The sequence below is a fragment of the Paenibacillus sp. NPDC056579 genome (genome assembly GCF_042793215.1).
Classification (GTDB): Bacteria; Bacillota; Bacilli; order Paenibacillales; family NBRC-103111; genus Paenibacillus_S.
Window position 1 is genome coordinate 1 of record NZ_JBHTVD010000012.1, and the last position, 45,480, is coordinate 45,480.

44 protein-coding genes and 1 riboswitch are annotated in these 45,480 nt (G+C 52.2%); of the genes, 9 read left to right on the forward strand and 35 right to left on the reverse strand.

The features are described 5' to 3' along the window. Window positions 1-444: 444 nt before the first annotated feature. The 3 genes from ACFQ88_RS32275 to ACFQ88_RS32285 all read right to left on the reverse strand — a co-directional run bounded on the left by ACFQ88_RS32275 (window position 445) and on the right by ACFQ88_RS32285 (window position 2,632). Window positions 445-1,218 (reverse strand): thiazole synthase, encoded by a 774-nt coding sequence (locus tag ACFQ88_RS32275; protein ID WP_379460960.1) that lies wholly within the window; start codon window positions 1,216-1,218, stop codon window positions 445-447. Window positions 1,219-1,271: 53 nt separating this feature from the next. Next, window positions 1,272-1,472: a sulfur carrier protein ThiS gene (thiS, locus tag ACFQ88_RS32280; protein WP_239629498.1), complete on the reverse strand. Its 201-nt coding sequence runs from the start codon at window positions 1,470-1,472 to the stop codon at window positions 1,272-1,274. A gap of 108 nt (window positions 1,473-1,580) precedes the next feature. Continuing rightward, window positions 1,581-1,716: riboswitch (TPP riboswitch) on the reverse strand. 46 nt (window positions 1,717-1,762) lie between these two features. After that, window positions 1,763-2,632 (reverse strand): nucleotidyltransferase-like protein, encoded by an 870-nt coding sequence (locus ACFQ88_RS32285; RefSeq protein ID WP_379460963.1) that lies wholly within the window; start codon window positions 2,630-2,632, stop codon window positions 1,763-1,765. A 120-nt stretch (window positions 2,633-2,752) separates the two neighbouring features. On the opposite strand from ACFQ88_RS32285, the gene ACFQ88_RS32290 reads away from it, so the two are divergent. After that, on the forward strand, window positions 2,753-3,106 hold the full coding sequence (locus ACFQ88_RS32290) for a DUF2614 family zinc ribbon-containing protein (RefSeq protein ID WP_239629504.1): 354 nt from the start codon (window positions 2,753-2,755) through the stop codon (window positions 3,104-3,106). A 98-nt stretch (window positions 3,107-3,204) separates the two neighbouring features. On the opposite strand, the gene ACFQ88_RS32295 is transcribed toward ACFQ88_RS32290, so the two are convergent. The 7 genes from ACFQ88_RS32295 to ACFQ88_RS32325 form a co-directional block, all read right to left on the reverse strand. Next, entirely contained in the window at window positions 3,205-4,878 is a 1,674-nt protein-coding gene (locus ACFQ88_RS32295; protein WP_379460965.1) for a glycosyl hydrolase family 18 protein, read from the reverse strand. 276 nt (window positions 4,879-5,154) lie between these two features. Further along, complete coding sequence (gene perR / locus ACFQ88_RS32300; protein ID WP_239629510.1) at window positions 5,155-5,592, reverse strand: peroxide-responsive transcriptional repressor PerR; 438 nt, start codon at window positions 5,590-5,592, stop codon at window positions 5,155-5,157. Window positions 5,593-5,696: 104 nt separating this feature from the next. After that, complete coding sequence (locus ACFQ88_RS32305) at window positions 5,697-6,950, reverse strand: DUF4097 family beta strand repeat-containing protein (protein ID WP_239629513.1); 1,254 nt, start codon at window positions 6,948-6,950, stop codon at window positions 5,697-5,699. A gap of 28 nt (window positions 6,951-6,978) precedes the next feature. Next, on the reverse strand, window positions 6,979-7,614 hold the full coding sequence (locus tag ACFQ88_RS32310; protein ID WP_239629515.1) for a DUF6677 family protein: 636 nt from the start codon (window positions 7,612-7,614) through the stop codon (window positions 6,979-6,981). Between the two features lie 79 nt (window positions 7,615-7,693). After that, window positions 7,694-8,167, reverse strand: a complete 474-nt coding sequence (locus ACFQ88_RS32315) for an anti-sigma factor family protein (RefSeq protein ID WP_239629518.1) — start codon at window positions 8,165-8,167, stop codon at window positions 7,694-7,696. Then, complete coding sequence (locus ACFQ88_RS32320) at window positions 8,112-8,720, reverse strand: RNA polymerase sigma factor (protein ID WP_239629520.1); 609 nt, start codon at window positions 8,718-8,720, stop codon at window positions 8,112-8,114. Before ACFQ88_RS32320 ends, ACFQ88_RS32315 begins: the two co-directional genes overlap by 56 nt. A 77-nt stretch (window positions 8,721-8,797) precedes the next feature. Further along, complete coding sequence (locus ACFQ88_RS32325; RefSeq protein ID WP_379461341.1) at window positions 8,798-9,487, reverse strand: MgtC/SapB family protein; 690 nt, start codon at window positions 9,485-9,487, stop codon at window positions 8,798-8,800. Window positions 9,488-9,703: 216 nt separating this feature from the next. Between ACFQ88_RS32325 and ACFQ88_RS32330 the strand changes: the two genes are divergently transcribed. Next, a complete protein-coding gene (locus ACFQ88_RS32330; protein WP_379460970.1) occupies window positions 9,704-11,410 on the forward strand; it encodes a hypothetical protein in 1,707 nt (568 codons plus the stop codon). Between the two features lie 95 nt (window positions 11,411-11,505). Here ACFQ88_RS32330 and ACFQ88_RS32335 read toward each other — a convergent pair whose 3' ends face one another. From ACFQ88_RS32335 to ACFQ88_RS32355, 5 genes are all read right to left on the reverse strand, one after another. Further along, entirely contained in the window at window positions 11,506-12,000 is a 495-nt protein-coding gene (locus ACFQ88_RS32335) for a GNAT family N-acetyltransferase (protein ID WP_379460972.1), read from the reverse strand. A gap of 137 nt (window positions 12,001-12,137) precedes the next feature. Beyond that, window positions 12,138-13,583: an Asp-tRNA(Asn)/Glu-tRNA(Gln) amidotransferase subunit GatB gene (gatB, locus tag ACFQ88_RS32340; RefSeq protein WP_379460974.1), complete on the reverse strand. Its 1,446-nt coding sequence runs from the start codon at window positions 13,581-13,583 to the stop codon at window positions 12,138-12,140. A gap of 27 nt (window positions 13,584-13,610) precedes the next feature. Next, window positions 13,611-15,068: an Asp-tRNA(Asn)/Glu-tRNA(Gln) amidotransferase subunit GatA gene (gene gatA / locus ACFQ88_RS32345; RefSeq protein WP_379460977.1), complete on the reverse strand. Its 1,458-nt coding sequence runs from the start codon at window positions 15,066-15,068 to the stop codon at window positions 13,611-13,613. A 30-nt stretch (window positions 15,069-15,098) separates the two neighbouring features. Next, window positions 15,099-15,386, reverse strand: a complete 288-nt coding sequence (gatC, locus tag ACFQ88_RS32350; protein WP_239629536.1) for an Asp-tRNA(Asn)/Glu-tRNA(Gln) amidotransferase subunit GatC — start codon at window positions 15,384-15,386, stop codon at window positions 15,099-15,101. A 243-nt stretch (window positions 15,387-15,629) separates the two neighbouring features. After that, window positions 15,630-16,010 carry an ATPase gene (locus ACFQ88_RS32355; RefSeq protein WP_239629538.1) on the reverse strand — a complete coding sequence of 127 codons (381 nt, stop codon included), beginning with the start codon at window positions 16,008-16,010 and terminating at the stop codon, window positions 15,630-15,632. Window positions 16,011-16,208: 198 nt separating this feature from the next. On the opposite strand from ACFQ88_RS32355, the gene ACFQ88_RS32360 reads away from it, so the two are divergent. Beyond that, window positions 16,209-17,207, forward strand: coding sequence for a HupE/UreJ family protein (locus ACFQ88_RS32360; RefSeq protein ID WP_379460980.1), 999 nt, complete (start codon window positions 16,209-16,211; stop codon window positions 17,205-17,207). 77 nt (window positions 17,208-17,284) lie between these two features. Here ACFQ88_RS32360 and ACFQ88_RS32365 read toward each other — a convergent pair whose 3' ends face one another. The 4 genes from ACFQ88_RS32365 to ACFQ88_RS32380 form a co-directional block, all read right to left on the reverse strand. Beyond that, a complete protein-coding gene (locus ACFQ88_RS32365; protein ID WP_239629543.1) occupies window positions 17,285-17,665 on the reverse strand; it encodes a carboxymuconolactone decarboxylase family protein in 381 nt (126 codons plus the stop codon). 51 nt (window positions 17,666-17,716) lie between these two features. Continuing rightward, window positions 17,717-19,360 carry a thiamine pyrophosphate-binding protein gene (locus ACFQ88_RS32370; protein ID WP_379460982.1) on the reverse strand — a complete coding sequence of 548 codons (1,644 nt, stop codon included), beginning with the start codon at window positions 19,358-19,360 and terminating at the stop codon, window positions 17,717-17,719. A 7-nt stretch (window positions 19,361-19,367) separates the two neighbouring features. Beyond that, window positions 19,368-21,614 carry an EAL domain-containing protein gene (locus ACFQ88_RS32375; protein WP_239629549.1) on the reverse strand — a complete coding sequence of 749 codons (2,247 nt, stop codon included), beginning with the start codon at window positions 21,612-21,614 and terminating at the stop codon, window positions 19,368-19,370. Window positions 21,615-21,803: 189 nt separating this feature from the next. Then, window positions 21,804-22,865, reverse strand: a complete 1,062-nt coding sequence (locus ACFQ88_RS32380) for a MerR family transcriptional regulator (RefSeq protein ID WP_379460985.1) — start codon at window positions 22,863-22,865, stop codon at window positions 21,804-21,806. 56 nt (window positions 22,866-22,921) lie between these two features. On the opposite strand from ACFQ88_RS32380, the gene ACFQ88_RS32385 reads away from it, so the two are divergent. Next, entirely contained in the window at window positions 22,922-23,251 is a 330-nt protein-coding gene (locus ACFQ88_RS32385) for a hypothetical protein (protein ID WP_379460987.1), read from the forward strand. Window positions 23,252-23,385: 134 nt separating this feature from the next. Here the strand turns inward: ACFQ88_RS32385 and ACFQ88_RS32390 are convergent, their stop codons facing one another. Beyond that, window positions 23,386-25,899, reverse strand: a complete 2,514-nt coding sequence (locus tag ACFQ88_RS32390; protein ID WP_379460989.1) for an O-antigen ligase family protein — start codon at window positions 25,897-25,899, stop codon at window positions 23,386-23,388. A 191-nt stretch (window positions 25,900-26,090) separates the two neighbouring features. Beyond that, entirely contained in the window at window positions 26,091-27,071 is a 981-nt protein-coding gene (locus tag ACFQ88_RS32395; RefSeq protein WP_379460991.1) for an ABC transporter substrate-binding protein, read from the reverse strand. Window positions 27,072-27,258: 187 nt separating this feature from the next. Here ACFQ88_RS32395 and ACFQ88_RS32400 point away from each other — a divergent pair, with 187 nt between their 5' ends. After that, complete coding sequence (locus ACFQ88_RS32400) at window positions 27,259-27,870, forward strand: TetR/AcrR family transcriptional regulator (RefSeq protein ID WP_379460994.1); 612 nt, start codon at window positions 27,259-27,261, stop codon at window positions 27,868-27,870. Between the two features lie 27 nt (window positions 27,871-27,897). Continuing rightward, entirely contained in the window at window positions 27,898-29,130 is a 1,233-nt protein-coding gene (locus ACFQ88_RS32405; protein ID WP_379460996.1) for a cytochrome P450 family protein, read from the forward strand. A gap of 62 nt (window positions 29,131-29,192) precedes the next feature. Here ACFQ88_RS32405 and ACFQ88_RS32410 read toward each other — a convergent pair whose 3' ends face one another. Then, a complete protein-coding gene (locus ACFQ88_RS32410; protein ID WP_379460998.1) occupies window positions 29,193-30,932 on the reverse strand; it encodes a CotH kinase family protein in 1,740 nt (579 codons plus the stop codon). 269 nt (window positions 30,933-31,201) lie between these two features. Here ACFQ88_RS32410 and ACFQ88_RS32415 point away from each other — a divergent pair, with 269 nt between their 5' ends. Genes ACFQ88_RS32415 through clpP form a run of 3 tightly spaced genes read left to right on the forward strand, consistent with a single transcriptional unit; the run spans window position 31,202 to window position 32,780 of the window. Next, a complete protein-coding gene (locus ACFQ88_RS32415) occupies window positions 31,202-31,813 on the forward strand; it encodes a winged helix-turn-helix domain-containing protein (protein WP_379461000.1) in 612 nt (203 codons plus the stop codon). Continuing rightward, window positions 31,810-32,160, forward strand: coding sequence for a hypothetical protein (locus tag ACFQ88_RS32420; RefSeq protein WP_379461002.1), 351 nt, complete (start codon window positions 31,810-31,812; stop codon window positions 32,158-32,160). Before ACFQ88_RS32415 ends, ACFQ88_RS32420 begins: the two co-directional genes overlap by 4 nt. Window positions 32,161-32,192: 32 nt before the next feature. Continuing rightward, a complete protein-coding gene (clpP, locus tag ACFQ88_RS32425) occupies window positions 32,193-32,780 on the forward strand; it encodes an ATP-dependent Clp endopeptidase proteolytic subunit ClpP (RefSeq protein WP_379461343.1) in 588 nt (195 codons plus the stop codon). 126 nt (window positions 32,781-32,906) lie between these two features. On the opposite strand, the gene ACFQ88_RS32430 is transcribed toward clpP, so the two are convergent. The 13 genes from ACFQ88_RS32430 to ACFQ88_RS32490 form a co-directional block, all read right to left on the reverse strand. After that, window positions 32,907-34,097, reverse strand: coding sequence for a M24 family metallopeptidase (locus ACFQ88_RS32430; RefSeq protein WP_379461004.1), 1,191 nt, complete (start codon window positions 34,095-34,097; stop codon window positions 32,907-32,909). Window positions 34,098-34,110: 13 nt separating this feature from the next. Then, complete coding sequence (locus tag ACFQ88_RS32435; protein WP_379461006.1) at window positions 34,111-34,878, reverse strand: alpha/beta hydrolase; 768 nt, start codon at window positions 34,876-34,878, stop codon at window positions 34,111-34,113. A gap of 412 nt (window positions 34,879-35,290) precedes the next feature. Then, window positions 35,291-35,935, reverse strand: a complete 645-nt coding sequence (locus ACFQ88_RS32440; RefSeq protein WP_379461008.1) for an S-layer homology domain-containing protein — start codon at window positions 35,933-35,935, stop codon at window positions 35,291-35,293. Window positions 35,936-35,967: 32 nt separating this feature from the next. Then, window positions 35,968-37,836, reverse strand: a complete 1,869-nt coding sequence (locus tag ACFQ88_RS32445; protein ID WP_379461010.1) for a hypothetical protein — start codon at window positions 37,834-37,836, stop codon at window positions 35,968-35,970. Beyond that, window positions 37,833-38,327, reverse strand: a complete 495-nt coding sequence (locus tag ACFQ88_RS32450) for a hypothetical protein (protein ID WP_379461012.1) — start codon at window positions 38,325-38,327, stop codon at window positions 37,833-37,835. Before ACFQ88_RS32450 ends, ACFQ88_RS32445 begins: the two co-directional genes overlap by 4 nt. A gap of 6 nt (window positions 38,328-38,333) precedes the next feature. Further along, window positions 38,334-38,732, reverse strand: coding sequence for a hypothetical protein (locus ACFQ88_RS32455; RefSeq protein ID WP_239629585.1), 399 nt, complete (start codon window positions 38,730-38,732; stop codon window positions 38,334-38,336). Further along, window positions 38,729-38,971 (reverse strand): hypothetical protein, encoded by a 243-nt coding sequence (locus tag ACFQ88_RS32460; RefSeq protein ID WP_379461014.1) that lies wholly within the window; start codon window positions 38,969-38,971, stop codon window positions 38,729-38,731. Before ACFQ88_RS32460 ends, ACFQ88_RS32455 begins: the two co-directional genes overlap by 4 nt. Window positions 38,972-39,127: 156 nt before the next feature. Next, a complete protein-coding gene (locus tag ACFQ88_RS32465) occupies window positions 39,128-40,021 on the reverse strand; it encodes a hypothetical protein (protein WP_379461016.1) in 894 nt (297 codons plus the stop codon). A 23-nt stretch (window positions 40,022-40,044) separates the two neighbouring features. Next, entirely contained in the window at window positions 40,045-41,040 is a 996-nt protein-coding gene (locus ACFQ88_RS32470) for a hypothetical protein (RefSeq protein WP_379461018.1), read from the reverse strand. A 1-nt stretch (window position 41,041) separates the two neighbouring features. Next, on the reverse strand, window positions 41,042-42,712 hold the full coding sequence (locus tag ACFQ88_RS32475; protein WP_379461020.1) for an ATPase, T2SS/T4P/T4SS family: 1,671 nt from the start codon (window positions 42,710-42,712) through the stop codon (window positions 41,042-41,044). A 5-nt stretch (window positions 42,713-42,717) separates the two neighbouring features. Continuing rightward, window positions 42,718-44,061 (reverse strand): P-loop NTPase family protein, encoded by a 1,344-nt coding sequence (locus ACFQ88_RS32480; protein WP_379461022.1) that lies wholly within the window; start codon window positions 44,059-44,061, stop codon window positions 42,718-42,720. Window positions 44,062-44,086: 25 nt separating this feature from the next. Next, on the reverse strand, window positions 44,087-44,785 hold the full coding sequence (locus ACFQ88_RS32485) for an SAF domain-containing protein (RefSeq protein ID WP_379461024.1): 699 nt from the start codon (window positions 44,783-44,785) through the stop codon (window positions 44,087-44,089). Window positions 44,786-44,803: 18 nt separating this feature from the next. Further along, window positions 44,804-45,169, reverse strand: a complete 366-nt coding sequence (locus ACFQ88_RS32490; protein ID WP_379461026.1) for a hypothetical protein — start codon at window positions 45,167-45,169, stop codon at window positions 44,804-44,806. Between the last annotated feature and the right edge of the window lie 311 nt (window positions 45,170-45,480).

Genomic DNA, 45,480 nt, shown 5'->3' on the forward strand with positions numbered 1-45,480 from the left:
CAAACTCTCCATTAAAGTGTCGCCGAAGCGACCGTATAACAGAGCTTGTCTTAAGCTCAAAATTCAATGCTAGCGAGAATTTGCATTCTCTATTTTAACACTCACTCGTTGTTCAGTTTTCAAAGGACAATATCTCTGACATTTCGTGCAACTTCGACTGAAGTTTACTCTTTGTCATTTGTTGTCACTGTGTTTAGCAGCGACCTTTATAATATAACACATTCGCCTATCTTAATGCAAGCATTTTTTTATTTCCTTTTTCAACCAATGCTTGATATCGATTCATAATGTGCATGCCGTTTTTAGCGGCGAGGACTAATGTATCATAGCAGACTACACAAAGTCAAGTCTATTTTTCAATATAAATCTACGGCACTGGAACGGTCGGACAATCAAAAGAGCACAGCCATAAAAGGCCATGCTCATTAATAACCAGGAAACAATTTATTCAATCATTCCTTCAACAGGGCTGCTAGCGGATGCGTAGCGTTTTTTCGGAATACGTCCGGCCTGGAACCCTTTGCGGCCGGCCATAACGGCCAGCTTGAACGCCTCCGCCATCAGCACGGGGTCTTGAGCTCCGGCCACGGCCGTATTGAGGAGCACACCGTCAGCTCCCAGCTCCATAGCTAGCGCCGCGTCGGCAGGACCGCCGATTCCCGCATCGACAATAACAGGAACCTTGGCTTCTTCAATAATAAAGCGAAGCTGATTCGGATTCGCAATCCCTTGGCCCGAGCCGATAGGCGACGCTCCCGGCATGACTGCGGCAGCGCCTGCTTCCTGCAGCTTACGCGCAAGGATCGGATCGTCCGATGTATAGGGCAGAACGATGAATCCGAGGTCAACCAGTATTTTAGTCGCCTCCAGCGTGCCGATTGGATCAGGCAGCAGGGTTTTCGGGTCACCGATGACTTCGACTTTAATCATATCGCATAAGCCGGACGCTTTCGCCAGCTTGGCAATCCGTACAGCTTCTTCAACCGTATAAGCGCCTGCCGTGTTCGGAAGCAGAGTGAACCTTTTCAAATCCAATGTTTCCAGAAAGTTCGGAGCTTCGGGGTTGTCTATAGGAAGACGGCGGATCGCGAAGGTCAGTATCTCGGACTCGGATGCTTGGACGGCTTGACTCTGAATATTCAGATCGGAAAATTTCCCCGTGCCAAGAAGTAAACGTGACTTAAATTCATAAGGACCAATTTTTAATACGTCGCTCATTGTTAATGCCTCCATATATTCATTCTAGAAATCCAGCTTCAAGGAGAAGACGCTTAGCCTCCGCCTACAAAATGAACGATCTCCAGCGAATCGCCATCGTGCAGCAAAGTGTCGGAATAAGAAGAACGTTCGATAATTTCCCGGTTCAGCTCAATGACCAAAATTTTGGACTCCAGCTTGAAAGCAACCAGCAGATCGGAAATGGTAGAAACGTCGGGCAGCTCGCGCGCCTCTCCGTTAATGGTCAGCTTCATAATGATGCACCCCGCTTTCTATAGAAAAGTGTAAACACGCGTCAAACACAAAAAAAGCCAACCCGCGATAAGGAGTTGACTTGACGTAATCATACTGAATACAGCACAGTTACCGTTCGTCCACTTCCCTACGCTGGCATCATCCAGAACATGGGTTATTCCCATGCATAATCAGGTTCCAAGGGTCAAGGAATTCTGCTTCCTTTTCTCAGCCCCGCATAATAGGGCTCCCCTAGTGGCTATTCAATTATTTTGATTATAGCAGAAATCAATGGCTTTGTCCCGCATTATTACCTTGCTGTGTAACGAACCTCCAACTCCGACGCTTCCTCGTCCTGCGTATGGATAACTTCCTTGGTCAAGGACTTCTTCACCAGCTTGTTCAAAATGAAAGGCAGCTCAAACCGTACCTCGGACAGCTCGTCGCATTGCTGAAGATCATGAAGACTCCAAGCCTCTTCACGGCTCGTTAGCACGGACAGCAGCACTTTACAGCAGCGCTCCATCTTGGACATGACGGAAAACTCACAGGCAAGGAGGACCAGCTGCACTCTTTGCTTCAGCGTTTCATTGCTTTGCGTGAGCTCTTCGTACAGCTTGTACACTCCGGGATTGATCGTTCTGACCTGCTTCCACACCGTAATTTCCGGATGAATGCCCGCTTCTATAATAACAATTCTTGCATAGTGGTGCAGTGCTTCCAAAATATTATTATAGGCATCAAGCAAATGATCCTCCAGCACGTGCTCCTTGCTCTCGGAATATTTACGCAAAAACTTGGAAAACTCGATCATCAGTTTCTGCTCACGCATATCGGAAGGAAACTCCAGCATGCGATGCCGCAAGCCTTCTAAATACGTGTTTCGATCCAGAAGAATCTCTCCTTTTAAGATCCAGTAGATCAAGTTGCGGTGCTCTCCGTGCAAAATGAAGCTATGAAGTGCATTAGGATCTATCCATCTTTCTTGTATACGGCAGTTGTCTTTTATATAATGATACTGTTGATCGGTTTGCACGCCTTTATCGGCAATGACAAGCAACAGGAGATCGAATCCGTCCGTAACAGCAGAGAACAACGACGGATTGTCCACCGCCAATACACTGATGACTGCTTCATCTTCCCGGAGCCTGTCAACCCGTTGTTCCTTTAAGGCATTCATCGTTGCAGCCCCCTATAATTCGTTACACATATTACATCTTTATTTCTACACAAGTAGGCGGTTTCCTGCATCGGTTTCGTGACAAATATCACAATTTATTAAGGAAAGAAGTGACAGCAAATGAGATTCAGATCCAGTAAAGTCAACGAGTTCCGGTTATGGGGGCTGCTGTTGACCATGGGCGGCATGCTGCTCATGATCGTAGGCTTGGCCGGGATTGTATTTAATTGGGGAGCTGTCGGCAAAATTATGGCGGGCATTTTCATGGTGTTCGGCGCCATATCGATGCTGGCCAGCATGGCCGTATATTTCTGGGCGGGTATGATGTCTACAAGCACCACCGTGGTGGAGTGTCCGGAATGCGGCAAGCCGACGAAAATCATCGGAAAAACCGACCGCTGCATGTTCTGCAGAACGATCTTGTCGCTTGACCCTAAGCACGATCCGGATGCCAATACAATGACTAATCCTTAATTCCATCCTCCGGTAAAAATGAAAAAACTGGCCCGCTCCTTGCCCTAAGGCATGAAACGGCCAGTTTTCTTTTGTTATAGCAGCTAAAGGTGACTAGCTTACGGCTTTAACTCATCGCGGATCAAATCCCAAATAGCCGGATTCTCGTAGCCTCTTCTCCAGGAAGCGACTCCCGCCAAATTGTATTTTTTGATCAGGTCCATACGCGCTTTCATCGAAACTTCGTCTTCGATCCATATTTTGATCAGCTTGTCTCCGTCCTTGTATTCTACATAGTTTTGGCCGGTATCGGGCTGAAAGACGGGAGTCAAATTCTTCTCCTTGATCGTCCTCTGCGGATTGTCCATAAATACCGATCGGGAGCTTACCTTCTTCTTGCCGTCCACCATTTCTTCGGTCCATACTCTCGTGTAGAAAGGAACCCCCAGAATAAACTTATCGGGAGGAATATTGTCCTCCTTCATCATTTTGACCAAATGCTTCTCCACCCAAGGCAAGGAGGCTACGGAACCCGCTATCGGGCTCGCCGCCCAAAATTCATCGTACGCCATGATCATCATATAATCCAAAGAATCTATGAGTGCTTTTCTATCAATAAATGCAGACCACATTTCACTGTCCGATTTCGGCGTTACGGCCATCGAAACAATCAGGCCCTGCTCGTGCATTAGCGGCGTCATTTCCCTGACGAATTGAACGAGATTTTCCTTGTCCTTCGTGTACACATTCTCAAAGTCGATGTTGATTCCTTGCAATGAGTACATTTGAGCGTAGCTTAGCAGCTGCTTGATCATTTTCATCCGTTTATCGTACGTGGATAGCGCTTCGGTCGTCCGTTTGGGCTCGAATCCGTTGCTGAGCAGCCCCCATACCTGGTAATTTTGGCTGTGCGCCCATTTTACATAGGCAGGGTCGGCGATGTTCTTCAAATTCCCTTGGCCGTCATCGATATGAAACCAGGTCGGACTGACGACATTGACACCGGGCATAGCTGGAATCTTGGTTGTGTCCGGATTTTTCGCAGCAACCTGCTCCCAGGTGAGATTGATCTTCCCTCCGGCCGGCTTCTGCACAACAAAGCTCGGGGGCAGCTCCTGCTTCGGAATCGTCTCGGTACGCTCCTCTGTCAGCTGGTCTTTCTTCACATAGCCCATATAACCGTTCGGGAGCTGCACTCTATACCATTCCGGCTCCTCAGACCAGATGATGACCTCCTGCTCCTGCTTCAAATCTACGAGAATCGGAGATTTAATTGAAGGCTCTTTACGCAGAGCAACGGTCTTTTCCGGTTTCTTCGGATAAGAGATCGCCTTACCCCATCGTATCGTCTCTCCTTCCTTGAAAAGGAGAACAGCGCCGGTATCCTGCGATTCCCGGAGATCAATCCGGTAAAGCTGCTTCAGCGGGTCTATAGGCAAATACAAAATTCCGTTTGCTTTGACGAGAGGAAACTTCAGCGAAAACGGCTTCTCGTTGATCAAGCCGGTCAATTGGCTCGTTCTTAACCGCACCACTTTATCTTCCGTCGTAATAATCGTGGAGTCGCTGGACTCTTCATAGATCATAGCCGGATCGACAATTTCCTTCACGATCTCGAACGGCAGCTTCAAGCTCTCATCCTTACCTTCCGCCGGCTTAGCGAGCATAGCGCCTTGATAGAAGATCGGCTTCGTCATTCCGTCGAACGAGGGATCCTCATGCTTGCGGGTAGGGACGTATTCATTCCAGTACAAAACCACCGCGGCACCCAAAATAACGGCGAATAATGACATCCACAGGGGCCACTTCCTTGATCTTCTTCGAGCTCTGTTCGTCATATGATCTAATGCCATTGTTTCACTCCTATGGTGACTCTATTAATCTCTGTATTATTCTAGCAAAAAAGACGTACCAAAAGCCACTTGTACGACAAGTTGACCTCAGGCACGTCCATTATACCTTACATTATGCTGAGCATTCCAATGAGAAAAATTAATAACGGATTCACTTCAAAATGAGTGACCTCAAAGCTTTGCTTCGGCAAAGCTCACTTCATGGGCAAGTGATTGTTATCTCGCTTGTTTGACAGACGCACAGTCCGAGCAAATCCCATAGACTTCAACACGATGGCTTTTTACTACAAAACCGGTCTCTCTTCCCGCCGTCTGCTCCAAATCGTCGAGCGGCTTGTAAGAGAAATCGACCAGCTTGCCGCATTCCTCGCACAAGGCATGGTAATGCTCCGACATATCCGCATCGAAGCGGCTGGAATGATCGCCATACGTCATCTCGCGTACAAGTCCGACCTCAATAAATACCTTCAAATTATTGTACACCGTAGCGACGCTCATGCTTGGAAATTTGGGCGCCAGAGCCTTATAAATGTCGTCCGCCGAAGGGTGCGCCATCGTATTTATTAAATAGGCAAGAATAGCATGTCTTTGCGGGGTCATGCGTACGCCTGTCGTCTTCAGCTTAAATAACGCTTGCTCCAATCGGGAATCCATGCTGTCTCACCGCCTAATCCGATCATAATGGTATCGTTTTATTTTACGCGGCATGGTTTCGATTTGTCAATGAAGGGAGCCCTGAATCACCCGAAATATCAGCCTTAATCCGCTTTTTGGATGGAAATCGAGCCGTTAGTATTCAATTCGATTTTGTGCTTGCCGCTGCCGATGTTCCCTTTGATCGAATCTTTATCGATTTGCAGCGGAAGTGAAGTGCGGATCGCCCCCTTCTCCCCTTCGCCATGGACGGAATAATCTCCGTTAGACGGCAGAGACAGGTTAATGCTGCCATGATTCGTCTCGATATCCCATTCCCCGTTAACGGTTCGGCTCGTCACCTCGACGGAGCCGTTGGTCGTATTGGCTTTCAAGCCGGACGGAGCTTCCTTGATCTGAATGCTGCCGTTCGTCGTCTCGACCTGCATCGCTCCGCTAACATTACTGAGTGCCAAGCTGCCGTTCGTAGACGTAATTTCTACGTCCCCCTGATGCTTGGTGACCTCCATCCCGCCGTTCGTCGATTCCAGTCTCATCTTTCCTGCCGTTTCTGAAGTAATAATACGCGCGTTGGTAGATTCCAGATTCAATCGAGGCGCCTGAACGGAAGTCAGCTGGATTTGGCCGTTAGTGGTGATGACCTGCAGCTCTTCCTTGAACTTCAGCTTCTCGGCCGTAATCTTACCGTTGGTAGATTCCAAATCCATGCTCACCGATGCTTGAGCCGGGATACTGATGATCATATCGGTCCGCACTTTGCGGTGATCCCAGAAGCTTTGTCCGTATTCCTTGCCTTCGGCCTTAATCGTCAGTTTATTTCCTTGAACGCTGTGCTCGATCTTGGACTGGGAAGCAATTTCGCTCGCCTTCTGTTCATCCTGCACCGCTACATAAACGATGGATTGAATTTGCAGCTTGTCGGAGCTTCCCGGATTCATCACGACGCTTCCGTACGGATTGATGACCTGGATGCGGTCAATGCCCCCGTCCAAAGGAATGTCCGTCGTTCCTTGATCAAACTTGCGGCCTTCTCCGTCCGTAATAGCCAGCATCGCGTCACCGAAGTCCAGATTGCCGAACCAGTTGCGGATCGTAGCTGTAGATTGGGTGCTGCCGATCACAACGGCGGATATAATAACGGCAAATATCACTCCGGTTACATCGAGCTTCAGCTGCTTCTCGCTCTCCCCGTACTTCATATTAAAAAGAATATATTCGATACCCAAGGCGACGAACAGTACAGGCCACCATTCTATCAGCAGAGAGGTCCATTGCGTCCCCATATACTGATCTGCCATAACCGCCGCGCCGACACAGATTAACAATAGAGCGGCTGTGTAGCGACCCGCTTTGCGCATGATCAAAAGCTCCTTTCTTGGTCACTGCTTATTTTTTGGTCGATTCTCTTAAGAACAGCACGATGCCGACGACTATGAGCAGTATGGCGCCGATGGAGGAACCCAGCATATCAAAAATCCGATTCAGCCAATCAGGCTTGCTGCTGACAAGAAAGAGAAACACCCCGCCGATAATGAGCAGATAACCTAGCGTGCTGCCTTTCGGCATTCTTCTCGTTACCGGCTTGAACACCGCTTCCGCTTCACTTAACGGATCGGAATAGGGACCGCTCCACTGTCCGTTCACTCTATCGGTTTGCTGGAGGGCGTCGAAAATGTTGTAAAAATAAATAACCGGTACAAACAAAGAGAACAATACGATAAGTGGAATGCTCGAATTCGAATGCGTGGCAAAAAACACGATAGCAAAAATATCCAGTATCAAAACGAGCATGATCATCATGCCCCGCTGCATCTGTCCTAAATACAGCTGGCCTGTGCCCGGGATCAGAAAGGATAGCAGGCACGCTACAAGCTTGCTCTTGCGCGGCGTTGACCGGAACGGGTCGAAAGGCTGCTTCGTTCCCGCCGACTGACTCCACCGCTCCATCCGTTCCCGCAAAAACGCATCCTCTCTCTCCTCCTCCGGGTTACTTCGCAAAGGATCCTTACGTTGCTCTTCCATATATCATTTACCTCCATTCACTAAGACGGCTAAATTGGGTTCGACGACCAGTTGATTAGGAATACAGTATATCCGAAAGCTACAATAGAAGCTGAATGGATATGCGATGCACGATGATTCCGACGACGGCGAGCTTGCTTTGTACATCGGCTCCCAGCTGATCCGCATTGATGGACAGAAGCTTGCCCAAAATGCCGGAGGATACGAAGATATAAGTAGCGGCCGTAGCTACAAGCCCATGCATCAATTCGGGGCGCCACCGCGAAGCGCTCTTGGGTGATTGGTTAGCCGCTGACGTTTCACGTGCTATTCTGCTCCCCTGATTCTCCATTTGAATGAAATTCATGACGCGATCTTCCAGTCCGGCGGGAGCCGCCATGACCGGCATGTCGTCCAGAAGCACTTCCATATCGAGATACGCACGAAGTCGGGTCCGGCAATCGGGACAGCCTTGAATGTGGCGACCGATTTGCTTCAGTTCCAGCTCGGAGCAGTGGTTACTTAGAAATCGTTGCAGCTGACGATCGTCCGGATGCAGATGATGTTTGTTCATTATTGCGTACCTCCTGCCATTTTTGTTTAAGCAATGCTTTTCCCCGGTACAGCCTGGTTTCGATGGTTTTGAGAGGAAGCTGCGTCACATCGGCAATTTCCTGGTAAGAGAGCTGCTTATAGTGGTATAAGTACAAAATCAGCCTGTATTTGTCGGGAAGCTCGGACAGAAGCTTCTGAACCGTCTGCTGCTCCTCCTTTTGCAATGCTACTGCTTCCGGCTCTTCCTGCCGGCTGCCGAACCAGCCCTTCACCTTATCCAATATGGCTTCATACGGCTTGCGGTGCTGAGCCCGGCGATAATCGGTAACCAGATTCACCGTCAATCGATACACCCAGGTAGTAAATTTGGCATCTCCACGAAAATGAACCAGCGACCGATACAGCTTAATAAAAATTTCCTGAGTCAAATCTTCGGCGGTTTCGCGATGCTCAACCATGCGATACACGAGCGTATAAATGTAGTTTTTATGCCGCTCGATCAAGAAGCGGTATGCTTCCTCATCGCCTTGACGGATACGGTCGACCAACTGCTCATCCGTCAAATGTTCCATCGTTTCACCGCCTTTGTTTGTTGTATAACCTATAAGACGCACGAGACCGGCGGACCCCTTCAAATTGGTAAAAAAATTTATTCGCAGGAAACCGAATGAACCTCGGCTATATGCTGCAGCTCTTCGATCAGAACGACTGTTGGCTTCCCTCTCGCCATTCTGACCGTAATCGAAATGAACATAATGTGCTGCCCCTCTTCGCCTTCCTCGACGGTGAGCTTATGCATTTCGTGTCCCTGACCGTTTAACACAGCCGAGATCCGGCTTAGAACTCCCGGGTAATCGTCGGCACGAATCTGCAGCAGCCGCGGCCTTTTGCCGTTAAAATACCGCTGCTCAACGAGGTTCAGCACCCATAGGCTTAACAAGGTCAGTACGCATACCATGACAGCCGGGTAATAAAAGCCTGCGCCTACGGAAAGGCCGATCGCTGCAACGACCCATAAGGAAGCGGCCGTAGTAAGGCCGGTAATGGCTTTGCCTGTATATAAAATCGTCCCGGCGCCAAGAAACCCGATGCCGCTGATGACTTGGGCCGCGAGCCGGGCGGGATCCAGCCGGACATTGTCCGATCCGAGAAACTCCGAGAATCCGTACATGGAAAGCAGCATGATTAAGGTAGAGCCCAGGCAGACAAGAATATGCGTCCGAAGTCCAGCCGCATGGCTGCTTCGTTCCCGCTCGAAGCCTATCAGCCCGCCCAGCATTAAAGAAAGCAGCAGCCGAATCGTCAATTGAAACGAATCGATATACCATGGATTAGTTATCATTGGAGACCGCCTGCCGCTTTACGGACAGCCGCAAAGCAAGAAAGGGATAGGCCGGCGGTTGCATACGCTGTATATTTTATCATGCTTTCCTCCCGTTTTGACGAAAATGTTTTGCCTTCAACAGTTGACTTCGCTCCCGATGACGGTACACTTAATGTAGATGAAACGTTTAAAGATGCAGCAGTCATAGAAATGAACGGAGGAACTTCTCTAATGGTATCTACTCAATCAATGATTCAAAGACAGAAAGCAATCCGCAAGCTTGCGGCGCACAAAGCGCTGGAGCTTCCTTTATTGCCAAGCGGCTTCTGGTTCCACAGCGATGTTCGCGATAACTTTTATTATGCGATACATTTGTTCGCTTATTGCGCGGATAAAGAAGAAAGTTCCGATCTTGGCGAGGAACAGCGCCTGTCTGCCGTGAGCTTGGCTTCGGACATGATCCGCAAGGTGCTCGCCCTTCAGGTGACCGACTCGGCTCATCCGATGTACGGCCATTGGCCTCTTAACCTGGGGACGGATCCTTCATCCGCTAAGCCAAACCTGCTCCCGGTAGAGCTGATGGGCTGCTTAATTATTTTATTTTACAATAAATACCAAAATATACTGCCTATCGAGCTGAAAAGCGAGCTGAATCTCGCCATCCTTCATATATATCAAAGCAGCGTCTACCGTCAGCCGCTTCAGCAAATTCACCATCACGAAGCGAAGCACACATCGCTTAAGCTGCTGCTCGGCCATCAGTTCGATGATCGCGAGCTGCTCGAGCAGGGTCTGCAATTCGCCAAACAGCAGTTGCAGCATGTGAGAACATTCGGCTTCAAGGAGTACGGCGCTCTGCCTTGGCATTGGCACTGGATTCAATCGTTCACCTGCGTATGGGAAGTGGTCGATGACGCTGCCGTACGTGTAACTGTCGGCTCTTTGCTGGACTATTTATGGAGACTGCGCGCCGACTATTATTTGAAAGGCACGTGGATCGGAGCCCAATCCCGCCAATGGCCGCATGACGGGCCGAAGGACAACAATACGCTGCTCGACTATATCCAATTCGGCGATTTCCCGCTTCCTTCTATTATTACCCGTCTGGAAGGCTCATGCCTATACACCTACGAGGTAGCGGACGATATTAGAAATAGAGCGACAGAACGCAGCGAATCCGAGGAAATCCGGCGGCGGATCCAATTTGCCGGAGCAGACGGTCAAGTAACGGAGGAGGCACACACTTACGTTTATGTGACGCCTGACTATGCCGTTGGAGGCATCTGGGAGCGTAGAGAGGAATTCGATAACGAGCAGCAGCGCTGGGATCTTACGCTGCCTTTGACCGATCCCGCTGCAGCGGTCGGGGTGAATCAGGCGTTCTTCTTCCACCCAGGCGCCAAGTACAAGGAAGGCGACGACCGGCATGCCAGCAATTACGGCGAGGTGCTCCTTCATAAGGATACCGCCATTCAGCTGTGGGATATCCCTGCGGAGGATACGGAAGCCATCCCTCATCTGGTAGGCTGCCTGCCGAAAGGGCAATGGACGTTTACCGCACGCAGCGGTTATGGAAAAATCGGCCGCGTTTACGCCGCATTCCATTTGCAAAACGAGTTCTCGTCCGAAGAACGGGCTGACAGAATATCCATAGCTAGTCCGTTCGTGAACGGATCCAACGGCGTCGTATTCGAGGCGATGTCCGGGCAGGAGGCGTCCGGGCTAGGCATTGATAGTCTGGAGCAGTTCGCTGCCTGGATGGAAGGGAACGCTCAAGCAAGCTTCGGCGATGCCGCAGAGGCACAAGAGGCCAACGGCAAGCAAATCGCTTATACGACAAAAAGGCAGGATAAGCTGACCTTAACCGTTGCCGGCGGACAAGCCGTACCTGCTATTAACGGGGAACCCGTACGCTGGGACGATTATGTGATCGGCTAATATGTAAATCAAATAAGCCGCTCAGATTCTTACACCGTAAATGGAAGGTGATAAGTATCGGAGCGGCTTATTCATTGCGATCAGCAGGGCAGGCGTTATGGGAAGAACGTGCTGCCCTCCGGTTCACTATTTTCTCCTTCCGCCCGCTTGTAAAAGACGGTCAGCGTAACGTTCGGAGCAATTTCAATCTTTTGGCAGGGTTCAAATCCATGCTTCGTATATAACTGAACCGCGGGCTCATTGTTCGTGCCCGTAGATACTTTCACCGGCATCCCGGGAACGGCGATTTGCTCTGCGAATTGCAGCAGCTTCGTCGCAATGCCGCGGCGGAAGAATGAGGGATGGACCATCATTCTGCAGATCGTGAGCTCTTTGGGACTTTGCTTGACGGAAACCGCTCCGGCCAGGCGCCGGTCTTCATAGTAGCCGAAAAATCGCTCTCCCGACCCTTGTATCGTTTGCGGTGAATCGAACAGCGGCGGGATTTCATCGAAGCCAATACGCTCTGCTTCTACCCGGTAAGACAGCTGCTGCAGCATCAGAAGCTCCAACACCTCTTGGGTGTCCGTTACATCAATGGCTCGAATCATGAGGGTCCTCCTTTTCGCAACAGCTTTAGAAGAAGTATACAACAGACCCGCCTATATTCCAATCGTTACCACCACGCATAACAAAACAGCCTTCCGCCATGCTTAAGCATGGCGGAAGGCTGTTTCTGCTGGTATCGTTATTGGTTTAAGCATTCCACTATGAGCTTGTTAACAAGCCCAGGGTTAGCTTTTCCTTTGGTTTCTTTCATGACTTGACCGACGAGGAATCCGACCGCTTTATCTTTACCGGCCTTAAAGTCGGCAACCGATTGAGGGTTGTTCGCAACCACCTGCTCGACAACCGCCTTGATCGCGCCTTCATCGCTGATCTGAACGAGGCCTTGCTCCTCGACAATCGTTTGCGGAGCTTTTCCGCTTTCGAGCATCGCCTTGAATACCGTCTTGGCGATTTTGCTGCTGATCGTTCCCTTTTCCATCAGACCGATCATTTCGCCCAAGCCTTGTCCGGTAATCTTCACGTCTTGAAGCTCCAGGTTGTTCGCGTTCAAATAGCCTAACAGATCGCCCATAATCCAGTTGGATACGGCTTTGGCATCCTTCGTATAGTTCAAGCTCTCTTCAAAGAAATTCGCCAGCTTCATCGAAGCGGTGATAACCTCTGCGTCGTAGCTAGGCAGGCTGTACTCGCTCACATAGCGCTTCTTGCGCGCGTCCGGCAGCTCCGGAATCGTCGAACGGACGCGATCCTTCCATTCGTCGTCGATATACAGGCGAACCAGGTCCGGATCCGGGAAGTAGCGGTAATCGTGCGCTTCCTCCTTGCCCCGCATGACAAGCGTCTTGCCTTGAGCTTCGTCCCAACGGCGAGTCTCCTGATCGACTTTGCCGCCGCTGTCCAGCACGTCGGCCTGGCGCCACTCTTCGTACTCCAGTCCCTTTTGCACGCCGCGGAACGAGTTCATATTCTTGAGCTCGGCTCTGGTTCCGAACTTCTCCTGACCGAACGGGCGAATACTGATGTTCGCGTCGCAGCGAAGCGAGCCCTCCTCCATCTTAACGTCGGACACGTCGCAATATTGCATGATCGCCTTCAGCTTCTCGAGATAAGCGCGCGCCTCTTCAGGGGAGCGCAGATCCGGCTCCGATACGATCTCGATCAGCGGAGTTCCGACGCGGTTAAAGTCCGCCAAGGACGCGTAGCCGCCGTCGACATGCGTCAGCTTGCCGGCATCCTCCTCCAGATGAACGCGGGTGACGCCAATGCGCTTCGTCTCGCCGTTCACTTCGATCTCGATCCAGCCGTGCTCGCCGATCGGCTTGTCGTACTGGGAAATTTGGTACGCTTTCGGCGAATCCGGGTAAAAATAGTTTTTGCGGTCAAATTTGCTGTCCGTAGCAATCGTACAGTTGAGCGCCATGGCCGCTTTCATCGCATATTCCACCGCTTGCTTGTTCAGCACTGGCAGAACGCCGGGGTAGCCCAGACAAACTGGACATGTATGAGTATTCGGCGGAGCCCCGAATTCGGTGGAGCATCCGCAAAAGATTTTGGACTTCGTGTGCAGTTCTACGTGAACTTCCAGTCCTATGACGGTTTCGTATTTAGTTCCGGTTGCAGACATGCTGGCTTGCTCCTTTCGTCTATTCTCTTACAGCTCAGGGCGCTGCTTATGGTGATCGGTGTTCTGCTCGTAGGCATGAGCCACGCGCAGCACGGTCGACTCATCCAGCGCTTTCCCGATAATTTGCAAGCCGACCGGCATGCCGTCAGCAAATCCGCAAGGTACGCTGATCGCAGGCACTCCCGCAAGGTTGACCGGAATGGTCAATATATCGTTCAAATACATCGTGATCGGATCGTTCACTTGAGAACCGATTTTGAACGCCGTAGTCGGCGCCGTCGGTCCGATCACAACATCGTATTGCTCGAACACTTTGTCAAAATCCTGCTTGATCAAGGTACGAACCTTTTGCGCCTTAAGATAGTACGCATCGTAATAGCCGGAGCTGAGCGCATACGTACCAAGCATGATCCGGCGCTTCACTTCCGGACCGAAGCCTTCGCTTCTCGATTTCAGGTACAAATCAAGCAGGTTTTTCGGATTTTCCGCACGTACGCCGTAACGCACGCCGTCGAAGCGCGCCAGGTTGGACGACGCTTCCGAGGAAGCGAGCAGATAGTACGAGGCCACGGCGTATTCCGTATGCGGCAGCGATACTTCCTCGACAATGGCTCCCATGCTTTCCAATACTTTCAGAGCGGCAACGACAGCCTTACGGACCAACGGATCGATGCCTTCGCCCATATATTCCTTCGGCACGGCTACACGCAAGCCTTTGACATCGCCCGTAAGCGCGCTGATATAGTCGGGAATGTCAACGTTCGCCGACGTGGAGTCCTGCGGATCGTGACCCGCAATCGCCTGCAGCAGGTAGGCGCTGTCCTCGACGTTTTTGCTCAACGGACCGATTTGGTCCAAAGAGGATGCAAAGGCAACCAAACCGAACCGGGACACAAGTCCATAGGTCGGTTTCATGCCGACGATACCGCAATAAGCGGCCGGCTGACGAATCGAGCCGCCCGTATCCGAGCCGAGCGAGAAATACACCTCACCCGCAGCCACAGCTGCAGCGGAGCCGCCGCTGGAACCGCCCGGAACATATTCCAGGTTCCACGGGTTATGCGTCGCCTGGAAGCTGGAGTTCTCGTTCGAGCCGCCCATGGCGAACTCGTCCATGTTCAATTTGCCGATGCTGACGGCTTGCGCGTCTTTCAGCTTTTTCACAACCGTTGCGTCATAAACCGGATCGAAGTTGCGCAAAAATTGGCTGGCGCAAGTGGTTTTCACGCCTTCGGTAACGATGTTGTCTTTAATGCCGATAGGCAGGCCGAACAGCAAGCCTCTCGTATCGCTCTTGCCCAGCTGCTCGTCCAATGCTTTGGCAGCGGCGCGGGCGTTCTCCTCATCCAGCGTCAGAAACGCTTTCACCTTGTCTTCCACTTGGCCGATCCGCTCATAGGATGCGTTCACCAGGTCGGAGACGGATAGTTCTTTGGCGCTAAGCCGGTTATGTAATTCCTGCAATTTCAAATCAAATAAAGACAAAACAGCATCCTCCCTTCATATGAATGACAGCTATTCCAGTACGGCAGGCACCTTGATCTGCCCGTCCTCTTCGTCCGGCGCGTTCAGCAGCACCTTCTCGATCGGCAGGGAAGGCCGCGATACGTCCTCGCGCATAACGTTCGACAACGGCATCGGATGGCTCGTAGGCTCTACATCGTCTGTATTCAGCTCATTCAGTTTTTCCGCATATTTTAAGATGGCGTTCAATTGCCCGGTAAACGTCTCTTTTTCCTGCTCACTCAGTTCCAGTCTGGCCAGCTTGGCTACATGCTCAACATCTTTAATCGTAACGCTCATCGACTGCCCCCCGCTTCGTAATCGTCCTCATTTTCGACATCATAACCGAAAACTCATCCTTATATTATAGACCAGATGCATATTGAACTCAATTCCAATCCCCCAAAAAAGAAGTACCGTGCCCCGAGCGGCCGCACCTTGCCGGACCAACAGAAAAAAAGCCCGCTGCCGGGGCCAAAAGCTCCGAAAGGGGCTGTCCTGTATAGTGCTAATGCGGATGACATGCTGCCAAGCTGCCTCGGATTAGATCCAGGCCTTTAGATTGACTTGTTTGATGAAGTCCTCTTGAGACATCACTTCTTTGGCAGATTCTGTCGATTCCTCCGGCTCCTCGTCCCCGTTCATAATGCGGCGGAACAGCTCTTCGTTCCTGGTGGCAAGAGCGAAGTCGATCAATGCCTCCCGCTCCAAACGGTCAACCTCTTGTTGAATCAGTACTTCCTCCAGCTCAATATCATCGCCGGTTACGAAAAAGTGTTTATTTATTTTAGGAACACGCACGACATAATCAAATACATTATCCGCATTCCGATCATAAGCGATGATATAACCGTAATCTCCAACGGGCAAATTTTGCTCAAATTTGTCTGCGACGATATAAACCTTTTGTCCCAAACGAAGCATATGCCATTCCTCCCAAGACTAACGCGCCTATTTGATTCAAGCCCGAAATTCGTTATGATGTGTTAGTAATAACATCCTTACTAGAGGTATATGATGAGTCGAGCTATGAATGTCAACATACGTTTATGTTTAATTCTATTAATCTTAGCATTTTTTTGGTTCGTAAGCAATGATAGACAAGAGGTCTCCGCACATCCGTTGAATAACGGCTATTCCGAATTGACCGTCACCCGGGAAGAAGGCGTCCAATACGACTTGTTCATACCGGAACTCAGCCTCTCCAGGTTCGACACGAACGGCGACGGAAGCCTTTCCTCTCAAGAGCTGGAAGGACAGACTGGGCAAATCATGCGATATTTGCAGGACGGCATCCGGCTCCAGCAGAACATGGAGGATATGGGTTTCCACCTTCAATCCATGAACAAAAATGTGAAGGAATCAGTCCCGGGGGTCAGCTTTCAACTCTATTATACTAGCAGCCAGCCTATCATCGGCTTTACTATTCAATATAACCTGCTTTTTGACGATTCAGACCCGAACCATCTGAATTTTGCAATCATGGCGGACGGAAACGATTTAGATCAAACGGTATTCGACGCCTCTCACCGCAGTTACCATTTTGAATCGTCGCATTCCGCGTCACTTGGCACTACCCTATGGCGTTATTTTACGCTGGGAATCGAGCATTTCGCGACAGGCTACGATCACCTGCTCTTTCTCTTGTCCCTGCTTGTCATCGCAGACAGCTACAAGCGTATCGTTCAGATCGTCACTGCCTTTACGATTGCGCACAGCGTAACGCTTCTGTTAACCGCGCTGGGTTACATTAACGTAAATCCAGTGTGGGTGGAAGCGGCAATCGCCTTGACGATAGGTTACGTAGCCATAGAAAATATAGTGTCGCCAAAGCATTCGCTTCGTTCGCTGCTGACTTTCCTATTCGGACTTGTTCACGGGATGGGATTCGCCGGGGCGCTGGGGGAAATCGGTCTGCCCGCCAACTATTTCGTCAGTTCGCTGGTGGCTTTTAATGCGGGAGTGGAGGCTGCACAGCTGATCCTCGTCATAACGATCATGCCGATGATCTTATGGCTGCGGAATAAAGCGGGATACAAAAGTATTGTCGTTGGAGGATCGGCAGTGATTGGAGTTCAAGCGCTTTGGTGGCTGTTAGAACGTACGGGGGTCATTGGATAGGATGGGTAGCGGTTTAGCACTTGCGGACTGGCCGATACTTACGCAGGCTGTGGGAGAATCTCCCACAGCCCCCTTTTTCACAATTGGATTTCTCTCTCTTTAAAAATTCTCATCACAACATCCATCGAGCTAATCGCTTTCGGGAATCCTACGTAGCCGCTTAAATGCATGACCAGTTCTACAATTTCCACAGGTCTTACGCCTACATTCAACGCTGCATGGACATGAAAATTCAGTTGATCGATCGCTCCCTGAGTAATTAAGGAGGAGAGCGTGATCATTTCCCTCTGCTTATGGTCGAGCTCAGGACGGCAATATATATCGGCAAAGCCGTTCGTAACAATCATATTGGCGAAATCGGGGTAAAAGCTGCGGATCGCTTCAAGCGGCGGGAACTGCTCCCCTCCGACCATTTTCTTCAATACATCCATACCTTGCTCATAACGGTTGTCAGACATTCGAATTCATCGCTCCAGTCAAAATAGTTATCGGTATCGCTCCTGCCGGTGCTAATCGAGTGAAAGCAAACGGCTAAGAATCGGAGGCGTCTCCAGCGGATCTACCATAATCTCGATGACCGTAGGGACATCGGCCTTCACGGCGTCGGCCACGGCAGCCCGGATCTCCTCGCTTGTCCGGCAGCAGACTCCCTCCGCTCCCAATGAACGGGCAAACATCGCCGTATCGAGAGGATTCCGATAGATAGCGCCTACGCTGCGGCCTGTATTATGGGACATCCCTTTATCAACCATATCAAGTCTTCCGTTGTTCAAGACGACAAAAATAACAGGAATCCGGTGGTTGACCGCCGTCGATATTTCCATTCCGTGCATCATGGCGCAGCCGTCACCGGTCAAGCAGACGATCGTACGGTCCGGCCGGGCCGCCTTCGCGCCGATCGCATAACCGATCGCATGTCCCATAGCTCCGAACACGTCGTCGAAGTGGAACGTGCCCGGCTCGACGATGTCGAAATGGCGAATCGCATAAAAGGTATGACTCCCGTCGTCCCCAAATACGACAGCGTCATCGGGCAATGCTGAGCGAAGCGCCTTCACGGCAAAAGCGGCGGATAGCTCGCCGAGCGCATTATACTCCGGCACAGCTGGGAGCGGAGATTCCAGTGTCGCGGCCGCTTCGTACATCCGGCTGCTTGCCTTGGCTGTTGCAATCAGCCGCTGCAGGTTCCCTTTGGCATCTCCAAGAACAGGGAGTGTCGGAACGTCGAGCGTTTTGCCAATGAAAGTAATGTCATAGTCGAAGTGAATGACCTGCTTCGGCATCATGTCCGCGGTGAACCCCGATAAGGTCATGTCGCTTAGCTTGGTGCCGACAGCAATAAGAAGATCGACGCCGGATTTCAAATAATCGCGCGCTTGCGCCGTCCCGCCCAAGCCGAAGTTGCCGAGGCACAGCGGATGCTTCGTAGGAAATACGCCTTTGCCGCCCGGCGTAGTGATGACAGGAATGTTCCAGTGCTCAGCCAGTATACGCACCTCTTCGTACGCATCGGCTGCGTTGACTCCCTTCCCGAGGAACAGCACCGGTCTTTGGGCCGCGTTCAACAGCGGAATCGCCTCTTCCGCATTCGGGGAAATGGCTTGAGGGATGTTGATCGGCAGCGATAAAGCAAACGGCTCCACCTGGGACATTAAGATATCGAACGGAATGCACAGGTGCACAGGACCTTTGGGACCGGTCAATGCTCTTTCCAGCGCGTGGCGAAGATACATGGAGAGCAGATCGGCCCTCTCCACCCGGGCGCTGAACAGAGTAACCGGCTCGAACATCTTCACCAGATCGGTACCGAAATAGCTTGAATCCTGCCCCAGCGCTTTGCCCGAATCACTTGCCGAAGGCTGGCCTGTAAGGATAAGAAGCGGCAAATTGTAAGCCTTGGCTTGACCTGCCGCCGTCAGCAAATTGGTGCCTCCCGGTCCCGACGTCCCGAGCGCGACTCCCAGCTTGCGGCTGCTCATCGCATATCCAGCAGCCGCAAATCCGGCTCCCGCCTCGTGACGTGTCAGGACAAACTCGATACCTTCGCTGTCAAGGTCGAGCATCATAGGGGAAATCGGTTTCCCCGGTATGCCGAAAACACGATCGATGCCCCATGTCTTCATATTGGAAGCAAGAACTTGCGAAACTCTCATCACTCTTTCATCTCCACCCCATGATTGTTCTGTTCTTAAAATATTTCTCTTCCAGCTCTTCAGCTGTCAGCGGCTTACTGAAATAGTAGCCCTGAATCTCGTCACACTGCTGCTCCTTCAAGAAAGCAACCTGCTCTGCTGTCTCTACTCCCTCGGCTATAACGTTCAACCCCAGATGGTGTGCCATGGAAATGATAACTCCTACGATTCTTGCGTCGCTCTCGTCGCTTGTAATGTCCCGGACGAAAGAACGGTCGATTTTCAGACGGTGAATGGAGAACTTTTTCAAGTAATTCAACGAGCTGTAGCCCGTGCCGAAATCGTCTATGCTGATTTGAACTCCGAGCCGGCTAAGCTCGTCCAAAATCTGGCTTGACCTCTCCACATCCATAGTCATGGTTTCGGTAATTTCGAGCTCCAAATATTTCGGATCAAGCCCGGTTTCCGCCAGCACGTGTGCGACGGTCTGATCCAGATTTTTCTTCATAAACTGGGCCGTTGATAAATTGACCGCGACGCGTACCTGCGGATACCCTGCGTCCTGCCACTTTTTATTTTGCATGCACGCTTGCTTCAACGCCCACTCTCCAATAGGGACGATCAAACCCGTTTCTTCGGCAAGCGGAATAAACTCGGCAGGAGAAACCATCTTGAACTCCGGATGCAGCCACCGGATTAACGCCTCGACTCCGACCACTTCGCCTGTGCGGATGTCAATTTGAGGCTGATAATGAAGCACCCATTCCTCACGCTCAACGGCTCTGCGCAGCGAGCTGTCCAAGGCAAGCTTTTCATGCGACGACTGGTTCATGGACGGAACGTACAGCATATAGTTGTTTTTGCCCGTTTCCTTCGCTTTGTACAGCGCCGTATCCGCATGAATCATCAGCGTCTCCGCATCCTGGCCGTCGCTTGGATACAAGGAAATGCCGATGCTCGCCGTAATGTGAAAATCGTGCCCCTGAATCGTGAAGCTGCGCTTGAACTTCTGAATGATGGCATCGGCTATGGAGACGGCCACCTCCGGTCCCGAGGCGTCCGGCACGATAATCGTGAACTCGTCTCCGCCCATACGGGCCAGCATGCAATCCGTCTCCAGGCAGTTTTTCAGCCGTTCCGCGACTTCCTGCAGCAAAATGTCGCCGTTGCGGTGTCCCAACGTATCGTTGACCATTTTAAACCGGTCCAAATCGATGTACAGGATCGCGAACGAATTTTGATTTTGCTCCGCACCCTCGAACATTTCGTTGATTTGCTTGTAGAACAGCCTGCGGTTCGGCAAGCCGGTCAAATCGTCATGATAAGCCAGATGATTATATTTTTCCTCGGCCTCATACAGCTGGGTCACGTCCCGGAATTGGCCGAAGGCTCCAATGATATCGTAGTGCTCGTCATAAATTGGGAGAGCGTCGAACAAGCACACAAACTTGCTTTTGCCATTCTGCCGCTCGAACATGAGCTGAATGTTTTCGTATTTGCTGCCTTTTTCGATGACATCGGAAATATATTGGCCCATCGGCTTGAACTGGCGCACCGCCTGGTGGCGGATCAAGCCTTTTTTCAACCCGGTCAGCTGCTCGGCTACGTCGTTGAATTCAATAATGAAGCCTTCTTTATCGGTCATAATAATGCCGCTGCGGGTCGAATTGATCATGATCTGATTCAACACGTTCAGCTTCTGATTCTGCTTGACCAGGAGCAATTCCCTCTCAATGGAATCCACCGCCATCGTCAGTAAAGTCAAGTAAAACGGATCGGCCAGTCCGACGGAGGTCATAATGGAGATGCTGCCCAGGAGGTTGTTTTTATCGGTATAATGGAACGGTACGGAGTAGCAAGCGCTGGAGAATAGGCAGGAATGGTAATGGTCGTCGCCGATCAGTTCGATGGGCACACATTGGGAAAGCGCCAAATTGATGACATTCGTGCCGCACGTCTCCTCCGTAAACCTCACGCCGACGCGAATTCCGAGCTGATTCACCGTTTGCTTGATCGTCTCGTCGCCCTCCATGTCCAGCACAACGCCGTTTTCGTCGGAGACGACTATAAGAATCGGGTTTCCTTTCAACGAATCCAGCAATTTTTTGACAAAAAATCGTACTACCTTCAGAACGTCCTCATATTCCGAAAACTTGCGCAATAGGTCTTTGTGCGACAAATTTTCTTCAAAAATCGGGATCGTATCCGGATCCAGGCAATATTCCCGGGACTTGTTATGCGAGTCCAAAATATATTGAGGTTTGGAGTTGGCCATGAATTCCCTCTCTTCTCACATCTTCTTCCTTTGATTATTCGGTTTGGCTGTCAGAAAATCCTTCTTCATCCAAAATAAAATACCCTTAACAATTAGGCCCCTCGGCCCATCGTTTGTCGAGATCTTCCCGGATAATTGAACCATTGTCAAATGAGATCGAATTTTCGCAAAGCTGTCGTTCTATGACAATTAATGCTTGCGTACCGCATAAACCATATGGATCCACTCGTTCAGCTGCTGCTGGATAGTAATAAAACCATGGCTTCGGAACCATTCGAGCAGCCCAGACCTGTCTGCAGGATACCGGCTCGTAAGCTCGGACAGCCGCTCCCGGTCTCCTTCACGTTCCAGCCTCGACATAAGAACTTCACGTGCTTCCGCATGCTCGAACATAAGACCCGTTATGACGATCCGGCCCTGCGGCCTCAACACCCGGTTCATCTCCTCCAAGGCTAGCCGCTGTTGACCCTCGTTCAAATGATGAAAGGCAAAGTGCGTCGCAATAAAATGAAATTCACCTTCAAAAAATGGCAGCGCCATAAAATTGCCCAGCTTGGATTGCACATCCGGATAATTGCCGCGGCAGCGCGCGAGCATCTGTCTCGATTGCTCCACTGCGTACATGGCGGCTCCTTCCTGCTGAAGGCGCCCGGCCAAAACACCCGTTCCGGTGCCGACGTCCAATCCGGTCTCTCCCGGCTGAGGGGCTATCCACTGCACGGTAAAAGCAAGCGCCTGCTCATATTCGTCCGCCGTCGCCATAAAGCCTACGGGACTCATTCTCTGGCTCGACAAGCGGTCGAACCGTTCGGCAAGACCGTCGTAATCCCACCGGTCCTCCCAAGTGGACCGCACATGCTTAAGCTGCCTAATGTTATCAGCCAGCTCGAACAGGTCGTCCAGCTGCAAAGGCTTTTGGCCGTCTGCCCGGTCAATCAGCCTGTCCAATGCGGCAAGCAGCTGCTTCCACTCCACCCACCGGGAGAACAGAACGGCTCGCTGCAGCTCCAAATAATGCCGGAACGTATCCCTGTCTCCGCTATCCACATAAAGGAGCAGCTTGGCGATGGCTTCGATGCCGAATCCGATCTCCCGGAAAGCCGTAATGGTTTGCAGTCTCCATGCGTCATCCTCCGTGTAGAAGCGGTAGCCGTTATCCGCATAGCGAGGATGCAGCAGTCCTTTTTCCTCATAAAAACGAATCGCTCTAGGCGTGACGTCCAGCCGCCCTGCCAGCTCGTTGATTTTCATTCACTCGACCTCCGTAGCACTTATTGTAAACTATGACGTTAGGGAAAGGTACAGATGTGAACAAATTGTTGCAACTGGATGGGAAGATGCTCAGCCAATTGGATGGTTACGAATGGGGCGATTTGAGGTACAATAACTATGTCGATTATCAATGCCACATTAATGAAGGTGATGACATGAATCTTACCGTTCTTTATGTTCTTATTTTTATTGTCGCCATGTTCGGATTAACCGCGACTATCGCTGTCGGCGTTTCCCAGAAAAATAAAGAAGGGAACCCCACCTACGATAAGAGCACAGGAAAAATCTTTCTGCGACTTGCGATATACTACGTAATCGCCATTGCAGGCGGTTATTTGGCTTATGTGCTATGGGCGTTCAGCTGATTACCTTCTGACCGCCCCGCCCGCTGCGTATGCATTAACGGGAAGGCCGGCCCTTTTTCGAATCGTCTGGATTCGAAGAAGGGCTTTTTACCTTGCCTGTGCCTCTTTTAAGCGATTCGCAGCATAGCGTGGCCTTACTTCGCTTGTCCGGCAGTCAAAGCGGCTAAAGCGGCTATGCTCTCCTTTTCCTCCGGGAACTTCGTTGTCAGCTGCGCATAAACGGCTGCATCGCTCTCTCCCTTCATCTGAAGGGCCGCGAGATACCACCGGGCAATCATCCGGTTGATCTCGATCCCATAGTCTGCCGAAACGTTGAGGCGCAGCGCGTCGGCCGCTCCTGCATAGTCTTTGTGCGCAAATTTCGCCTGGCCTATGAACAAGGACATGACCGGCGTTACACCGAACGGTTCTCCCTGCATTTGCCCTTTGGGCAGCAGCTTGAGCGATTCGGTTTTGGCCGTCACCGTATCATAAAGCGAATATGCCCGATTCCAGTGGGCATTCGCCGAATCCGTCTGATTGGCTGCCCTTGCCCTGCTGCCTAATTCATAGCAAAGAGCGATGGCGCGCTCGTACCAGTTCGGTCTTTCCTTATACACCGATACGCCCCACGGATTCAGCTCCAAGCTGCGCAATGCCACCTTCAACGCTTCATCCAGCCTGCCCGTTTGGACATATTGGTCGTACTCCGTTTCCAGCCTTTCCTTATTGTAAGGCTCGTATTGGTCCAGCAAGGCCAGACTGCGGTTAGCTTCCTGCTCGAACGAAGCTTCTTTGGTTTGATTGTAAGCCTGATGCAGCAGCTGAATTTTGAAATTTAAATAGTCCGGATGGCCCGTAGCATACTTTAGCGCCGCGTCAAGCGGCTCCATTACTTCATCAAAGCTCGGCTTGGAGCTCGCGCGCACCAGTTCATTCGCCTGAATAAACAGCTGGTTCGACTTCAATTGAACGGCCGCGGAGTAAAACAGATACACCGAAGCAGCTCCCATAAGGACAGGGACAGCCCACCGGATACGCTTGCTTCCAGCCGAATCCGGCTTGAATAGAGCCATCGGCTTATCCGCTTGCGACGCCATTCCCCCGAGACACAAAAATACGAGCGAAGCCAAATACACATAGCTCATCTCAAAATCCAGCATGCTGTGAATGAGGATACTAACCGCCACGATATAAAAAATATGATGGCTCGCCCTGTCCTCCTGCCGGCTCCCGAAGTAATGACGGATGTAGCCGTAGAGCACGCAGCCTAGCAAGCCTACCAAGCATAGCAAGCCAACCAGCCCTGTCTCTATCAAATATTGCAAAAAGAAATTATGCACCTGCTTTACAACGTACGGGTTGTTCTGATACTTCTGGTACATGCTGATCCAAGCTCCTCCTCCGGCTCCCGTTACCGGATAATCGGAGGCGATTTTCAAGGAATCCTTATACATGGTAAACCGTTCGAGAACGCTGTGCTGCTGGAAATTAATCGATGACAGCCTTTGCTGCAGCGAGTCGGGAAGAAGCTTCGTGAGCGGCGTATTGCCGGATAGAACCGCCGCTCCGAGAATACAGGCTGCGATCATCAGCGCCGGAAGAAGCAGCGGCATGAACCGCTTGTCCAGCTTGTCGGCGTACCGTTTCTCCGTCCGCGGCACCAGCCAATAGTGGAGGCATACCAATAGCACAGCCGTCAGCAGGGAAACCCCTCCCAGCAGCAGCCATCCGGAGATGGAATCCGGTGTAAAAAAGCCGATCCGCTGCTGCTCAGGCTCAGCACTCGAAACTACGCGGCGAACGATGGCTTCCGCTTTGCTTCGTATCGGCTCCAGGATGAGAAGAGAGCCTGCCGTTACGATGGCGAGGTAAACGAAAAAAGCGATTTGGCGGATCAGCGTAAAAAAGGGAAGGATCGCAAGCAATATCAGCGGTAGCACCACGATGCCTCCCCGCGATAGCGTCAATAGAAAGGACAGCATGATCGGAAGCAGCATGATGCCGTGCAAAAGCATCAAATACGGCTTGCGAGTATTCATGAACGTCCAAATGCATGACAACAAAAGCGCCAGTAAATACGCGGCATACGCGTTGGCATACTGGAACACGGACGTCAGCCGCAAGCCTTGGTCCGTCAGCATGACGGCGTCGCGGTAATATGCATTTCCGAACATATTCATGAAGCAGTAAACCACGATAATATAACCGGAGAAAACGATGCCTTGCTGCAAAATACCCGCTGATGATTTGTTCGCGGCTAAGAAGACGGCTATAGCAAAAAATGCGGCATACATCATGTTCATTTCGATCATATTGGCTGAAAAATGAGAAGACGCTGCGGAAATCGAGGACAACGCATAGGAGAGCGGGATCGTCCATACGGCCAGCGCCAGCCAATCTCTCATTTGTTGAAAACGCCAATGATAGAAAGCATAGAAGCTTAGCAAAAGTAATAGCACTCCGGACAGCATGACGGCGGAATGGATGTTCACCTCATATTGAACCGTATATCCGTAAAATAATGCAGCATGAAACGGCGCGACGACCATAAACAGCGTTATGCCTATCAGCATCAGGCCGCTGAGAATGGAATGCTTCTCTGCCGCCCTCTCCTCCAGCCTGCTCCTACCGGCACCGTATACAGGTGCTCTCTGTCTAGTAATCATGTTCTAGCGAAACCTCCAATTACCAATTTTCACCCATCATCTCCTACATTAGGATTATACATCCAAAATTTAACAATGTCACTTTGTAGGATTTCAAATGATAGATTGGCATCGGAAAACAGCAAAGAACCCCTGTATAGACGTTATGCCTCCAGGGGTTCCATTCGATAATAGCCGCAGCGGACATCCTGTTATTGGGACATACTGCTTACGACGTCGTCCATCACCTTGGTGCCGGCAATCAATCCGTTATACAGCCAGCTACGGGTTCTGTCCATTTCGTATACACGGCCCGCTTTGACCGCTGGGATATTTTTCCACAACGGCTCCTCCAGATTGCCTGCCTGGCCCTTATCGCTATTGACCAGATAAATATAGTCGGCATCGAGCTCCGCCAGCTTCTCGAGGGATATCGATACCCAGTTGGCTTTGGCCTCGGGCAGCACAGCCAAAATATTGGGCATCTTCAGGCCCAAATCGCCATAGAGCACGGCACCGCTGGCAATTTTTCCGTTGACGACATAAAAGGTTTTCTTGGTTACCCACAAGATAGCGACCTTCTTGTCCCCAAGCTTCGGACCCACCTTCTCCTTGGTTGCCTTCACTTTCTCTTCATAGCCGGCAAGCGCCTTTTCGGCAACATCGGATTTGTTCAGCAGCTCGGCGATTTTCCGCAATGTCTTGCGCCAGTCATTGTTAATTTCGCTTCCCAGCACGTAGGTGGGAGCTATTTTGGAGTATTGCTCGTACAGCCCTTTGGCAACCGCCGATTCATTGCCTATAAGCATGAGATCGGGAGCAAAGCTCAGCACCGTCTCCGGAGGCAGGTCCGAAGGGATCGTCGGCACACCGCTCAGCTCTTTCTCCAAATACTGCTGCGTGCCGCTGGCAACCGACCATTGGGCAACCGGCTTTTCGCCGAGCACTAGCAGCGGATCCTCAAGATACGAGCCCAGAATCCGTTTCGGCTGCGCCGGAATGGTCACCTCGTGGCCCATCCCATCCTTGACGACTTTCTCCTTCGCCGTCGTACCGGACGAAGCCGGGGCCGAAGAATTGGCTTGCTCCCCCGTTTGGCCGTCAGGGCTCGAACCGCACGCCGATAGCGCTAACGCTAATGCCGCGACGGCAGGCAGCAGCCATTTTCGCTTGTTCATTTGAATTTTTTTCATCCTTAATTTCCTCCATTGCTGCATAATTTCCGATAATGGTTCCGCTTAATGAATGATAATGAATATCATTTTCAAAGTCAACCCATCGACTCCATTTTGCAAATTAAACAGCGCATATTGACCATTCGGTCAGCATATATTATAATCGAGCTAACCGATCGGTCAGCATAATGGGAGGTGATGCTTTTTGCCGCTGCAGCTCTACGAAAAAGAAAAGATGCTGGAGGCCTGCTTGTCCTTGTTTGCACGCCACGGGTATAAACAGACTTCGACGGAAATGCTCGCGGAGGCGGCCGGCATTTCCAAAGCCTTGATCTTTCATCATTTCAAAAGCAAGAAAAAGCTGTATTTCAGCTTGCTCGAACACTGCTCCGAAAAAATCGGGTCCGAGCTGAAGATGGATTCGATTTTGAAGTACGAAGATTTTTTTAAAGCCCTGGACGAGTTCGGCCGACTGGAGTTCAATTACTTTCGAAATTCACCCGATGAGTACAAATTGGTGTATGAGGCTTTTTATTTGACGCCGGACGAATTGAAACCGGATATTGAGGCAAAGTATGGTGACGTTATCACATCGAGAAACCAATTGTGGAGAACATTGTTTGACAAAGTTCCGCTTCGGGACGGGCTGGACCGCGATCAAGCATTTGAGCTGATCATGATTGCATTAGAGCATTTTGAGAAAAAGTTCCTGTTGGATGTCTCTCAAATTGAGGCTGTCGACGACGAGTATGTTCAGCACTATTTCGATAAAATGAACCGTTTTTGCAATATGATCCGCTTTGGTATCGAACAATAAAACGAGGTAATGGGAAGGGGTAAGAGCATGGAGAACATCACCAGCAGCGATTTTACTTCGCCGGAAACGATGCGAGATTTCTTCGCCTTCTATCATCGGCTTGTTGAACAACAGGAGCCGCTCTACCGTTTGGACGACTTTTTTGGTATGGGGGGCGCATGGATCGCCTTTCGGCACGACGATGCTGCCGCCGTATTGAAGGACCCCCGTTTTCTAAAAGATATGCGGAAGCTCATGCCGCAGCAGGACCAAGCCGGTTCAGCCGCGACGAATGCATCCGTCAATAAATTGATTGAATGGATGAAGCATATGCCCAACATGCTGTCGGTCGACCCGCCCGATCATACCCGCCTCCGCCGATTGGCGTCCAAAGCGTTCACCCCGCAAATGATCGAGGGTCTTCGCCCGCGCATTCAGCAAATTGCGGATGAGCTGCTGGATCGTGTTGAAGGCCAAGGCAGGATGGAGCTGGTCGCGGACTTTGCCTATCCCCTCCCCATTATGGTCATCTCCGAAATGCTGGGGATTCCCGCTTCAGACCAGAACCGGTTTCGGGAGTGGACGCAAAGACTCGGAAAAGCAGCATTGGATCCCCGCGATTCGGATGCAGTGACAACGGCTCTCGATGAGTTTATTCAGTATATTAAAGGTCTGCTCGACGATAAGCGGCGAAATCCCGGCAATGATGTGACAAGCGGCTTGGTTCAAGCCTTTGACGAAGGTGACCGGCTAAGCGAGAATGAGCTGCTCTCGACCATTTGGCTTCTCATTACCGCCGGTCACGAAACGACGGTCAACCTGATCGGCAACGGTGTGCTTGCTCTTTTGCAGCATCCCGAGCAAATGAATTTGCTTCGGGAAAATCCTTCCTTGCTCCCTACCGCCGTCGAAGAGCTGCTGCGCTATGCCGGCCCTATCATGATCACGAGCCGTTTTGCCGGCGAGGATGTCATCATTCACGGCAAGACTATCCGCAAAGGGGAAATGGTGGTCGTCTCCATTGCCGGCGCCAATATCGATCCGCACAAGGTTGCCAATCCCGAGACGCTCGATATCACTAGAGAAGAGAACGAGCATCTGGCTTTTGGCAAAGGGATCCATCACTGCCTGGGGGCGCCGCTGGCCCGTTTGGAAGGACAAATCGCTTTCGGCACGCTGCTGCGGCGGCTTCCCAATCTGCAGCTCGCAACCGGCTCAGAGCCGGTGGAATATCATTTCAGCACCTTGAGATCACTTGTAAGATTGCCTGTGACATTTTAAATGGAGCGTAAATAGGAAGAAGCCCCAAGCTCGACTAAAAAACGGCTTAGGGCTTTTTCACGTTAGTTTGCAGGTGCCGAAGTTGTCTGGCCTGCCGAATCACTTCCTTGCTCCGTCTCGGTTTGGTCGCCGCCATTCATCCCGTTCGGGAATCGGCCTGGCCCGCCTCCGAAGCCGTCTTTGCCGGGACCACCCTTACCCATCCCGTTGCCCAGCTTCGACAGATCCACCGCAGAGGCATCGATCAGTGCGCTTGCGTCGGCTTTTTGCCCCTCGGTTGTTGAAGGGATTTCGTCTTTGAGCTGCCCTTGAATGCTCTCCGACCGAAGCGTGCCCAGCTTCGTTAACTCGGCAACCGCCGATTTGTATTCTTCGTAGGTGTTGAAGGCGCTCGGATCGTTTTGCACATGGCTGGAAATCAATTGATCGAGGTTCGCAACCGTTTGTTCAAATTTGCCGTCAGCAAAGTAACCATTCACGATTTCTTGCAGGTAGGCATGATACTTCTCCTTGTATTCCGGCACTTCGAGCAGCTTGCCAAGGATCGGACGATCCTGCAGGCTTACGCCGGAGAGCGGCGTGTCAATCGCCAGATTGACAACCTCGGATGCGTTACCCGCCTGAAATCCTCCGAACGCCATATTGTAATCCCAAGGCAGCATGCTGAGCTGACCGTCGTTTTCATAGAGGTAATAGTTATGCCCCATATTGGAGGTGTAGCTGTCCATGTTCACAACGACGGTATGCGCGGCAAAATATTTCAACACCGCGTCCACATCCACCGACGATGCCAGATCCGTGCCTGTGCTCAGATTTTTCAGCGCGGCGATAACGCGCTCGTAGTCGGTTTCATCCGTTTTCGTTTCAGCGTTATCAAAAATGGCGGAATAGCTGCTGGCCTTATCGTCCGTATACACGAGGGAAACGCCGTTCTGCGCGCTATTCATGCCTCCGCCTGGACCGCGGTTCCCGTTGCCGTCAGCCGGGGGCATGCCGTTTGGTGCCGTTACAGCGTCTCTCGCCGGTCTCTGCGGTGGCAAGCCTTCTGTGCCGGCATTCCCGGAAGCGCCCTGCGCACCGGCCGCCGCTGTATCGCCATTTGCGCCCGCCGGGACTCCGCGCATGTTGCCCATGCCCGCCATCATCTTGTCATCGTTGTTCGGTTTGTACAGCTCGCCCTCACCGTCTTTCGTTCTGTCGAGGTAGCTGCCGTCCATCACTTCAACGGCCAAGTAGAAGCCCCATGCCTTTCCGTTCACTTGGATATCCGCAAAAGCATACAGCGGAGCGTCGACTCCAATGTAGCTCATGATGTCATAGCTTAAATACTCTTTCATATAGCTGCTGTCGGACTGCATATTGTTGACGACGATTTTGTCGAGACCCATCCATGTTTGGCCATCTACATACTCATCGAATTTGATTTTAAAACTGTAACGGTCTGTAGTATCATCTGCTACAACTTGCTTCAGACTGGAATTGCCTTTGGGCCGGATCCCGACATTCTTGATCGTCGTTCCGTTAATCGTAACATCGGCTGAAATGTATTCCTCTTCCGCTGCGGTTTCCAGCATCTCCTGCCACTTCGCTTCATCGACATTGATGGAGAACGTCATGATCTTGGTTTTATCCATTTCCTTGACGTACCCCAGCGTTTGCTTACTTGAAGCGCTCGCCCCGTTCGTTGCTGCGGCTTCGGTCGACGTACCTGACGTTTGCGTCTTTCCTGGGCTGCATGCCGTCAGCAGTGCTGAGCACAATAACACATAGCTGGCTTGTTTGACTATCAATTTTATATTCATATCGGCATCTCCTTATCTATGCGGTTCGTTGCAAGATTGACTGTGACGTTCTTAGTTTAAGAAAGAAACCTTTAATGAAACTTAAATGGAGGCAGACCCGTGATCATTCGGCGTGGCTAACAGGCGTTCACTCAATGAGTGCACGCCTGTTTACTTAAAAACCAATTTGTCACCTCAAAAAAAAGAGGCAGATGCCCTTTTGACAAAAAACAAAATACGTAATAAAATATTTTTACGCTAGTATAATGTTGTATGGAGGTCGGTATGGTGTGCAGCAACCTATAATGGAAAGCTGTCTCGTGCAATCGCCGGAGCAGGCGGTAGCTCTGCTTAATCCGCTTCGGGCGGATATCGTGTCCCGGCTGGCCGAACCCGCTTCCGCGGCGGAGCTGGCCAGAATGCTTCACGAGCCGCCGCAGCGAATGAATTACCATATTAAGGCGCTGGAGAAGACGGGACTCATCCGCAAGGTCGGAACAAGACAAGTGCGCAATCTTGTTGAGGTTTTATACCAGGCCATAGCCAAAACCTTCGTTCTCGCCGAATCGCTCAGCTTATCGGAAGAGACCATCGAGCGTTTGAAGGAGCACGGTTCCTTAGCCCAGCTCATCACGACGGCCGAACAGATGAAAAAGGACGCCGTAACTCTCATGGACCATTCGGAGAAAGGCACGGAAATTCCAAGCGCCACCCTGCAGCTTCAAATCCCGCTCAAGGACCAGGATGCACGAGAGGCATTTATCGCCGATTACGTCGATACGATGAAGAAGCTGGTTGCGAAATACGCGAAGGCGGCTGAGGGCAGCGGAGACAACACCGCACAGTATCAGGTTATGCTTGCCGTTTATCCTAAAGCTGCGGAAGGAGATCGATCCGAATGAGCAATGAGAAGAAGGAAACAGCAGCCCAAGAGCTGCGGAACAATGAATGCGCCGCCGGACAAGAGCAGATTCAGCCCGTTTCTTCCCCTCTATTGGTTATAAGAAAGCAGGCTGATCGTATGGCCGGAGCTTCATCAGCTGCCGGACACGAGCAAGTAGTGGATCTCGACGCCTATCGAGCCGGTCAAGAAAAAGCATCAGAGGTCGAAGAAACACTCGTCAATGAATGGCATCTAACTCCTGGAAACACCGAACCGTTAATTAAGCTGATTATGGTGTCGTCCGGATTTGGAGGCAAAAGGGGCGTACGTCCTCGCAGCACCGATATTCAGTGTCTTGCGGCATAACATTATAAATCCGTTTGGAGGGATATCAGATGATGAATTATGTTCCGGTTGTTATCGAACAGGACGGTCGCGGAGAGCGCTCCTATGATATTTATTCGCGTTTATTGAAGGATCGCATCGTGTTTCTTGGATCCGAGGTCAACGATCAGGTGGCTAACAGCATCATTGCACAGCTGCTCTTTCTGGCCGCGGCCGATCCGGAGAAGGATATTCATCTGTACATTAACTCCCCGGGCGGTTCCACCACGGCAGGTTTGGCCATCTACGATACGATGCAGTTCATCCAGCCGGATGTTTCCACGATATGCGTCGGCTTCGCTGCGTCCATGGGCGCCATTCTGCTGACCGGCGGAGCCAAAGGCAAGCGGTATGCGCTGCCGAATTCGGAAATTATGATCCATCAGCCATGGGGCGGTACCCAAGGCCAGGCGTCGGATATTCAGATTCGTGCCAACAATATTATGAAAACCCGCCGTGTGCTATACGGGATCATCGCGGAAACGTCGGGGCAGCCGTACGAGAAGGTAGAACGCGACTCGGACCGCGATTATTTTATGACCGCTGCGGAAGCCAAAGATTACGGGCTGATCGATAAAGTGATCGAGCGCGTGCAGGGCTGATGGTTACGGCATAGGCTGAGTGCTTGCACGAGCTGTGCTCCGCATCGGCAGCCGATAACAATAAAGCCGATATGACGGCGCTATTCTCCGTCATATCGGCTTTTACTGTTATGCATTACGCTCTCGCTACACGACAATGAGCCCTTCCCTCGATACGGTCAGACGCTCAAAGCCTGAATCGGTGATCGCGTAGCTGTCTTCAATGCCGACCACGCCGCGCTGCGGAAATGTGAACTTGGGCTCGATAGCAATGACCATACCGGGCTGCAGCGGATAGCTGAAGCCTTTGGCCAATACCGGCAGCTCATCGATTTCGAGGCCGATGCCGTGGCCCAGGAACTTGACCTGATCGTCGCCATAGCCCATGAAATGGTCGCTTAGCCCTGCATCAAAGGCCAGCTGCAAAGAATGCATATACAGCCGCTCGCATATTTGGCCCGGCTTCAGCATCGACTCTACGCTGCGCAGTATTTGTTCGGACGTATCATAGGCTCGAACCAGATCGTCAGGCAGCGTTCCTATAACCGCGGTACGTGTCTGGTCGATGACGTACCCGTCGATACAGCAGCCGATATCGATCAGGATCGGCTCATTGGCTTGAATCGGGCGGCGGCTCACGCTTTGCGGAACGGCGGCGCTCAAGCCTTGTCCACCAGCCGGACCGTCAAAATAGGTCGGCATAGCGGCCGCCTCCCCGGCTCCAACCATTCCGGTGATGACCTCCTGATTGTAACCGCGCATCCGCATGACTCCGATGTGCCCGTGCCGGCGGATGAACAGCTCGATGCCGCTTATTAGCTCCAGCTCGGTCATGCCCGGCTTTAGCGCAGCTATCGCCTGCTCAAACGCCAAATCGATAATTCGCGCCGATTCGCGGATAAGTTTGATCTCGGATGACGACTTGATCATGCGCAGCTCGCGAACGATCATCGAGCCGTCTACCCAGTCGACGTCCGGAAGCACCGTTTGCAGCCTCTGCAGCTGCTGTACCGGCAGTACGTCGAATTCGGCGGCCAGCTTCAGACGCCGCGATGCAGCCTGTCCGAATGGCGCAGCGAACAAGGAGGCAAGCCGTTCTCCGAAGGTGCGAAACGAACCCAGCGGCTCTACTTGAACGGCCGATTCATCCTGAGCGCGCACGACGCTCCGCCGCACGAAAAATACCGCCTCGCCCTCGCTCGGAACAAATAAATATCCGGTTTGCATCGAACCGGTAAAATAATACAGATCTATGTTTTGCGTGATCATGCAGCCGTCCAACCGCTGCTGCACCAGCCGCTCCTGCAGCCGTTCCACCCTCTGTATGTATTCGCTCATGCTGTACTCCTTTCTATCTAACCGGCAGCCAATTCAAAACCGATTGGATTTTGCAGTCCCAATATGCCCAATCATGGCTCCCCGGCTCCTCCTCGTACGTCAGCTCCAGGTTCAAACTATGGCAGTGATCGCGAAAACGGACGTTCGCTTCATACAGAAAATCTTCCGTTCCGCAGCACTGATACAGCAGCGGTCTTGGGCCGTTATGCCGACTGAGATCCTCCGCGAGACGGAACACATCGTGACGGCTGCCCTCCACCTGCTCCAAATCCCCGAATACGTGCTGAAACTCTTGTGAGCGCTGTCCGACGAACTGGGCCACATCCGTGACACCGGATAAGCTGGCTGCAGCGGCAAACCGTTCCGGATAAGTTAAAGCGAGCTTCAACGCACCATAACCCCCCATCGAATTGCCTGTAACAAAGTTGTCTTCGCGCTCCTCGGATAACGGGAAAAAGGATCTCGCCAATGCAGGAACCTCTTCGCTAATAAAGGACCAATACTTATACCCGTGAACCATATCCGTATAAAAGCTGCGGTTCACCGCCGGCATAACGACGGCCAAGCCGTGCTGCGAAGCAAAGCGTTCGATGGATGTCCTTCTTAGCCATATCGTATGATCGTCCGACAAGCCGTGAAGCAAAAACAAGGTAGGATGCTTGCTCTTCACACGTTGAGCGGTCATTCCGATCTGTCTTGTCGTCGGCTGCGGCAGGATCACATACATCGAGGCTGTGACCCCAAGCGTCTCCGAGAAAAAATGGCAATCTATAAAAGCCATTGCGTGTCACTCCCTTCCGTTTGCCTTGAAGTTTCGTCTCTTTTGTAAGAGTACCCCATCTCTCCACCGCTTTCAATAATGATATCCCAATGAGTAACGTTCCTTGACGGTGAATAAAACCGCTAAGTAAAAGCCTCTGCCAACCTTCACTAAAAAGCGACCGCATTAGAGGTAGTTTTTATCTCCCAATGTAATTTTGTATCCGATGAATCGGTTGTGATAAAAGAGAAAAGCCCTGAGCCGCGCTCCGGCGCGAAACTCAGGACTTCCTTCTGCTGCCTCACTTTTGTTTCCTACAATTACTATTATGGATGCTTCCATTTATACTCCATTCGCAGCACTTATCGCACCGACGATAAGGCTGCATTTTAAGCAGTTAATCCGATTCCAAAGATCCACAATCCAGCCGGCACTAGGCAGGATGTACGGCCTGCTGCAGACGCTGCAGCACAACTACGGCTTCCGCCCGTGTAACCGCACGGTCCGCCACCGCTTCTACCTCGTTCCCTCCATCGATTAGCCCTGCAGCCGCCGCTTTAGTCTTCTGCTTATCGGGCTCTGGCTCGACCGCTGCAGGATCAAGAGCGGCAAGCGAGAGCCGAATCATCTCCGAGCGGTACAGCTCGCTGTCCAGCTTCTCGGCAGAAGCCCAAGCATCATCAATAATGCCAATATCTCGAAGAGACTGAAGATATGCCGATTGGACATTTTCGTCCGTCGTTTCCGCAGCGACGGGAATGTGCAGCGATGCTGCGAGCATCGTTGCAAACTGACCCCGGGTAACCGAACGGTCGGGCTGAAAGGATCCATCCTCATAGCCTGACACCATCCCTTCGGATACAGCCTCCAATATCGGCTTTTCCGCCCAATGTCCCTCTATATCGCTGAAGCTGCTGTCTTTTGAGTCCGCATATGCGTGCTGGCTTACCTGAGGCATAGTGGTGAAAGGCAATGTAATGAATGCCAGTACGTATGCCGTCCGGCGAAGAACAACGATGAAGGCTGTGGCAAACATCAGTTTCACTTTATTTCTTTTTCTGCGTAATATCGGAAACATAGTGGTCAGATTCTCCTTTTCAAGCATTTCGTTTATTCAGCTTCATAGACTTTTAAGGTCCGGCCGCTCTCCCGGCGCTCTATGGACGTAACCGTCACGTATAGAGTACCTCCAGCGGATTTAAGGGGCAGCCTGCTAATGGTTGCTACAGACGAGCCTTCGCTAACGGTCGCTACAGCATCGGTACCGAGCATAGTCTGCATCGGTGTCAGGCTCGTCGCATCCCAATAAATCTTGACCGTGTCACCGGCGTGAAGACCCAGAACCGACACTTCATCGCTGCCGTTTGTATCCGTGCTGTTCACTACTCGAATAAGATTCGCTGATACGGGGAGCGTAACCGGTTCTGCATTATAAATTTTGGGCGTTCGCGCGCTTTCTTCTTCAAGTGCCCTAGTAACCGTAACATATACAATCCCGTATCCGCTGCTTGGCAATGCAGTGCTGACAACCGCCGATGTAGAGCCGTTGGCCGCAACAGCGCTGCCTATCGCTCCGGATGCCGTCTCATCCGCATATACTTTCACAAGATCCCCTGGTTGAAGACCTGTTACGGTAACCGTATCATTCGCTCCGACCCCGTTGTTGACTCGAATATCCTCTCTGCTAGGTGCCGCGCTTGCCTGTTCGGCAACGTACACCTTCATAGTGCGTCCGCTCTCGGTCTTACCTTGGGAGGTGACGGTTACATACACATAGCCTGCCTCCCTCCCCAATTGGGATATCCGAATGACCGCCCTGGACGAATCGGCTCCTACGCTGGCTGATCCGATGATAAGCGAGTCGGTCGGACTGCCGTACACTTTGACAACGTCCCCGTACTGTAACCCTATGACTTCAATACGGTCCTCCGTCCCCGCTTCCTCATTCGTTACAACGATCGTTCCTGGGGCTACGGCGGATGTAACCGGCTCAAGGCGGTACTGCTTGGCTACCCGGCCGCTTTCGCGCAGCAGCGGGCTTGTCACGCTGACATATAGGCTTTGCTTGCCCGCGTCCGTCGAAGGAATAGCCACGGGTACGTCCGCTACCGTAGAACCTGGCGCAACCGTCTTTTGAGCCAATGGAGTGGCTGAACGGTCGGATTCATAGACTTTGACCGTATCGCCCGGTTTCAATCCCGAAACGATGACACGATCGCCCGATCCCCCCAGTTCGTTAACGACGTTGATTTGACTAATGAGCGGTTTAGCCGAAACTGCCTCTCCCTCGTAAGCTTTCTCCGTCGGCCTGCTCTCTCTCTTCCCCTGCTCGGTCACCGTTACGAAAATGACTCCGCCCGCAGAATCCAGCGGACTTACGGAAATAACGGTTCCGTCGGTTGTAGCCCTCGATACTGTGCCTGAACCCAGCGTGGTTCTTTTCGTAGAATCGGAGTACACTTTCACCTGATCCCCTGTATGCAGCCCAAGCACGGTCACCTGGTCGCCGGAACCGCCTGCCTGATTGGACACGCGAATCGAAGTCGCTGCCGGCGCTGTCGATATCGGTTCGGCGGGGAACGATTTGACAATACGCCGGCTCTCCGAATAGGACGGCTGTGTCAGCGTCACATAGATGTGCCCTCCAAGGGCACCTAATTGATTAACAGATACTGTAGCACTCGTAGAGCCGGAGCTTACTGCGGCCGTTCCGAGCGAGGCGGCCGCCCCGCCGTCCGCATACACTTTGACGACATCTCCCGGCGATAAACCGCTAACGACTACCGTATCAACGGAAGGCGCCAGCTTATTGTCAACGCGAATAGCGCTTGGAGCGGGGGAGACGGACGAGGCCGCATAAGCTAAACCCGCGGGCAGTATCGGCAGCAGCAGCGTTCCGCTTAGCAGCAGCCGCACCAACGTTCGCTTTCCTTGCATTCGTATCAAATCATTCACCTCTACTTTTCTATATCCGGTCATTCTAACGGATACTCATAGATAACGTTCTTGTAAACATCGCCAACATAAGACCAGGCATGAGTTCTGGGGAGCTTCACCTTCACTCTGTAAATGACGGCGGGGCCTTTCAGCACTTGGTATATGTGCTCGCTTTCCCGTACATAGCTGAAGGGGAACGCTACTCCCGGCGTGCTGTCATCTACATAATCCTCGAACACAATGACGGGCTTCGACTGAAGAAGCGTACTAGCCCGGGGATTGCCGCTGGAATCCAGCTGCAAATTATGCTCCAGCCCTTTCTCAAACACCGCTCGCGCCAAACCGCGCTCGAATACAATGTCCCCCTCCGCCAGCCGTTCCTTGTCCACTTGCAGCGCCGCATCGTGAGCTCCCCTGTTCAACGAGAATTTAAGCCGGTTGTGGGTCGTTGTGGTTACATAGCGGTCGGCTTCGTAGCCGGTTGTGTATAAAAACATCAGAACAACAAACATCAGCAAAAGCACACGATTCATTTACATTCACCGGACCCACGCTTCGCTCATTTGCTTGGCATAGCGGACAATTTCCGGGGGGTCCCGGTCGGCGCTCCCGAACATGCTGCGAAACAGCCAACGGGGCGTGCTCTTGACCGCAAGCGTCCCTTCGATATATTCCCCGCGCGGGGTCAGCTCCGTAGTTCCGCTAAAACGGATATCGCTCTCGTCCAGCAAAAAGGTGTGCACGAGCGTCCCCCGCATTTCCTCAACGATTTCGGGCGTAAACCTGCCGTGATCCGAGCTCGCCGCTTTTTGAATCGCACTGTCGAGCACCATTTCCACGGCATTCGCCCGAGTCGAGTAAATATCGTGCAGCACCGGCTGAAACAGCAGCAGCATAAGGATGTACACAGTCAGCATTTCCACCAACGCCTGCTTCATGTAATTAACGTGCCGGTATCATTGCTTGAAGGGAGATTGTCATTCTCAATAAGTCCGGCGTATTCCGGTGCCGTCTTCATCTGGTAATGGAAGCTTGTCGGGACATTAGTATTGTTGAACAGATCGTCCATTTGCGTCTTCTTCTCCTTGATCGAGCTCCACAATGCAACAAAAATAAAAATACCTATGGCGGCCAGTGTAGCCGCGATAATTAAAAACTTTTCCAATGCCGGTTTCATTATTGATTCGCTCCTCGTTTCCACATCGAATGGGATCAGTTTATTAATAAGATCGGGCTCAGCGCTATCGCCACTCGCCTATCGCTTATATCTAATTGGTACCAATAGACGACATACGGTGCTTAAGCCCAGTCCCGGAACTACCAGTGAATCTTCTCAGCCAAAATGGTTCGTGCTCCGCGCCAAGTCCGTAACATATTGCTGAGCTATGTTCAGCGCATTCCACAAATAAATGAGCAGCGGGCTGAAGGCCGCCCCGTATGCCAAGCTTCCGAAAAATTTGCGCTGCCTTCGGCGGTTTTCCCGCAGCATCTGCGTGTAGCTCTCTTCCCTTGTATCGACTAAGGCGGATATATCCTCGGGGGGCGTGAGCTCCAAATCGGCAAGCAGCTTGCACAGCTCCCTGGCCTCCCTCGTTCCGATATCGTCGGCTATGACATGAAGCGCGGTTTGCGCTCCCTCATCGAATAGACGCAGCCCTTTATTCAAGGAAGGTCTGATCCGAACCGTATAATCGCGCAGCTTCGTCAACAGCGTATGTAAATTCAGCCTTCGCCTTCCGTTGCTCTTCAGCTCGTCGGCAATCATGCTGTAGATCATGAACAGCTCCCTGTTTTTCTCGCCGTCATCGACTTCCTTCCATTTGCTCAGCGCATAGGTAAGCAGGGATGCCTTTGTATTGGTGGCAAGCAGCATAACGACCGGTCCCCAGAACGTAAGCACAATACCCGCTGCGTCCAGCTCCTCCCAATTGGAAGCCGCATCGTACAAGCTGTTCACCATCCATACGAACGCTGTGCCGTAGCGAATCGATTGGATTTTCCAGGCATTCAGCCTAAGTGGATATCCCGTCTGCTCTAACCTTCGTTCAAGCTCGGGATGATGCAGCCACCGTCTCAGCTGCATATACTGCAGCCGGGTCATATGTTGAAGAGAAACCGGAGAACGGAGTCGACGGTGAACCAAATACGCCGCATAGGCGTAAATAAGACAAATCAGCACTCCTAACAATCCGCCTGCTATGGCATATAATTGCTGCTGCAGCTGCATGAAACGCATCACCTCACTCCCGGTCAATAATCATTGGGCGGACGGCGGAACCAAAGCGCAAGCAGAAGCGAGCCTCCGATGAAGCAGAGCGTAACCGTGAGCCAAAATCGGCCTTGCTCCGTCCCGAGCTGATAATGAATCGTACTGTTATACCCCATAAAAATAATCATAATGACAATAAGCAGAGGAAACAGAATGACGTGCAGCCAGCTCAGCTGCAAAACCTCGGAGCTCGAATCTCCTTCGTCCCGGAGCATATCGATCTGCTTGTGAATGTTCCTGTCGATGGCGGTAAGAGTGCTCTCGACGTTCTCGCTGCGCAGCAACCCTTTGAGCACGGTCAGGCCTAACTGCTTGGCGAACGACGTTTGGATGCTGTAGATGAATTCTTCAATCGCCTTCTCCATCTCCCGCGAATCTACATAATTCAGCTCCTCCCGAATCCAGTTCATAAAATGCCGCCGTATCGGCGCAGAGGTGATCTCCAGACTCGCAAGCTGCAGCGCGTTTCGCATGTTGCCTCTGGTCACCTTGTACTTGCTGGATAAAATCCCGACCGCTTCCGCCAGATCGTAACCGCTCTGGATTTGGATATTACGCAGCTTCAGCCGGTAATACGCCCATGGTGCAGCAGCAACAAGTACGCTCAGAAAACAGCTGAACCGTAAGTCGGAAGTAACAAAAAACACGATGATGCCCGACGAGACGGCAGTGGATACATCCAGTAAAACAAAACGTTGGACCGTAAAATCGCGGAATCGCTCACCCTGCACAGCCTTCAGCAATAATTCCAGCTCCCTATACATCCTGTGCCATAGGACAAGCATCCATCCGGGTTCGCGAAGCTCTTCATTCTGCTTGCGCAGGAGCCTCATTTCCGCTCTATGACGCCGCTCCGTGCGCTTCAAAGCGCCCAGATAACGAAGAAGCGGCTGAATGGTTTTGTATAAACCATGAGTGAACAGCCATGCGGACAAGCCAAGCACGGTCATATGAACGAGCGGGTATACGGCCGTCATCCTATCCTCCCCCGCAGAACGCAGAATCTGCTGCTGGCTTAGCAGCAGACGCTTTATCCGCAAATGATGCTTCGCGCATTCGCTCCAAAGTTACGCTTATACGATGGAGCGGGTCGGCATCCGCCGGATTATACACCGTGATCCCGACGTCATCCGGTATAGGTGAAGCTTGGGCCAATCGATTTAACGTCTTCTCCGTAATCTCGGCCCATTCTTGATGCACCTCGCGCATCTCGCTGCGCAAGCGGTCACTCAAATCCATACGGTACGACCACGTATCGTCCCTCTCGTTCCAGCGCATCAGCTCATGCGTGCTAATCTGGCCGTTCAGCCGGTTGTAGCGCAGCTCCATAACGCTTTTGATTCTTTTGCGGGTTCGTCCCGGATCCTGCGTCTGAACGATCAGGATATCGATATTTTCGGCGACCCGCTTCTCCTCTTCCTCGAATCTGACGCCGGGATTCAAGCCGCACAGCAGCCTTGCGAACTGGGAAGGCACCGTCTCGGGCTTCCATGTATGGAACGTGCTGCCGAACCCTTTGAGCAGCCGCTCGCAAGCGAGCATCGCCCCTTCCGCCTCTACCCGCCTCACTTCTCCAATAATGGCGTAATCGACATCGAAACGGAGCACCTGATCCATGGCATGATGGAACGTATTTTCGTGCGTGACGCGTTCAATCAGCTTTTTCTCAGGGAAATCGCGGCTTGCCGCCAGCTCGTAATGCTTCTCAATAATCGCCCCCGTATAATAATCCGCCCGCTCGGCGATCAGAGCCTTGAGCGTAGTGGACTTACCCGTCCCTGGCGGGCCGATTACCAAAAAGTTGCAGTGTGTCTTGGAAATTCCCCTGAACAAGTCTGCCGCTTCCGGAGGAATCGTCCGGCGCCGGTCGTCGGCCAAATCGTCCACCGTCACTCTGCCGATCAAAAACCGGCGGAAAGTAATGACATCGTGGCGAACATCCGGTTTTACCGTAAGCGTCACCCGCTCCCCGGTGTACAGATCGACCTCCAACGTCGTATGGTACAGGTTAACGATGGCGTCTTCTTTTTGCCGGGTTAGGGCTCGGATAATTTTATCCACCTCCTGGGTGGAGGAAAACTGAAACGGCATCTTCCGGTGACGGCCGTTATGATGAATCCATATCGAGGTGCCGATAATCTGGGCCGCATAGCTGTCGGGGTACGTCTGCCAGTGGGCTAGCGCCTTGAAGCCGTATATTTCGTGAAACATCGCATGCGTAATATCGGAATAGCGCCTCTGTTCCTCCCTCGCATATTGCTTGAGGCCGAAATAATAGTCGGGCAGCTCGACCTGGTACAAGCCGTTCTGATCGACGTACGATTGTATTTGCTCCATAATGGCCGATACGGTTTCCGGAACGCCGATAATCGCTTTGTTCTCCAGCTCGACGAATGCTTGCGCCTCATCCGTGCGAGCCTCGTCCGTCAACAACCGCTCCGTTTCGCCCCGGTGCACGGCTCCTGCGAACCGTTCGCCGACCAGCTCCTTGTAAGCTCTGCACACCTGCTCGAATTGCGGCTTGCCTCCTTTGCCAGCCGATACGTCCGCCGAAGGCGGTGCCGGCACCGGAGGTGCTGGATCCGCTGCCGTATCCAGATGAAATTGCCCGATATGAAATCGCCGCCGGTCGCCCATAGACAAAGCCACAGCTATCAAGCCCCCTTAACCGGCTTCATCCAGCGCAGCCATGACCCTTTGGGCGAATTCAGCGTAGCAGGAGCAAGTGCTTCCTTGCTCTGAACGGCCGCGAGCGGAACATCATAATAGTGCAGTATCGCTTTGGACACTTTTTGCAGCTCCTTCTCATATTCTGGCCACTGCTGCACCAACAGGCTTCGTTCCGTCTCGCACCGGTAAAAGCTCTCAACCTGAGGCAAGCTTCCGATATAAGGCATGTTCAGCTGACGCGAAAGCTGCTTCTCGTTCTCCATTTCCGGAGATCGGAGCATCCGGTTAAACACGAGCATAGTTTGCCGTTCCTCCAGATGGAACACCGGCTGCAAAATATGCTCAAGCATTCGATTCCACTGCTCTCTCGCCTGCAAGCTCTGATTCGTCTGCACGAGCAGGAGGTCGGCGGAGTGGATGCTTTGCGCCGCCAGCGCATGATCGGGATAGCTGCCCGCATCGAGCAGAACGAGGTCGAAGCACTCCCGGGCTTTCTCTATCAGCCAGGAGATCCCATCCGTATGATAATAGTAGAGCTTCTTCATATCCCGGTTGCCGGCCAAATAATGGACTCCAGTTGCAATTTGCTGCATTTTGCCGCGAAGCTCCCCGCCTTGCAGCTGCCGGCCCTGCAGGCTGCCCCACAGCTCGTCCAAATATTTGCCTGAATAGTTCAGCCCGCTATCCCCCGGATTCCAGCCGTTCAACCCCAAGATGCCGACTCGAATCCCCGACAATCGGGAGAGCGTCGTCCCAATGCGTAACAAACTGGAGGTCAGTCCCATTTGCGGCAGCGTTCCTATCGCCGTTATCACTTTGCTTGTCCGCTGTTCCCGCGAAAAGCAGATAGACCCGACTTGACCTGCTACCTGCTCGGGCGTATGAAACGGCAGAACGTATCTTATGCCGTGGGCGGCACACAAGCTTTGCGTCGCCTTCATGGAATGGGAATCGGAATGGTTGCTTAACAAATACAGAAATTTATTGTTGAGAAAGCATAGGCGTAAAGCTACCGCCTCGTGAATATCGAGCTGTTCGTCGCTTACAACCCAGACATCACCCGGCGACATTACAGTCTCGGTCAAGCAGTCCTGCCCTGGAGTTCGGTGCTCGCCGCCGCCATAGCGCAAAGCCTTCTCGGCCGCGCCTGCCGAGGTCTTAGCCGGCTGAGGATGCGCTTTCGAGTCGGCCGCTCCTCTCCGCTCCTCCGTTTCCAGGAGCAGAACGGCAATCATTTCCTTGGATACCGAAATGACCGCGCCGTAATCGCCGGACTGCTTCAGCGCTTCTATCAGCCTGCGGTCGGCGGATACTACATAAGCATTCAATGTTCAACGCCTCCTTCAAGATGGATCATCGATATACAATCAAAAACCGGTACCCCTTCGTTCCGTATTTGCGGATCAACTCCTTTTGCTCCTCATTCACAATAATTTCCACCGTATTGACGACACCGGTTGTTTTCTTGCGGTCGTCGGAAGAAGACACCTCCTGGTTGTTCGTTCCTTTAGCGTAGCTAACGACCATTTCCTGCAGCTTCTTCTCCTCTTCGAACGGAATATTGAGCTGCTCCAGCTTCTCCCGGGTCAGCTCCTGGCCTGATTTATCGTCGGCCTTCTTGGCCTCCTCCTTCTGCACGAGCAGCAGGGAAATCCGGTCGCCGCGCAGCAGGCTGCCCGGAGGCTTGCCGAACATCCATTCTGCAGGCAGCGGCATGTTCCACTGGCCCGGAGCGGGGAGAAGATGCTCCGTATTCAGCATCGCATCCGTTATTTGCTCGTTCGCCCGGATGGCCCGGGTCGTCTCCTGCTGAAGGGCATCCGACAGACGAACGACGGCGCCGCCGACCAGCAGCTCTTTTTTCACCTTCACCGTCTTCAGGTCGGCTTCGGAAAGGCGGGCTCCCCGGTCAACGGTACGCGCCGCCTGAATGACGTCCACCGTACCCCAACGCGGCTCGATTCCCCACTTCCAGACTATTAACAGGGCAGGACCCGACAAACATAAACCGACAACCAGAACGTAATAAACGCATTTATACCAAAAATTCATCGTGCCCCTTCTTCCGTATTAACCGTTTTTCCAAAGCTTGCGCAGCGTTCGTTTGGCCCCGCCGGCATCGGCCGCATAAGCCTCATGCGGCAGCCAGCTGCGCAGCCAAGGGTATACCGCCCGTGCCAGCTGCTGCTGAATGCCCGGCCGGTCCTGCACGAGCTGGCCGAGCCAGCTTGCCTCCGCGACCTTGAGCGCGTCGATTGCAGGCAGCAGACAGGCAGGCGGCTCCGGCAGGACGCCCAGCCACTGGCCCGTATGCTTCGACGCGACGGTCTTGTTGGCGATGCCGTGCACGCGTTTGCCTGCGGCCCGCAGCTCATGAAGCAGCTGCAGACGGCTGCGCGTCGCAGCAAGATCCAGCTTGTGGACCATCGGGTCCACAACGTATACCACCTCCGCCGCGACGCTGAGCAGCTCGCGGACGTCGTGCCTGTGCCACTCGTCGCCGATGTCGACGAGGACGAGCGGCCGCTCCAGCGCGAGCAGCTTTCGCAGCCAGCGCGCGGCTGCGGCTGCGGCGGGCTGCGCCGGAGCGCGCGCCGCTTCCGCGGCCGGGGGGGGGGGCGGCCCCACCCGGCACGCCGCCCCCCCCCCCGCCCCCCCCCGCCCACCCGGAGCCTCGGATCCGCCGCAGCCCACATAAGTCGTCGTCAACCCTCATGCTAACCACCTCCTAGTTAGGTGGTATAAGT

What these genes read in the sequence shown, in the direction of transcription:
- ACFQ88_RS32430 (WP_379461004.1), bottom strand. Translation starts at nt 34,097, where the DNA reads ATGAGCGAATACATACAGAGGGTGGAACGGCTGCAGGAGCGGCTGGTG.
- ACFQ88_RS32450 (WP_379461012.1), bottom strand. Translation starts at nt 38,327, where the DNA reads ATGAATCGTGTGCTTTTGCTGATGTTTGTTGTTCTGATGTTTTTATAC.
- perR (WP_239629510.1), bottom strand. Translation starts at nt 5,592, where the DNA reads ATGGATTCCCGATTGGAGCAAGCGTTATTTAAGCTGAAGACGACAGGC.
- ACFQ88_RS32320 (WP_239629520.1), bottom strand. Translation starts at nt 8,720, where the DNA reads ATGGAACATTTGACGGATGAGCAGTTGGTCGACCGTATCCGTCAAGGC.
- ACFQ88_RS32420 (WP_379461002.1), top strand. Translation starts at nt 31,810, where the DNA reads ATGAGCAATGAGAAGAAGGAAACAGCAGCCCAAGAGCTGCGGAACAAT.
- thiS (WP_239629498.1), bottom strand. Translation starts at nt 1,472, where the DNA reads ATGAAGCTGACCATTAACGGAGAGGCGCGCGAGCTGCCCGACGTTTCT.
- ACFQ88_RS32390 (WP_379460989.1), bottom strand. Translation starts at nt 25,899, where the DNA reads ATGATTACTAGACAGAGAGCACCTGTATACGGTGCCGGTAGGAGCAGG.
- ACFQ88_RS32370 (WP_379460982.1), bottom strand. Translation starts at nt 19,360, where the DNA reads ATGAGAGTTTCGCAAGTTCTTGCTTCCAATATGAAGACATGGGGCATC.
- ACFQ88_RS32465 (WP_379461016.1), bottom strand. Translation starts at nt 40,021, where the DNA reads ATGCAGCTGCAGCAGCAATTATATGCCATAGCAGGCGGATTGTTAGGA.
- ACFQ88_RS32310 (WP_239629515.1), bottom strand. Translation starts at nt 7,614, where the DNA reads ATGGAAGAGCAACGTAAGGATCCTTTGCGAAGTAACCCGGAGGAGGAG.
- ACFQ88_RS32470 (WP_379461018.1), bottom strand. Translation starts at nt 41,040, where the DNA reads ATGACGGCCGTATACCCGCTCGTTCATATGACCGTGCTTGGCTTGTCC.
- gatB (WP_379460974.1), bottom strand. Translation starts at nt 13,583, where the DNA reads ATGTCTGCAACCGGAACTAAATACGAAACCGTCATAGGACTGGAAGTT.
- gatC (WP_239629536.1), bottom strand. Translation starts at nt 15,386, where the DNA reads ATGAGCGTTACGATTAAAGATGTTGAGCATGTAGCCAAGCTGGCCAGA.
- ACFQ88_RS32395 (WP_379460991.1), bottom strand. Translation starts at nt 27,071, where the DNA reads ATGAAAAAAATTCAAATGAACAAGCGAAAATGGCTGCTGCCTGCCGTC.
- ACFQ88_RS32440 (WP_379461008.1), bottom strand. Translation starts at nt 35,935, where the DNA reads ATGTTTCCGATATTACGCAGAAAAAGAAATAAAGTGAAACTGATGTTT.
- clpP (WP_379461343.1), top strand. Translation starts at nt 32,193, where the DNA reads ATGAATTATGTTCCGGTTGTTATCGAACAGGACGGTCGCGGAGAGCGC.
- ACFQ88_RS32355 (WP_239629538.1), bottom strand. Translation starts at nt 16,010, where the DNA reads ATGCTTCGTTTGGGACAAAAGGTTTATATCGTCGCAGACAAATTTGAG.
- ACFQ88_RS32365 (WP_239629543.1), bottom strand. Translation starts at nt 17,665, where the DNA reads ATGTCTGACAACCGTTATGAGCAAGGTATGGATGTATTGAAGAAAATG.
- ACFQ88_RS32285 (WP_379460963.1), bottom strand. Translation starts at nt 2,632, where the DNA reads ATGAATGCCTTAAAGGAACAACGGGTTGACAGGCTCCGGGAAGATGAA.
- ACFQ88_RS32275 (WP_379460960.1), bottom strand. Translation starts at nt 1,218, where the DNA reads ATGAGCGACGTATTAAAAATTGGTCCTTATGAATTTAAGTCACGTTTA.
- ACFQ88_RS32445 (WP_379461010.1), bottom strand. Translation starts at nt 37,836, where the DNA reads ATGACCGGATATAGAAAAGTAGAGGTGAATGATTTGATACGAATGCAA.
- ACFQ88_RS32315 (WP_239629518.1), bottom strand. Translation starts at nt 8,167, where the DNA reads ATGAACAAACATCATCTGCATCCGGACGATCGTCAGCTGCAACGATTT.
- ACFQ88_RS32405 (WP_379460996.1), top strand. Translation starts at nt 27,898, where the DNA reads ATGGAGAACATCACCAGCAGCGATTTTACTTCGCCGGAAACGATGCGA.
- ACFQ88_RS32460 (WP_379461014.1), bottom strand. Translation starts at nt 38,971, where the DNA reads ATGAAACCGGCATTGGAAAAGTTTTTAATTATCGCGGCTACACTGGCC.
- ACFQ88_RS32330 (WP_379460970.1), top strand. Translation starts at nt 9,704, where the DNA reads ATGGTATCTACTCAATCAATGATTCAAAGACAGAAAGCAATCCGCAAG.
- ACFQ88_RS32485 (WP_379461024.1), bottom strand. Translation starts at nt 44,785, where the DNA reads ATGAATTTTTGGTATAAATGCGTTTATTACGTTCTGGTTGTCGGTTTA.
- ACFQ88_RS32305 (WP_239629513.1), bottom strand. Translation starts at nt 6,950, where the DNA reads ATGCGCAAAGCGGGTCGCTACACAGCCGCTCTATTGTTAATCTGTGTC.
- ACFQ88_RS32295 (WP_379460965.1), bottom strand. Translation starts at nt 4,878, where the DNA reads ATGTCATTATTCGCCGTTATTTTGGGTGCCGCGGTGGTTTTGTACTGG.
- ACFQ88_RS32290 (WP_239629504.1), top strand. Translation starts at nt 2,753, where the DNA reads ATGAGATTCAGATCCAGTAAAGTCAACGAGTTCCGGTTATGGGGGCTG.
- ACFQ88_RS32375 (WP_239629549.1), bottom strand. Translation starts at nt 21,614, where the DNA reads ATGGCCAACTCCAAACCTCAATATATTTTGGACTCGCATAACAAGTCC.
- ACFQ88_RS32380 (WP_379460985.1), bottom strand. Translation starts at nt 22,865, where the DNA reads ATGAAAATCAACGAGCTGGCAGGGCGGCTGGACGTCACGCCTAGAGCG.
- ACFQ88_RS32335 (WP_379460972.1), bottom strand. Translation starts at nt 12,000, where the DNA reads ATGATTCGAGCCATTGATGTAACGGACACCCAAGAGGTGTTGGAGCTT.
- ACFQ88_RS32410 (WP_379460998.1), bottom strand. Translation starts at nt 30,932, where the DNA reads ATGAATATAAAATTGATAGTCAAACAAGCCAGCTATGTGTTATTGTGC.
- ACFQ88_RS32435 (WP_379461006.1), bottom strand. Translation starts at nt 34,878, where the DNA reads ATGGCTTTTATAGATTGCCATTTTTTCTCGGAGACGCTTGGGGTCACA.
- ACFQ88_RS32455 (WP_239629585.1), bottom strand. Translation starts at nt 38,732, where the DNA reads ATGAAGCAGGCGTTGGTGGAAATGCTGACTGTGTACATCCTTATGCTG.